This window comes from Ensifer sp. 22460 (genome assembly GCF_052044935.1).
Lineage (GTDB): Bacteria > Pseudomonadota > Alphaproteobacteria > Rhizobiales > Rhizobiaceae > Ensifer.
The window spans coordinates 111,733-167,326 of the sequence record NZ_JBQENZ010000015.1 but is presented as its reverse complement, the minus strand read 5'-3'; the positions used below and the strand labels follow the sequence as shown (position 1 = coordinate 167,326).

56 protein-coding genes and 1 pseudogene (2 of these 57 running past the window's edge) are annotated in these 55,594 nt (G+C 62.6%); 32 read left to right on the top strand and 25 right to left on the bottom strand.

Annotated elements, in window-relative coordinates:
- The 3 genes from tdh to recQ all read right to left on the bottom strand — a co-directional run.
- On the bottom strand, positions 1 to 277 hold the 5' portion of the coding sequence (tdh, locus tag ACTJKM_RS19830; protein WP_440660734.1) for an L-threonine 3-dehydrogenase. The gene continues 758 nt to the left of window position 1, outside the view; 277 of the gene's 1,035 nt are visible here — the first part of the coding sequence; it begins with the start codon at positions 275 to 277; the stop codon falls past the left edge of the window.
- Positions 278 to 288: 11 nt separating this feature from the next.
- Positions 289 to 1,476: a glycine C-acetyltransferase gene (locus ACTJKM_RS19825; protein WP_110879287.1), complete on the bottom strand. Its 1,188-nt coding sequence runs from the start codon at positions 1,474 to 1,476 to the stop codon at positions 289 to 291.
- Between the two features lie 204 nt (positions 1,477 to 1,680).
- Positions 1,681 to 3,558: a DNA helicase RecQ gene (recQ, locus tag ACTJKM_RS19820; protein ID WP_058326563.1), complete on the bottom strand. Its 1,878-nt coding sequence runs from the start codon at positions 3,556 to 3,558 to the stop codon at positions 1,681 to 1,683.
- Positions 3,559 to 3,759: 201 nt separating this feature from the next.
- Between recQ and ACTJKM_RS19815 the strand changes: the two genes are divergently transcribed.
- Positions 3,760 to 4,599 (top strand): glycosyl transferase, encoded by an 840-nt coding sequence (locus ACTJKM_RS19815; protein ID WP_093233955.1) that lies wholly within the window; start codon positions 3,760 to 3,762, stop codon positions 4,597 to 4,599.
- A 55-nt stretch (positions 4,600 to 4,654) separates the two neighbouring features.
- Here the strand turns inward: ACTJKM_RS19815 and dnaG are convergent, their stop codons facing one another.
- Together dnaG and ACTJKM_RS19805 are read right to left on the bottom strand one after the other, a co-directional pair.
- The gene (dnaG, locus tag ACTJKM_RS19810; protein ID WP_057253182.1) at positions 4,655 to 6,679 is read right to left on the bottom strand and encodes a DNA primase; all 2,025 of its coding nucleotides are present in this window, start codon (positions 6,677 to 6,679) and stop codon (positions 4,655 to 4,657) included.
- Positions 6,680 to 7,249: 570 nt separating this feature from the next.
- Positions 7,250 to 7,699 (bottom strand): GatB/YqeY domain-containing protein, encoded by a 450-nt coding sequence (locus ACTJKM_RS19805; RefSeq protein WP_057254340.1) that lies wholly within the window; start codon positions 7,697 to 7,699, stop codon positions 7,250 to 7,252.
- A gap of 325 nt (positions 7,700 to 8,024) precedes the next feature.
- On the opposite strand from ACTJKM_RS19805, the gene carA reads away from it, so the two are divergent.
- Positions 8,025 to 9,230 (top strand): glutamine-hydrolyzing carbamoyl-phosphate synthase small subunit, encoded by a 1,206-nt coding sequence (carA, locus tag ACTJKM_RS19800; RefSeq protein WP_058326562.1) that lies wholly within the window; start codon positions 8,025 to 8,027, stop codon positions 9,228 to 9,230.
- Positions 9,231 to 9,351: 121 nt separating this feature from the next.
- Here carA and ACTJKM_RS19795 read toward each other — a convergent pair whose 3' ends face one another.
- Positions 9,352 to 10,242, bottom strand: coding sequence for a LysR substrate-binding domain-containing protein (locus ACTJKM_RS19795; RefSeq protein WP_058326561.1), 891 nt, complete (start codon positions 10,240 to 10,242; stop codon positions 9,352 to 9,354).
- A gap of 225 nt (positions 10,243 to 10,467) precedes the next feature.
- On the opposite strand from ACTJKM_RS19795, the gene ACTJKM_RS19790 reads away from it, so the two are divergent.
- Positions 10,468 to 10,773 (top strand): helix-turn-helix domain-containing protein, encoded by a 306-nt coding sequence (locus tag ACTJKM_RS19790; RefSeq protein WP_057253179.1) that lies wholly within the window; start codon positions 10,468 to 10,470, stop codon positions 10,771 to 10,773.
- Positions 10,774 to 10,899: 126 nt separating this feature from the next.
- Here the strand turns inward: ACTJKM_RS19790 and ACTJKM_RS19785 are convergent, their stop codons facing one another.
- Positions 10,900 to 12,102: a pyridoxal phosphate-dependent aminotransferase gene (locus tag ACTJKM_RS19785; protein WP_057253175.1), complete on the bottom strand. Its 1,203-nt coding sequence runs from the start codon at positions 12,100 to 12,102 to the stop codon at positions 10,900 to 10,902.
- 180 nt (positions 12,103 to 12,282) lie between these two features.
- Here ACTJKM_RS19785 and ACTJKM_RS19780 point away from each other — a divergent pair, with 180 nt between their 5' ends.
- The 4 genes from ACTJKM_RS19780 to ACTJKM_RS19765 all read left to right on the top strand — a co-directional run bounded on the left by ACTJKM_RS19780 (position 12,283) and on the right by ACTJKM_RS19765 (position 16,847).
- Positions 12,283 to 12,594, top strand: coding sequence for a hypothetical protein (locus ACTJKM_RS19780; RefSeq protein ID WP_143032948.1), 312 nt, complete (start codon positions 12,283 to 12,285; stop codon positions 12,592 to 12,594).
- Complete coding sequence (locus tag ACTJKM_RS19775; protein ID WP_058326560.1) at positions 12,564 to 14,918, top strand: marine proteobacterial sortase target protein; 2,355 nt, start codon at positions 12,564 to 12,566, stop codon at positions 14,916 to 14,918. Before ACTJKM_RS19780 ends, ACTJKM_RS19775 begins: the two co-directional genes overlap by 31 nt.
- Entirely contained in the window at positions 14,908 to 15,576 is a 669-nt protein-coding gene (locus ACTJKM_RS19770) for a class GN sortase (protein ID WP_244495684.1), read from the top strand. Before ACTJKM_RS19775 ends, ACTJKM_RS19770 begins: the two co-directional genes overlap by 11 nt.
- A gap of 83 nt (positions 15,577 to 15,659) precedes the next feature.
- Complete coding sequence (locus ACTJKM_RS19765) at positions 15,660 to 16,847, top strand: PQQ-dependent sugar dehydrogenase (RefSeq protein WP_058326559.1); 1,188 nt, start codon at positions 15,660 to 15,662, stop codon at positions 16,845 to 16,847.
- 23 nt (positions 16,848 to 16,870) lie between these two features.
- Here the strand turns inward: ACTJKM_RS19765 and ACTJKM_RS19760 are convergent, their stop codons facing one another.
- Positions 16,871 to 17,302, bottom strand: a complete 432-nt coding sequence (locus tag ACTJKM_RS19760) for a hypothetical protein (RefSeq protein WP_058326558.1) — start codon at positions 17,300 to 17,302, stop codon at positions 16,871 to 16,873.
- 88 nt (positions 17,303 to 17,390) lie between these two features.
- Between ACTJKM_RS19760 and ACTJKM_RS19755 the strand changes: the two genes are divergently transcribed.
- From ACTJKM_RS19755 to ACTJKM_RS19745, 3 genes are all read left to right on the top strand, one after another.
- Complete coding sequence (locus tag ACTJKM_RS19755) at positions 17,391 to 18,287, top strand: DMT family transporter (RefSeq protein WP_058326557.1); 897 nt, start codon at positions 17,391 to 17,393, stop codon at positions 18,285 to 18,287.
- 701 nt (positions 18,288 to 18,988) lie between these two features.
- A complete protein-coding gene (locus tag ACTJKM_RS19750) occupies positions 18,989 to 19,204 on the top strand; it encodes a cold-shock protein (RefSeq protein WP_057253168.1) in 216 nt (71 codons plus the stop codon).
- Positions 19,205 to 19,347: 143 nt separating this feature from the next.
- Positions 19,348 to 19,809, top strand: coding sequence for a BA14K family protein (locus tag ACTJKM_RS19745; protein WP_057253166.1), 462 nt, complete (start codon positions 19,348 to 19,350; stop codon positions 19,807 to 19,809).
- Positions 19,810 to 19,896: 87 nt separating this feature from the next.
- Here ACTJKM_RS19745 and ACTJKM_RS19740 read toward each other — a convergent pair whose 3' ends face one another.
- Positions 19,897 to 20,538, bottom strand: a complete 642-nt coding sequence (locus ACTJKM_RS19740) for an MBL fold metallo-hydrolase (RefSeq protein ID WP_057253164.1) — start codon at positions 20,536 to 20,538, stop codon at positions 19,897 to 19,899.
- 166 nt (positions 20,539 to 20,704) lie between these two features.
- Entirely contained in the window at positions 20,705 to 20,869 is a 165-nt protein-coding gene (locus ACTJKM_RS19735) for a hypothetical protein (protein WP_197417260.1), read from the bottom strand.
- Positions 20,870 to 21,017: 148 nt separating this feature from the next.
- Between ACTJKM_RS19735 and ACTJKM_RS19730 the strand changes: the two genes are divergently transcribed.
- Positions 21,018 to 21,641 carry a DUF1236 domain-containing protein gene (locus tag ACTJKM_RS19730; protein WP_057253162.1) on the top strand — a complete coding sequence of 208 codons (624 nt, stop codon included), beginning with the start codon at positions 21,018 to 21,020 and terminating at the stop codon, positions 21,639 to 21,641.
- 277 nt (positions 21,642 to 21,918) lie between these two features.
- Positions 21,919 to 22,185 carry a hypothetical protein gene (locus ACTJKM_RS19725; RefSeq protein ID WP_034788698.1) on the top strand — a complete coding sequence of 89 codons (267 nt, stop codon included), beginning with the start codon at positions 21,919 to 21,921 and terminating at the stop codon, positions 22,183 to 22,185.
- A gap of 82 nt (positions 22,186 to 22,267) precedes the next feature.
- On the opposite strand, the gene ACTJKM_RS19720 is transcribed toward ACTJKM_RS19725, so the two are convergent.
- Complete coding sequence (locus ACTJKM_RS19720) at positions 22,268 to 23,158, bottom strand: branched-chain amino acid aminotransferase (protein WP_057253160.1); 891 nt, start codon at positions 23,156 to 23,158, stop codon at positions 22,268 to 22,270.
- A 372-nt stretch (positions 23,159 to 23,530) separates the two neighbouring features.
- Here ACTJKM_RS19720 and ACTJKM_RS19715 point away from each other — a divergent pair, with 372 nt between their 5' ends.
- Genes ACTJKM_RS19715 through ACTJKM_RS19700 form a run of 4 tightly spaced genes read left to right on the top strand, consistent with a single transcriptional unit; the run spans position 23,531 to position 26,740 of the window.
- Entirely contained in the window at positions 23,531 to 24,007 is a 477-nt protein-coding gene (locus ACTJKM_RS19715; protein WP_057253158.1) for a MarR family winged helix-turn-helix transcriptional regulator, read from the top strand.
- A 55-nt stretch (positions 24,008 to 24,062) separates the two neighbouring features.
- On the top strand, positions 24,063 to 24,764 hold the full coding sequence (locus ACTJKM_RS19710) for a response regulator (RefSeq protein ID WP_057253157.1): 702 nt from the start codon (positions 24,063 to 24,065) through the stop codon (positions 24,762 to 24,764).
- A 32-nt stretch (positions 24,765 to 24,796) separates the two neighbouring features.
- Entirely contained in the window at positions 24,797 to 26,179 is a 1,383-nt protein-coding gene (locus tag ACTJKM_RS19705; protein ID WP_057253155.1) for an ATP-binding protein, read from the top strand.
- A gap of 57 nt (positions 26,180 to 26,236) precedes the next feature.
- Positions 26,237 to 26,740 (top strand): tetratricopeptide repeat protein, encoded by a 504-nt coding sequence (locus tag ACTJKM_RS19700; protein WP_057253153.1) that lies wholly within the window; start codon positions 26,237 to 26,239, stop codon positions 26,738 to 26,740.
- Between the two features lie 3 nt (positions 26,741 to 26,743).
- Here the strand turns inward: ACTJKM_RS19700 and ACTJKM_RS19695 are convergent, their stop codons facing one another.
- From ACTJKM_RS19695 to ACTJKM_RS19670, 6 genes are all read right to left on the bottom strand, one after another.
- On the bottom strand, positions 26,744 to 27,307 hold the full coding sequence (locus tag ACTJKM_RS19695) for a dual specificity protein phosphatase family protein (RefSeq protein WP_058326556.1): 564 nt from the start codon (positions 27,305 to 27,307) through the stop codon (positions 26,744 to 26,746).
- Positions 27,308 to 27,312: 5 nt separating this feature from the next.
- Positions 27,313 to 27,654, bottom strand: coding sequence for a tRNA-binding protein (locus tag ACTJKM_RS19690; protein WP_058326555.1), 342 nt, complete (start codon positions 27,652 to 27,654; stop codon positions 27,313 to 27,315).
- A 37-nt stretch (positions 27,655 to 27,691) separates the two neighbouring features.
- The gene (locus ACTJKM_RS19685; protein WP_063893321.1) at positions 27,692 to 28,651 is read right to left on the bottom strand and encodes a LysR family transcriptional regulator; all 960 of its coding nucleotides are present in this window, start codon (positions 28,649 to 28,651) and stop codon (positions 27,692 to 27,694) included.
- A 335-nt stretch (positions 28,652 to 28,986) separates the two neighbouring features.
- The gene (gene proC / locus ACTJKM_RS19680; protein WP_058326554.1) at positions 28,987 to 29,805 is read right to left on the bottom strand and encodes a pyrroline-5-carboxylate reductase; all 819 of its coding nucleotides are present in this window, start codon (positions 29,803 to 29,805) and stop codon (positions 28,987 to 28,989) included.
- A gap of 2 nt (positions 29,806 to 29,807) precedes the next feature.
- Positions 29,808 to 30,308, bottom strand: a complete 501-nt coding sequence (locus tag ACTJKM_RS19675; protein ID WP_043618087.1) for a YbjN domain-containing protein — start codon at positions 30,306 to 30,308, stop codon at positions 29,808 to 29,810.
- 448 nt (positions 30,309 to 30,756) lie between these two features.
- Positions 30,757 to 31,017, bottom strand: a complete 261-nt coding sequence (locus ACTJKM_RS19670) for an accessory factor UbiK family protein (RefSeq protein ID WP_057254338.1) — start codon at positions 31,015 to 31,017, stop codon at positions 30,757 to 30,759.
- Positions 31,018 to 31,232: 215 nt separating this feature from the next.
- Here ACTJKM_RS19670 and lgt point away from each other — a divergent pair, with 215 nt between their 5' ends.
- Together lgt and ACTJKM_RS19660 are read left to right on the top strand one after the other, a co-directional pair.
- On the top strand, positions 31,233 to 32,069 hold the full coding sequence (gene lgt / locus ACTJKM_RS19665) for a prolipoprotein diacylglyceryl transferase (protein ID WP_057253148.1): 837 nt from the start codon (positions 31,233 to 31,235) through the stop codon (positions 32,067 to 32,069).
- A gap of 58 nt (positions 32,070 to 32,127) precedes the next feature.
- Entirely contained in the window at positions 32,128 to 33,231 is a 1,104-nt protein-coding gene (locus ACTJKM_RS19660) for a class I SAM-dependent methyltransferase (RefSeq protein WP_058326553.1), read from the top strand.
- 124 nt (positions 33,232 to 33,355) lie between these two features.
- Here ACTJKM_RS19660 and ACTJKM_RS19655 read toward each other — a convergent pair whose 3' ends face one another.
- From ACTJKM_RS19655 to ACTJKM_RS19645, 3 genes are all read right to left on the bottom strand, one after another.
- Complete coding sequence (locus ACTJKM_RS19655) at positions 33,356 to 35,098, bottom strand: TRAP transporter large permease (protein ID WP_058326552.1); 1,743 nt, start codon at positions 35,096 to 35,098, stop codon at positions 33,356 to 33,358.
- On the bottom strand, positions 35,095 to 35,763 hold the full coding sequence (locus ACTJKM_RS19650) for a TRAP transporter small permease subunit (RefSeq protein WP_057253142.1): 669 nt from the start codon (positions 35,761 to 35,763) through the stop codon (positions 35,095 to 35,097). The genes ACTJKM_RS19655 and ACTJKM_RS19650 overlap by 4 nt, the downstream gene beginning before the upstream one ends.
- 178 nt (positions 35,764 to 35,941) lie before the next feature.
- The gene (locus tag ACTJKM_RS19645; protein ID WP_057253140.1) at positions 35,942 to 37,084 is read right to left on the bottom strand and encodes a TRAP transporter substrate-binding protein; all 1,143 of its coding nucleotides are present in this window, start codon (positions 37,082 to 37,084) and stop codon (positions 35,942 to 35,944) included.
- Positions 37,085 to 37,455: 371 nt separating this feature from the next.
- On the opposite strand from ACTJKM_RS19645, the gene pgeF reads away from it, so the two are divergent.
- The 4 genes from pgeF (at position 37,456) to ACTJKM_RS19625 (ending at position 41,452) form a co-directional block, all read left to right on the top strand.
- Positions 37,456 to 38,250: a peptidoglycan editing factor PgeF gene (pgeF, locus tag ACTJKM_RS19640; RefSeq protein ID WP_057253139.1), complete on the top strand. Its 795-nt coding sequence runs from the start codon at positions 37,456 to 37,458 to the stop codon at positions 38,248 to 38,250.
- 1 nt (position 38,251) lies between these two features.
- Positions 38,252 to 39,403 (top strand): M24 family metallopeptidase, encoded by a 1,152-nt coding sequence (locus ACTJKM_RS19635; protein WP_057253138.1) that lies wholly within the window; start codon positions 38,252 to 38,254, stop codon positions 39,401 to 39,403.
- 84 nt (positions 39,404 to 39,487) lie between these two features.
- Entirely contained in the window at positions 39,488 to 40,312 is an 825-nt protein-coding gene (locus ACTJKM_RS19630; protein ID WP_058326551.1) for a hypothetical protein, read from the top strand.
- 207 nt (positions 40,313 to 40,519) lie between these two features.
- On the top strand, positions 40,520 to 41,452 hold the full coding sequence (locus tag ACTJKM_RS19625) for a ribose-phosphate pyrophosphokinase (RefSeq protein ID WP_057253136.1): 933 nt from the start codon (positions 40,520 to 40,522) through the stop codon (positions 41,450 to 41,452).
- Positions 41,453 to 41,521: 69 nt separating this feature from the next.
- Here the strand turns inward: ACTJKM_RS19625 and ACTJKM_RS19620 are convergent, their stop codons facing one another.
- Positions 41,522 to 42,418: an aldo/keto reductase gene (locus tag ACTJKM_RS19620; protein WP_440660731.1), complete on the bottom strand. Its 897-nt coding sequence runs from the start codon at positions 42,416 to 42,418 to the stop codon at positions 41,522 to 41,524.
- On the opposite strand from ACTJKM_RS19620, the gene ACTJKM_RS19615 reads away from it, so the two are divergent.
- Positions 42,393 to 43,178, top strand: coding sequence for a LysR substrate-binding domain-containing protein (locus tag ACTJKM_RS19615; RefSeq protein ID WP_440660729.1), 786 nt, complete (start codon positions 42,393 to 42,395; stop codon positions 43,176 to 43,178). The two genes, ACTJKM_RS19620 and ACTJKM_RS19615, sit on opposite strands and share 26 nt — an antisense overlap.
- Positions 43,179 to 43,282: 104 nt before the next feature.
- Positions 43,283 to 43,984 carry an NYN domain-containing protein gene (locus ACTJKM_RS19610; protein ID WP_058321125.1) on the top strand — a complete coding sequence of 234 codons (702 nt, stop codon included), beginning with the start codon at positions 43,283 to 43,285 and terminating at the stop codon, positions 43,982 to 43,984.
- A gap of 21 nt (positions 43,985 to 44,005) precedes the next feature.
- On the opposite strand, the gene ACTJKM_RS19605 is transcribed toward ACTJKM_RS19610, so the two are convergent.
- The 3 genes from ACTJKM_RS19605 to ACTJKM_RS19595 all read right to left on the bottom strand — a co-directional run bounded on the left by ACTJKM_RS19605 (position 44,006) and on the right by ACTJKM_RS19595 (position 47,409).
- A complete protein-coding gene (locus ACTJKM_RS19605) occupies positions 44,006 to 44,398 on the bottom strand; it encodes a DUF779 domain-containing protein (RefSeq protein ID WP_058321126.1) in 393 nt (130 codons plus the stop codon).
- Between the two features lie 172 nt (positions 44,399 to 44,570).
- Positions 44,571 to 46,079 (bottom strand): aldehyde dehydrogenase, encoded by a 1,509-nt coding sequence (gene adh / locus ACTJKM_RS19600; RefSeq protein ID WP_058326547.1) that lies wholly within the window; start codon positions 46,077 to 46,079, stop codon positions 44,571 to 44,573.
- Between the two features lie 373 nt (positions 46,080 to 46,452).
- Positions 46,453 to 47,409, bottom strand: coding sequence for a helix-turn-helix domain-containing protein (locus ACTJKM_RS19595; RefSeq protein WP_058326546.1), 957 nt, complete (start codon positions 47,407 to 47,409; stop codon positions 46,453 to 46,455).
- 248 nt (positions 47,410 to 47,657) lie between these two features.
- Here ACTJKM_RS19595 and ACTJKM_RS19590 point away from each other — a divergent pair, with 248 nt between their 5' ends.
- From ACTJKM_RS19590 to ACTJKM_RS19565, 6 genes and pseudogenes are all read left to right on the top strand, one after another.
- A complete protein-coding gene (locus tag ACTJKM_RS19590) occupies positions 47,658 to 48,839 on the top strand; it encodes a benzoate/H(+) symporter BenE family transporter (protein WP_058326545.1) in 1,182 nt (393 codons plus the stop codon).
- Between the two features lie 156 nt (positions 48,840 to 48,995).
- Entirely contained in the window at positions 48,996 to 49,604 is a 609-nt protein-coding gene (locus ACTJKM_RS19585; protein WP_058321130.1) for a 50S ribosomal protein L25/general stress protein Ctc, read from the top strand.
- A gap of 261 nt (positions 49,605 to 49,865) precedes the next feature.
- On the top strand, positions 49,866 to 52,250 hold the full coding sequence (locus ACTJKM_RS19580; RefSeq protein WP_058326575.1) for a putative bifunctional diguanylate cyclase/phosphodiesterase: 2,385 nt from the start codon (positions 49,866 to 49,868) through the stop codon (positions 52,248 to 52,250).
- Between the two features lie 95 nt (positions 52,251 to 52,345).
- Positions 52,346 to 53,080 carry a substrate-binding periplasmic protein gene (locus ACTJKM_RS19575; protein ID WP_058321131.1) on the top strand — a complete coding sequence of 245 codons (735 nt, stop codon included), beginning with the start codon at positions 52,346 to 52,348 and terminating at the stop codon, positions 53,078 to 53,080.
- A gap of 67 nt (positions 53,081 to 53,147) precedes the next feature.
- Entirely contained in the window at positions 53,148 to 53,867 is a 720-nt protein-coding gene (gene pth / locus ACTJKM_RS19570; RefSeq protein ID WP_058326574.1) for an aminoacyl-tRNA hydrolase, read from the top strand.
- A gap of 70 nt (positions 53,868 to 53,937) precedes the next feature.
- A pseudogene (locus ACTJKM_RS19565) lies at positions 53,938 to 54,216 on the top strand (squalene cyclase); the annotation flags it as partial.
- 43 nt (positions 54,217 to 54,259) lie between these two features.
- Here ACTJKM_RS19565 and ACTJKM_RS19560 read toward each other — a convergent pair.
- A complete protein-coding gene (locus ACTJKM_RS19560) occupies positions 54,260 to 54,889 on the bottom strand; it encodes a TetR/AcrR family transcriptional regulator (protein ID WP_245296048.1) in 630 nt (209 codons plus the stop codon).
- 120 nt (positions 54,890 to 55,009) lie between these two features.
- Between ACTJKM_RS19560 and ACTJKM_RS19555 the strand changes: the two genes are divergently transcribed.
- Together ACTJKM_RS19555 and ACTJKM_RS19550 are read left to right on the top strand one after the other, a co-directional pair.
- The gene (locus ACTJKM_RS19555) at positions 55,010 to 55,570 is read left to right on the top strand and encodes a GFA family protein (protein WP_440637852.1); all 561 of its coding nucleotides are present in this window, start codon (positions 55,010 to 55,012) and stop codon (positions 55,568 to 55,570) included.
- Positions 55,554 to 55,594: the 5' portion of a DUF6958 family protein gene (locus tag ACTJKM_RS19550; protein ID WP_058326543.1), read on the top strand. The gene runs 259 nt beyond the window's last position; the window shows 41 of its 300 coding nt (coding positions 1–41); the start codon lies at positions 55,554 to 55,556; its stop codon lies beyond the right edge, outside the window. Before ACTJKM_RS19555 ends, ACTJKM_RS19550 begins: the two co-directional genes overlap by 17 nt.

The window sequence follows — 55,594 nt, the reverse complement described above, 5'->3', positions numbered from 1 at the left end:
CCTCGCCCGACACCCGCTCGCCGACATGGTACTTGGTGACGGCCGAGCCGACCTCGGCGATCTCGCCCATGAACTCGTGGCCGACGACCATCGGCACCGGGATGGTCTTCTGCGCCCACTGGTCCCAGTTCCAGATATGCACGTCGGTGCCGCAGATCGCCGATTTCTTCACCTTGATCAGCACGTCGTTCGGGCCGATCTCCGGCACCGGCACCCGCTCCATCCAGAGGCCTTCTTCCGGCTTCGATTTCACCAGCGCCTTCATCATGTTCGTCATCAGTCTCTCCCTCAGATCACGCCAAGCTCGCGGCCGACCGCTTCGAAGGCGGCGATCGCCCGGCGTACGTCGTTCTCGCTGTGGGCCGCCGACATCTGCGTGCGGATGCGCGCCTGTCCCTTCGGCACCACCGGGAACGAGAAGCCGATGACATAGACGCCCTTTTGCAGCATGCGCGCCGCCATCTCCTGGGCGAGCGCCGCATCGCCGAGCATGACCGGGATGATCGGGTGCCCTTCGCCGGCAAGCGTGAAGCCGAGCTTCGACATCTCGGTGCGGAACAGGGTGGCATTGGCATAGAGCCGCTGCCGCAGTGCATCGCCGTTCTCGATCAGGTCGAAGACCGTGAGCGAGGCGGCGGCAATGACCGGCGCCAGCGTGTTGGAAAACAGATAGGGCCGCGAGCGCTGGCGCAGCCACTCGACGACCTCGGCCTTGGCCGAGGTGTAACCGCCGGAGGCGCCGCCGAGCGCCTTGCCGAGCGTGCCGGTGATGATGTCGATGCGGCCCTCGACGCCGCAATGTTCGGCCGAGCCGCGGCCATTTTTGCCGACGAAGCCGACCGCATGGCTGTCGTCGACCATGACCATGGCGCCGTATTTGTCGGCGAGGTCGCAGACGCCTTGCAGGTTGGCGATGATGCCGTCCATCGAGAACACGCCGTCGGTGGCGATCAGCTTGAAGCGACTGCCCTCCGCCTTCTTCAGCTCCTCCTCCAGTGCTGCCATGTCGTTGTTGGCGTAGCGGAAGCGCTTGGCCTTGGAGAGCCGCACGCCGTCGATGATCGAGGCGTGGTTGAGCGCGTCGGAGATGATCGCGTCCTCTTCGCCAAGCAGCGTTTCGAACAGGCCGCCATTGGCATCGAAGCAGGAGGAATAGAGGATGGTGTCTTCCAGGCCGAGGAACGACGAGATGCGGGCCTCGAGTTGCTTATGCTCCTCCTGCGTGCCGCAGATGAAGCGCACCGAGGCCATGCCGTAGCCGTAACGGTCGAGCGCCTGTTTGCCGGCCTCGGCGAGTTCCGCGTTGTCGGCAAGGCCGAGATAGTTGTTGGCGCAGAAGTTGAGCACGCGGTCGCCCGAGGCGACCTCGATCGCGCCCGCCTGCTTCGAGGTGATGACACGCTCCGACTTGTACAGCCCGGCCGTCTTCAGGCCCTCGAGTTCAGAACGAAGATGGGACAGAAAGGCTGAAGTCATGGCGCTCTCGCTCACAGAAAACATCGCGTTCCTGACGAGTATCATGACGGCTTTCGACTTGCAGCAAATTCCAGCGCGCCGAGGAGGCCGGCGCAAAAACGACAGGGCATTTCACGGCGAGATGGCGTGAGGGATATATTGTGTCGTCGCAGGCGCGCTCACGGACATATTCCTTCGCCGCGTCAGCACCCGCCGTGCGCGAACTCACCCGTCCACATACCCGTCGATGACCGCCAGGAACGCTTCGCCGTAGCGCTCGCGTTTGCTTTCGCCGATGCCGGGGATGTCGAGCAGTTCGTCGAAGTCCCGCGGGCGCTCCTTGGCGAGCGCGATCAAGGTCGCGTCGGGGAAGACGACATAGGGCGGGACGTTCAGCTCCTTGGCGATCGAGAAGCGCTCGGCACGAAGGAGTTCGAACAGTTCGAGGTCGGAACCCGCGAGGTCGGCGCGTTCGCGTTGCGAGCCCGATTTTGCCCCCCGTGCGGCCTTGCCCGAGGTCGGACGGTCCTTGCGGAAGAACACCTGGCGTTCGCGCTTGAAGACGGCGCGCGCATCCGGCTCCAGCTTCATCGCCCCGAAGGCAGCATGATCGACGCTGATCAGCCCCGCTGCTAGCAACTGCCGGAAGACCGATTGCCAGGTACGAACAGGAAGATCCTTGCCGGCGCCGAAGACGGGCATATCGACATGGCCGAAACGCTCGGTCTTTTCGTTGACCGTGCCGATCAGTACATCGATCACGTGCCCGGTGCCGAAGCGCTCGCCGGTGCGATAAACGGCGGCAAGCGCCTTGATTGCGGCCTCCGTGCCATCCCAGGTCTCGACCGGTTTCAGGCAGGTGTCGCAATGGCCGCAGCGTCCGGGATGGGCTTCGCCGAAATGCGCAAGGATCGCCTGACGGCGGCAGCCGGCGGTCTCGCAGATCGCCAAGAGCGCGTTGAGCTTGCCGCGCTCGATGCGCTTGATGTCGTCGGCCGCCCCGCCCTCGTCGATCATCCGGCGGCGCTGCAGTACGTCGGCCATGCCATAGGCCATCCAGACGTCGGAGGGCTCGCCGTCGCGGCCGGCACGCCCGGTTTCCTGGTAATAGGCCTCTACCGATCCCGGCAGATCGAGATGGGCGACGTAGCGCACGTCGGGCTTGTCGATGCCCATGCCGAAGGCGACGGTCGCGACAAGGCAGAGGCTCTCTTCCTTGAGAAACGCGTCCTGATGCTTGTCTCTGAGCGTCCGGTCCATGCCGGCGTGATAGGGCAGTGCCCGGATACCCTGGGCATTCAGCCACTCGGCCGTATCTTCGACCTTGGCACGCGACAGGCAATAGACGATACCGGACGAACCCTTGAAGCGCGAAAGGAAGCGCAGCAATTGTTGGCGCGGCTGGTCGCGCTCGACGATTTCATAGGCGATGTTCGGCCGGTCGAAGCTGGTGGTGAAGACCTTGGCATTGGTCAGCGCCAGCCGCTCGACGATATCGTCGCGCGTGTGCGGATCGGCGGTGGCCGTGAGCGCGATGCGTGGCACGCCGGGATAACGCTCCGCCAAAAGCCCAAGCGCGCGGTACTCCGGGCGAAAATCATGGCCCCATTGCGAAACGCAATGCGCCTCGTCGATGGCAAAGAGCGCGATGCGGGCATCGCCGAGAAGATCTGCGAAGCCATCGGTGACGATCCGCTCCGGCGTCACATATAGAAGGTCGAGCGTGCCGTCATAGATCTGTCGCCGCACGGCGATCGCCTCCTCGCGGGTCAGCGACGAGTTGAGGGCCGCGGCATTGACGCCGAGCTGCTTCAACGCCTCCACCTGGTCGCGCATCAGCGCAATCAAAGGCGAGACGACCACGCCGAGCCCAGGACGGCAGAGCGCCGGGATCTGGAAGCAGAGCGATTTTCCGGCGCCGGTCGGAAAAAGAACGACGGCATCGCCGCCACCGGTCACGTGCTCGACCACTTCCTGTTGTCTGCCGCGAAAGGCGGAATAGCCATAGACGCGCTTCAGCACATCGAGCGGCGCCGGGCCGGCGTCGTCGAAGAGATGGCTGGCAGCGCTTGCGCCGCGCTTGGCCCTTTCGACAAACTCCATCACGTCTCCTTCACGGGAATCACTGCCTGCAATCATCGCAAGATGTGACCGCAATGCCATAGCCGTCAGGGCAAATGAAGAGAACGCCGTGATAATCCCGCACCATCAGCAGGCTTTTCAAGGTCGGGGATTGAGCTTTTGCCAGCTTGACCTTGCCAACGCAGCAGTACTTTAGTGGCTCCCAAAAATCAGGAAGTCATCATGGCGAACATTTTAGCGGCGAGCGGCGGCGTCAAGCAGATCATCTGCATCAACTGGGGTACGAAGTACGGCGCTCCGTTCATCAACCGGCTTTATGCCATGGTGGCGCGCAACATCACCCCGCCCTTCACCTTCACCTGCTTCACCGACAACTTCGAAGGACTGCGTCCGGAAATTCTCTGCGAGGACCTGCCGCCGCTCAACATCGCGGACATGCCCACGAACACGCCGGGCATCTGGCAGAAGTCGCGGCTCTGGGGACCGAAGCTCGGCAATCTCCAGGGCCCGGTCCTCTTTCTCGACCTCGACATCGTCATCGTCGGATCGCTCGATTCCTTCTTCGAGGTCGGCGAACCCGACGACGTGATCCTCGCCAGAAATCAGACAACGCCCTTCGAGCGCCTCGGCCAGACCTCGCTGTTCCGCTTCCCGGTGGGCAAACTCGTGCCCCTGCAGCAGAAGTTTGGCGCCAATCCTCAGGCGATTGCCGACGAGTATCGCTTCGAGCAGCGTTTCGTCACGCGCAATGCGCCCGGTGGCGTGAAGCTCTTCCCAAGGCGCTGGGTCCTGCATTACCGGCAGGACTGCCATTGGACCTTCCCGCTCAACTATTTCTTCACACCGCGCCTGCCGGCCGATGCGCGTGTGGTGCTTTTCCCGCGCAGCCTGCTGCCGCAACATGCGATCGACGGGCAATATGGCTATCGCGGACGCGTCGACACGCCGCTTGGACATATTCGACGCCTGTTCAACGGCGACCGCCGTGAGAAGAACCCGTTCCGCTACCTGCGCCACTATATCCGCCCTGCTCCATGGGTGGCCGAACATTGGCGCGAATAGTCGGCGTTCTGTTAAGATCGGGCAGGATTTCAGCGTGGCAGCGTAAGTTTTTAGATTAACGCGCCGCCGGCCCCTTCACGCGACCGGAAAGCACCCCGAAACCCTCGATGATCGCCTCCTGGTTCTCAAGACGAGTCACTTCGAGCTGCACTTCCTGAAGCGTGCGCAGCAGTTGCGGCACCGCTTCGAGGTCGCCTTCCTCCGTCGCATGCGCAAGCTCACGCTCGAGTTCACGCCGCTGCCAGTGCAGCGCCTTGGACCGCTGGTGCAAAGCCAGAGCCTGCAGATAACCTTCGCGCGCATCCTCGGGGGCTGCAGCCGTCGTCGCGGTCCAGAGCCGCGCATAGCGGATCTGCTGGTCGATCGCGGCGAGCAGTGCGCCGAAGCCTTCCCCATCCAGTTGCTCGATCAGGCCTTCGCGCGTCAGGCGCGGCCCCTGCGCGGCAGCAGCATTCAGCACCGCCGCCCAGCAGCGCTGCAGGTCGCGATGGTCGAACTCGATCGTCGAGATTTCGTCATACTCGTCGAACAGCAGCTGCGGGTGGTTGACGATGGTGAACGCCAGCACGCTTTCGCGTAACTCTGGCGGCCTCGTTGAGCGGTCAGCTTTCAACAACTGATTAAGCTTCGAACTGGCCGCAGTCCCCGCCTCGACAATAGCGCCCTTCAACGCGTCCGCGGGCTGCATCGACCGTTTGCCCCCTACGCGGCCGCCGCCACGCTCGAATGGGCGACGCTCGCCCCCCCGCCCCGATCCCGACGATTGCAGGAAGGCGTTCAGCCGGTCGCGCATGTCCTGGCCGTAGTGGCGGCGCACGCTTTCGTCGGCGATGACGGAAGTGACCTGCTTCAGCCGCGCTTCGAGCTCGGCGCGTTTCTCAGGCGTGTCGAACGATCCACCCTGGATCTCGCGCTGCCAGACCATGTCGGCAAGGGATCGCGCATTGGCGAGCACCTTGTCGAAGGGCGCGCGACCCTCGTGGCGCACCAGATCGTCCGGATCCTTGCCGTCAGGCAGCATCGCGAAACGCACCGAGCGGCCAGGCTTCAGGTGCGGCAACGCCAGGTCGACGCCACGATTGGCGGCACGGATGCCGGCGCCATCGCCGTCGAAGCAGAGCACCGGCTGCGACGTCATCTTCCAGAGAAGGTCGAGCTGGTTTTCGGTCAATGCCGTGCCGAGCGGCGCAACCGCGTTCTCGACGCCCGCCTGGTGCAGCGCGATCACGTCCATGTAGCCTTCGACGGCGATGATCGTTCCGGCGGCATCGTCCGGCCCGGCGTCACCCAGGCGGGCGGCCCCTTGCGAGGCCCGGCGGGCGCGGGCGAAATTGTAGAGCACGTTGCCCTTGTGGAAGAGCTCGGTCTCGTTGGAGTTCAGATATTTCGCCGGCGCATCCGGAGACATCGCGCGACCGCCGAAGGCGATGACCTTTTCGCGTGACGACAGGATCGGGAACATGATGCGGTCGCGGAAACGGTCGTAGGAAACCGGCACATCGGGCCCGTGCACGACGAGACCGCAGGCTTCGATCTGCTCCTTGCCGATACCCTTGCCAGCGAGAAATTCCTTGAGCGCGTTGCGGCTGTCGGGCGCAAAGCCTAGGCGGAAGGTCTCGATCGTGCGGCCTGTCAGGCCGCGTTCGCGCAGATAGGCGCGGGCCTTGGCGCCGCCCGCGGTCTGGAGCTGATCCTCAAAAAACGCGGTCGCCAGCTCCATGACGTCGAGAAGGCTGGTGCGCTCTTTCTCGCGCCGCTCGGCCTGCGGGTCGGGCTGCGGCATGGCAACGCCCGCCATGTCGGCGATCTGCTGCACGGCCTCCGGGAAGCTCAAGCCTTCGAGATCGGTCAGGAAGCGAAAATGGTCGCCGGAGACGCCGCAGCCGAAACAATGGTACCGGCCCTTGCGATCCTCGCAGTGGAAGCTCGGCGACTTCTCCCCATGGAAGGGGCAGCAGGCCCAATAGTCGCCGCGCGAGACATTGGTCTTGCGCCGATCCCAGGTGACGCGTTTGGCGATCACGTCCGAAATCGGCACGCGATCGCGTATCTCGTCGAGAAAGGATGGTGAAAAGCGCATGAAAACCTCTGGTCGATCTTCCATATAGGCGGCAAGGCCGCTGGACGCCACAACAGTGATCCGGCTTGCCCGCTATTCACAGGACGGAAACGGGATTCACGCCCGCTTCCACAACCAAAAGACGCAATTGAGATCTTCCAAGGACCAAAAGTAGAGCTTGACTCGCCGAAGGTGAATGGCATCAATTCGGCGTCCCGAACTGGAACACCCATCATGGCCATCGCCGTCGAAGCGCTCGCGTCCAGTCCCGTCTTCTTCAGCACCGTGCTGGATTACGCCCGCGGCATGGTCTCCATGTATGGGGATAACCCGCGCCTCGCTTCGATCTTTGCCTCGCAGCAACGCTGGCTGATGGCCCAATCCGGCCCTGCCCTCCATCACGACCGCGATCCCCAAGATCTGTCGAGCGGCCTCTATAGCGGTCGTTTCATCAACTATGTCGTCGCCAACGATATCGCCAGCCGCAACACCGCGGATCGATCGCGCGTTCGAAAACGAAATCCTTGCGAACGCCGAGGAGGCGACGCCCGTCACCTATGGCCGGGCGTGCGCAGTTACTTGAACGAGCTCTTACTTGAGCAGTTCCTTCACGAGACCGGACGCCTTGGCGAAGTCCATCTGGCCCGGATAGCGCTCCTTGAGCACGTTCATGCACTTGCCCATGTCGCGCAAGCCTTGCGCGCCGGTTTCCTGGATCACCGAGGCGCAGAGTTCACGCACCGTCTCTTCCGGAAGCTGGGCCGGAAGGAACTGGTTGATGATCACGATTTCCTGGCGCTCCTGCTCGGCAAGCTCCGGCCGGCCGCCCTCGTCATAGATGCGGGCCGACTCTTCGCGCTGCTTGATCATCTTGGCGAGGATCTGCAGGATGTCGTCGTCGCTGACCGGGTCCTTGCCCAGGCCGCGATTGGCGATGTCCCGGTCCTTGATCGCCGCCTGGATCAGCCGCACGGTCGAGGTACGCCGTGTGTCCTTGGCTTTCAGGGCTTCCTTCAGTGCGTCAGCGAACTGGTCGCGCATGTCCATACTCCATGTCGAAACCGGCCCGCGGTGCTCTGCCCGGAACCGGCTCGAAACCATCATTGTTGTCGTCGTCTTAAACCAGTGTGACAGGCGCAATCAAACGGAATACGCAACCGCTTGAATTAAAAGCAATTTTATTTCCTGACAATTCGCAGCGGCCGGTTGACCCGGATCAGCGCTTTGGCTATTTTCCCGCACCTGCACGACATCGGCATGAGAGCACTTTCCGCGGGGATTCCGCGCGTCCATGCCTGAGCACATGAAATGGCGATCGACCGCCGGGCTTTCAAGCCCCGCTTCACGCCGCAACGGGATAGGAACGATGACCGCGACACCCGCATGGACCACTGAAAAACCAACCGCACTGCTCGTTCTGGCCGACGGCACCGTGATCGAAGGCAAGGGCATCGGCGCGACCGGCAAGGTGCAGGCGGAAGTCTGCTTCAACACGGCGCTGACGGGCTATCAGGAAATCCTGACGGACCCCTCCTATCTCGGCCAGATCGTCACCTTCACCTTCCCGCACATCGGCAATATCGGCGCCAATGACGAAGACATCGAAGACCTGACGCCGGCAGCACGCCACGGCGCGGTCGGCGTCATCTTCAAGGCCGACATCACCGAGCCGTCGAACTACCGCGCCGTCAAGCACCTCGACGCCTGGCTGAAGGCCCGCGGCATCATCGGCCTCTGCGGCATCGACACCCGCGCGCTCACCGCCTGGATCCGTGAGAACGGCATGCCGAACGCCGTCATCGCCCATGACCCCCAGGGCGTCTTCGACATCGACGCGCTGAAGGCCGAAGCCAAGGCCTGGAGCGGGCTTGAAGGCCTCGACCTCGCCAAGGTCGCGACCTCGGGCCAGTCCTCGCGCTGGGACGAGAAGCCCTGGGTCTGGGACGAGGGCTATTCGACGCTCGGCGAAACCGATGCCGCCTACCATATCGTCGCGCTCGACTATGGCGTGAAGCGCAACATTCTGCGCCTCTTCGCCGGCCTCAACGCCCGCGTCACCATCATGCCGGCTTCGACCAGCGCCGACGAAGTTCTGGCGCAGAAGCCGGATGGCATCTTCCTGTCCAACGGCCCGGGCGACCCGGCGGCAACCGGCGAATATGCCGTGCCGGTCATCCAGAACCTGCTGAAGAGCGATATCCCGGTCTTCGGCATCTGCCTCGGCCACCAGATGCTGGCGCTTGCCCTCGGCGGCAAGACCGAGAAGATGCACCAGGGCCACCACGGCGCCAACCACCCGGTCAAGGATCACACGACAGGCAAGGTCGAGATCGTCTCGATGAACCACGGCTTCGCGGTCGATTCGAAGTCGCTGCCGGAAGGCGTTGAAGAGACTCACATTTCGCTCTTCGACGGCACGAACTGCGGCCTGCGCGTCGCCGGCAAGCCGGTCTTCTCGGTCCAGCACCACCCGGAAGCCTCGCCCGGCCCGCAGGACAGCCACTACCTCTTCCGCCGCTTCATGAACCTGGTGCGCGAGAAGAAGGGCGAGCCGGCATTGGCCGAGCGCTAAGCGCAACAAACATTCGGACAAAAGGCCCGCCTCGCGCGGGCCTTTTCTTTGGCGACAGGGCATCGGCCGCTAGCGCCGACTTGCCCGCCCAAGTGGGAGTACAGCTCGTCGTTTTTGTCTGTCAGCCGATGGCGAGACGCTCGGCGATGAAGTCGACAACCGCCCGGACCGACGGGAGCTGGCCGCGGCGATGCGGCATCAAAAGCGTCGTCGTGACCAACCCCGCCTGCCAGTCGGGCAGCACCCGCACGAGGCTGCCATTGTCGATCTCGGCATGGCAGAGCTTGCGCGGCAGCGCGGTGATGCCGAGCCCGGAAAGCGCCGCCTCGAGGAGAACGCGGGACTCGTCCGCGACAAAGCGCGGCTCGGGGCGCACAGAGACCGGAACGTCGTCCTCCCGGCGAAGCGTCCAGCCATCGCTTGCGAGCGACGTGAGCAGGCCATCGTGGTCCTTGAGTTCATCCGGCTCGGCAGGCGTGCCGCGCCGCGCGAGGTAGCCGGGTGCTGCCACCAGCCAGATCACTTCGGAGGCGACCCGCCGCTGGACGAGACCGGAATCGGGCAAGGGCGCGAAATGATCGCGCACGGCGATATCGAAGCCTTCCTGGATCAGATCGACGAAGCGGTCGGTCGCATGCAGCACCACCCGCATCTTCGGATAGGCTAGCGCCAGTTGAGGCAGCAGCCCCGAAAGCGTCATCTGCGCCGTCGGCACCGAAGCGGTGATGCGCACGGTTCCGCTCGGCTCTGCGAGCCTGCCCATGACCACCGCCTCCGCGGCTTCCGCCTCGATCAGCATCGCGGCCGCATGGCGATAGAAGTCCTCGCCGATCTCGGTCACCATGAAGCGGCGGGACGTCCGATTGATGAGCCGGACGCCAAGCGTCTTCTCAAGCTCCGCCACGCGCTTGCTGAGCGTCGATTTCGGCACGTTGAGCACGCGCGCGGCCGGCGCAAACCCCCTATGGTCGACCACATGGGCGAAGATGATGAAGTCGTTGAGATTGCGCATCGCGGCTCCCGATGTCCACGCCTATGGATGACATGTCCGTATTTGGCCAATTTTCAAAAGACCGTCCACAAATTCATCTCCCCGCATTGAAACCGAACATCCAGGGAGAGGCCGAGCCCCCTTCGCAATCCTGACCCGCTGCCGGCACGGATGAGGTCACGGACGTGACTTGCGGTTGACCCTTCGCCGGGCTTCGCGCATCCTCCCCTGCAACTGGAGGTGACGATGATTACAGGTCCACAGTGCCGCGCCGCCCGGGCGCTGATCGAAATCTCGCGCGAGATGCTGGCAAGCTTTTCAGGTGTCGACGAAGACACGATCCTCAGGTTCGAACGCAAGCTCGAGACGCCCAGCGACGAGACAATCCTATCGCTGAGGCATGCACTCGAACATGCCGGCGCAGTGTTTCTGCCGGAAGGTGAACGCGGCATCGGCGTGCAGCTGAAGTTCACGCGCTCCGAGGCTCGCCGCCTCTCGATCCTGGAAAGCGAGGGTGGCGTCGTCGGCGACGACGAGGTTCCCGGCGCGTGAATTTCTGACAAGATTTCAACGCCTTGGCCGATCCGCGTGAATAAGATTGGCCACCGCTTGAATCGATCTGCGAACAAAAAAGCCCGCCGTTGCCGGCGGGCTTTTTTGTGATGCGATTGCCAGCGCTTACTTGCAGGCGGCGCAGAAACGCTGGATGCGGCGGCAAGCCTCTTCGAGCTGAGCTTCCGAGGTTGCGTAAGAAATGCGGAAGTTCGGGCCGAGACCGAAGGCCGAACCGTGCACGACGGCAACGCCTTCGGATTCGAGCAGCTCGGAGACGAAATCCTCGTCCGTCTCGATGACCTTGCCCGACGGCGCGGTCTTGCCGATCAGGCCGGCGCAGGACGGGTAGACGTAGAAGGCGCCTTCCGGCGTCGGGCACGCAATGCCCTTGGCCTGGTTCAGCATCGAGACGACCAGATCGCGGCGGCCTTCGAAGATCTTCTTGTTCTCGGGGATGAAGTCCTGCGTGCCGTTCAGCGCCTCGACGGCCGCCCACTGCGCGATCGAGGTGGCGCCCGAGGTCTGCTGACCCTGGATCATGTCCATGGCCTTGATGAGCTGAAGCGGACCGGCAGCGTAGCCGATGCGCCAGCCGGTCATGGCATAGGCCTTGGAGACGCCGTTCATCGTCAGCGTGCGGTCATAAAGGCCGGGCTCGACTTCGACCGGGGTCGCGAACTTGAAGTCGCCATAGGTCAGGTGCTCGTACATGTCGTCGGTCAGCACCCAGACATGCGGATGCTTCATCAGCACGTCCGTCAGCGCCTTCAGTTCGGCATGGCTGTAGGCAGCGCCCGACGGGTTGGACGGCGAGTTGAAGACGAACCACTTGGTCTTCGGCGTAATCGCCTTGTCCAGGTCCTCCGCCGTGAGTTTGAAGTTGTTTTCCTGGGTGGCCGAGACGAACACCGGCGTGCCGCCGCACAGCGCCACCATTTCCGGATAGGAGACCCAGTAGGGCGCCGGGATGACGACTTCATCGCCCGCGTTCAGGGTCGCCATGAACGCGTTGAAAAGAATCTGCTTTCCGCCGGTGCCGACAATCGTCTGGGCGGCGGTGTAATCAAGGTTGTTCTCGCGCTTGAACTTCTTGGCGATCGCTTCGCGCAGTTCCGGAATGCCGGAGACCGGCGTGTACTTCGTCTCGCCGCGGTTGATGGCGTCGATCGCCGCCTTCTTGATATTGTCGGGCGTATCGAAGTCCGGCTCCCCGGCGCCGAGGCCGATCACATCACGACCTTTCGCTTTCAGCTCACGGGCTTTCTGCGAAACGGCGATAGTGGCGGAAGGCTTTACACGGGAGAGGGCATCGGCAAGGAAGGCCATGGGTGAAGGTCCTGATCGTTTCGAGACGAGGTGATCGCTACGGAACGTAAAAAGCCAGGCTCCATAGCGGTTAGGTCTATGTCGAAAGACGCCCGGTCTTGCAAGCGCCGGAACGGCAAAAACGCCGGAAACGCGGGCAAAAAGCGTCACCATGACAAAGTTTCATGAGTGCGATCAGCGTTGTCGATCGCCAGTCGCGATCCCGAGGCGATCCTCGCCCACAAGTCCAGCGCCGAAAAAAGGAATTATGGCGGTCGTTTGAACGGCCACGAAACGTATCAGTCGGAAACGGTTCTTGATCGCGATTTATTCAAAAAAATCAGCGGCGTTCGGCATTTTTTGAAATGCCATAATTTGGCCATCACAACTGTCGCGGTCCGCCGCAATTCCGTCCTGCAACAGCCGGTTTCCGGGCCTTTTCTTCGATCATCCGAACACATTCGCATTACGGGGGTTATGCAATGTTTCTCGACGACGAAATCGCCTCATTGAAAACCGGGCAGAACGAAGCGCGCTGGGGCATGTATCTGGCGATCGCAGCGCTCGCCGCCTGCATCCTGATGATCATCGGCCTGATGACCCAGGCCGCGGCCGAAACTGCCGACGCCAAGCCTCAGCAGATGGCAGGTTATGTTCGCCCCAACGATATCGGCGCGGGCGCCCTGCTCTTCCCGTCGAAGGAACCCGGCTACTTCGTCGAGGCGCCGCGGCTGGCGACGGACGTGACGATCGACGTCAACGGCCCGATCATGCGCACCCGCGTGACCCAGCGCTTCGAGAACCCCAGCAAGGGCTGGGTCGAAGGCACCTATGTCTTCCCCCTGCCCGAGGATTCGGCGGTCGATACGCTGAAGATGCAGATCGGCGACCGCTTCATCGAGGGCCAGATAAAGCCGCGCCAGGAAGCCAAGGAGATCTACGAACAGGCGAAGGCCGAGGGCAAGAAGGCGGCACTGCTCGAGCAACAGCGCCCGAACATCTTCACCAACCAGGTCGCCAATATCGGCCCCGGCGAAACGGTCGTCATACAGATCGAGTACCAGAGCGCGGTCCGTCAATCGAACGGCCTCTATTCTCTCCGTTTCCCGATGGTGGTCGCGCCCCGCTATAATCCGCAGCCGATCGTTCAGACCGTCGACCTCGACAGCCGCACCGGCTATGCCGTCAACGATCCGGTTCCCGACCGTGAAAAGGTCGAAGCGCCGGTTCTCGACCCCAAGGAAAACGCTAAGGTCAATCCCGTCACGCTGACGGTGAACCTGAAGGCAGGCTTCCCCCTCGGCGAGGTGAAATCCGGCTATCATGACGTCGATATCGCCAACCTCGATGATCTCAGCCGCCGCGTGACGCTGAAGGGCGACAGCGTGCCGGCCGACCGCGACTTCGAGCTCACCTGGAACGCGATCGAGGGCAAGAGCCCCTATGCCGGCCTCTTCCGGGAGACAGTCGGGAACAAGACCTACCTGCTCTCCTTCGTCACGCCACCGGCTGCCGCAAGCGAGACCGATGCCAAGCCGGTCAAACGCGAGATCGTCTTTGTCATCGACAATTCCGGTTCCATGGCCGGCCCCTCGATGGAACAGGCGAAGGAGAGCCTGGCGCTGGCGATCTCCAGGTTGAAGCCCGAAGACCGCTTCAACGTCATCCGCTTCGACGACACGATGTCGGTGCATTTTCCTGAGCTCACCGAGGCGACACCGGACAAGCGCGAGGATGCGATCGCCTATGTCCGCGGTCTCACCGCCGACGGCGGCACGGAAATGCTGCCCGCGCTGGAAGCTGCATTGCGCACGCAGGGTCCAGTTCAGGCCGGCGCGCTTCGCCAGGTGGTCTTCCTGACCGATGGCGCGATCGGCAATGAGGCGCAGCTCTTCGACGAGATCCAGAAAAACCGCGGCGACGCCCGCGTCTTCACCGTCGGCATCGGTTCGGCCCCGAACAGTCACTTCATGACCAAGGCCGCCGAATACGGCCGCGGCACCTTCACGCTGATCGGCTCCGAGAGCCAGGTGGCGACACGCATGGGCGAGCTCTTCACCAAGCTCGAAAGCCCCGCGATGACCGATATCTCCGCGAGCTTCGAGGCCGCATCGGCAAGCGACATCACCCCAAACCCCATGCCCGATCTCTATCGCGGCGAGCCGGTGGTGCTGACGGCCCAACTCGATGGCACCGCACCCGAAGGCAAGCTGCAGATTCTCGGCAAGGCCGGCGACCAGCCCTGGCGCGTCGAGATGGATATCGCCAAGGCCTCCATCGGCCAGGGTATCGCCAAGCTCTGGGCGCGCCGCAAGATCGATGATCTCGAGGCAAGTGCCGCTGCAATTGCCGATCCCGCCACGCTCGACAAGCGGATCGAGACCGTCGCGCTTGCCCATCACCTCGTCTCCCGCGTCACCAGCCTCGTCGCGGTCGACGCGACGCCGTCGCGTCCGGCCGGCGAGCCACAGGCCGAAACGAAGCTGCCGCTCAACCTTCCGGCCGGCTGGGACTTCGGCAAGGTCTTTGGTGAAGCGCCCGTCGAGAGCGCCCCCGGAAAGGTCTACGAACGCGACGCTGCGGTCGAGAGCCGGACCAAGCTTGCCATGGTGACGGCGGACCGCATGCTGGCGGCACCAACCGCACGGGCGGCAGGCATGATCGCCGAGGCCAACAACCAGGTCACCCTGCCGCAGACGGCAACGGAAGCGGACAAGCAGATCCTGATCGGCCTGATGCTGTTGGCCTTTGCCCTCTTCGCCGGCACGACCTTTGTCTTCTGGCGCGCGCCGATCGCCGCCGTCGTGCTTGCGGGAGTGCGCCGCCGTGGCCGCTGACAACGAAAGGCCCGAGCCAGGCCCGGGCTTTCTCGCCCGCCTCTCGGCGGTCGAGACGATCGTGCTCGCGATCATCGCGCTCATTGCCCTTGCCGGTCTCCTGCTGATCGGCAAAGGTTTCTACATGAAGGCCAAGGCCGAGGTCTCGCAGGTGCTTCTCAAGCGCACTTTCGAGGCGCAGTTGCACGGCAACCCGGATGGCAAGCCCTGGCCCTGGGCCGACTTTCAGACCGCCGCCGAGATCACCGCGCCGCGATTGAACCGCTCTGCGGTCGTGCTCGAAGGCGCGAGCGGCGAAGCGCTCGCCTTCGGCCCCGCCTGGCTGACGACGACGCCCTTGCCCGGCGACGAAGGCACCTCCGTCATCGCCGCGCACCGCGACACGCATTTCCGTTGGCTGAAGGACGTCAATCCCGGCGACCTCCTGGTGCTGACGCGCAAGGACGGCCGCCGCTTCCTGTTCCGGGCCGGCGAAAGCCGCGTCGCCCGCTGGGACGAAAGCGGCATCAACGCATCGGCCACCGGCCACCATCTGGCGCTTGCCACCTGCTGGCCCTTCGATGCGATCGAACAGGGGCCGATGCGCTATATCGTCAATGCCGAGCTCATCGGCGAACAACGGCCGGTGTCGCTGACGACAGGCTCGATCTCGAAATAAACCGCTTTTGATCGGATGTGACTTGAACCGCTCCGTCTCCCGCTCCAGCGTGCCAGTTGAACGAATCGGCCCGGAGAAGCGCAATGCGGCGAGCGGATGCAGCAGCGTCGAAACAGCTAGGTAGGCGGCGGCACACCCGGTCGCTCGCGGTGCTCGTCGCTTTGGCCGCGATCGCCGCCCCCTTGGGCGCTCACGCCCAAGAGACGCGCGAATTCCCGAGCCAGCACGGCACCCTGCGCGTCGAGACCCTGGCGGCCGGCCTCGAACACCCCTGGTCCGTCGAAGCGCTACCCGATGGAGGGCTGATCGTCAGTGAACGTCCCGGCCGGCTGAGGATCGTGCGCGACGGCAAGGTGTCGAAGCCGCTGAAGGGGGTGCCCAAGGTCGCTGAACGTGGCCAGGGCGGCCTGCTCGACATCGCACTTGACCCTGGTTTCGCAAAGAACAGGACGCTCTATCTGACATTGGCCGCCAATGGCAAAGGCGGCTACGGCACCGCCGTCGTGCGCGCGAAACTTGCCGAAAACGAGAGCGGTCTCACCGAGGTCAAGGAACTCTTCCGGATGAGCAAGTTCACCGGTAAGGGACAGCATTTCGGTTCGCGCATTGCGATCGCGCCCGACGGCAGCCTGTTCTTCGGCATCGGCGACCGCGGTGAACGCGATCGGGCGCAGGACCCGCGCGATCATGCCGGCGCCATCCTGCACATCAACGCCGATGGCAGCGCTCCCGGATCGAACCCCTATCGCGGCGGCACCGGCGGCCTGGCGGAGATCTGGTCGAAGGGTCACCGCAATCCGCAAGGGATCGCCTTCGACCCGAAGGACGGCACGCTTTTGACGGTCGAGCACGGCGCGCGCGGCGGCGACGAGGTCAACAATCCGCAGGCCGGCCACAACTACGGCTGGCCGGTCATCACCTACGGCAAGGACTATTCCGGCGCCGAGATCGGCGAAGGCACGGCGAAGGACGGCCTCGATCAGCCCCTCTTCTATTGGGATCCCTCGATCGCCCCCGGCGCGCTCGCCATCTATCGTGGCAAGATGTTTCCCGAGTGGGACGGAGACCTGCTGGTCGCCGCGTTGAAGTACCAGCTTCTCGCGCGGTTGGAGCGTGACGACAACGGTGCCATCGGCGCCGAAGAACGGCTGTTCGATGGCGAGTTCGGCCGCATCCGCGACGTCGTCGTCGCGCCAGATGGCGCATTGCTGATGGTGACCGACGAGGAAAACGGCGCCGTTCTCCGCGTCTCCAAAGGCGCGACGCAATAGCAATTGAGCCCGTCGCTGCCGCCTCACGACAGCTGGCCGCGGAACTCCTTGCGGAACATGAACTTCAGTCCCGACCAGACGGCATCGACGGCGCAGACTTTCACGTCGACGAGGCCAAGCGGCAGGAAGATATCGCGCAGCACGTCCTCGCTCAGCGTCGTCGCCACCTTCGACGCCTTCTTCGGCCAGGAAATCCAGAGCATGCCGTCAGGCGTGAGCCGGGCCGCAACCTCCGACGCGAGCCCGTCCAATACGGACCTCTGCGTCTCGAACACATGGACATAGTCGTAGCTGCGCCCGCCTGCCGGACCGAGCACGGTTTCGCAACTCGAGAAGCCGGAAAAGCCCGTGATTTCGCTGAGCCCGGGCGGAACGCCGAGAAGCAGCGCCGCCTGCCCGTCCTCCAAACCCAGCTTGCGGGCAAGCGGCGTGCCGGAATATCCGCTGTCATTCATCACCATCTCCGAGCGCCGAGACGCTGACGATGAGCCTTGCCCGCCCAGAACGCAACTGCTAGACGGCGCCTGTCCGAGGAGAACCGACATGCCCCGCATTCAGGCCAATCTGCTGCTGTTGATTTCAGGCGCGATCTGGGGCGCCGGCTTCGTTGCACAGTCGACGGCCATGGATGCGATCAGCCCGCTGTGGTTCATCACGCTCAGATTTGCGATCGCGACGCTGGTTGCCATGCCCTTGGCCATCATGGAAACGAAGCGGGCGGCCGAGCCGCTCAAGCTGACGACCGTGCGCAATTTCATCTTCATCGGCCTGGCACTCTTTGCCGGCGCAGCGACCCAGCAGTTCGGCCTGCTTGACACCAGCGTCACCAATTCCGGCTTCCTCACCGGGCTCTATGTCGTCTTCGTGCCCGTGCTGACGGTCATCTTCCTGCGCCGCAAGCCGCATTGGGTCATCTGGCCCGGCGCGCTGATGGCTCTCTTCGGCATCTTCCTTTTGAGCGGCGGCACCTTGTCGGCGCTGACCGGCGGTGACTATCTGACGATCCTGTGCGCCCTGTTCTGGGCGGTGCAAATGCTGCTCGTTGGCCTTTTCGCGCCCAGCAGCGGCCGGCCGATGTTGCTGTCGATGACGCAGTTCGCCGTCTGCACAGTGCTCGGCTTCCTTTTCGCCGTGAGGATGGAGCCGCTGAGCTTTGCGGCTGTCGAAGGCGCGCTCTTCGAAATCCTCTATGCCGGCATCTTCTCGAGCGGCCTCGCCTTCATCCTGCAGGTGGTGGGCCAGCGCTATACCACGGCGCCGCAGGCCGCCATCTTCCTGTCGAGCGAGGCGCTCTTTGCTGCCCTCTTCGGTGTCCTGTTGCTCGGCGAGATCATCACCCCGATCGGCTATGCCGGCTGCGCGATCATCTTCGCGGCAATGCTTGCCGTCGAGATCATTCCCGAACTGACCAAAAATCGGCGCGCGGAAGCTGCGGCCTGAACTGGCCTCTGCGAGCGCAACCGACACTGCGCCATGAACTATATCAGCGACCGGTCCAAACGCCGGACTGGCGCTTTACTTGCTATTGTACCGGGCCATCAAATCGTTGCTTCGCCGCCAGGCGCGAAGCGGGCGCAATCGACCGGTCCAATTCAATACCTGTAGGTTTTCTGCAAGAATCGTACGTAAGAAACGTACGACGCGAGAAGCATCAAACATATCAGAGAGTTGCGAATACCGGACGGCGCCAGCATTCGACTGGCCTCCTTGCGGCTGCATCGAAAAACAGCAAAAACCCACTCAATTTTGCGGCGTTCATTTTCAAAAAGCTGTGATTTCAACAGCTTGCGATATATCTTGAAGAAGGGGCAACAGCTTCGGAAATGACGGATTTTTGAGCAATGACAAGACGCAATACCACGCTCGAAAAGTTTTGCTTGCCAATTCAAAATAAACCCATCAATCTTACTCTGTTCGGGCAATCTGCGAACACGGGAAGATCTTGAAATAAAAGCGGGCCGGAGACGCAAAACTCCGGGCGGCCAGACCGGGAAGACGCATGAAAATGCAACTTCTCCAATGGCTGGCTGCGGTAACAGGACCCTTTCCTCAAACGTCGAGAACTGCCTGCCAACGCCCATTCGGGCAAAACTGCAATGCTGCCCGTCCGTCAAACGGGTGGAGAGAAAAGGACCTGACGCATGGCCGAAACTGGCACTGTAAAATTCTTCAACACCGACAAGGGCTTTGGTTTCATCAAGCCTGACAACGGTGGTGCAGATATCTTCGTACACATTTCCGCAGTCCAGGCTTCCGGCCTGAACGGTCTGACGGAAAACCAGAAGGTGAGCTTCGACACCGAACCGGATCGCCGCGGCAAAGGCCCGAAGGCGGTCAACCTGCAGATCGCCGGCTAACGCCGACATCCGCTGACAGATTCAAAGTTGAAGCCCGGCAGACTTGCCGGGTTTTTTTGTTCAGGCTCGGTTCACAGTGGCGGCATTAACGTCCTCTCATGAAATCCGGATTGATCCGGTCCATGCGATAGGATTTGAAGCCCATGAACACGTTCATCAAAGCCGCCGTTCTTTCGGTCGCCGCAATCGCCATGATCGTCCCGACCTCCGGCGCCGCGCTGGCAGACCATCGCCATCACCACAACAATGACGATGCATGGGTGGCAGGCGCAGCGGGCCTCGCCGCTGGCGCGCTGATCGGCGGCGCGATCGCCTCGCAGCCGCGTTACAACAGCGGCTACGGCGAGCGCGTCTATATCGATCCGGAACCGGAATACGATTATTACGAGCCGCGCCCGGTCTATCGCCCTCGCCCGGTCTATCAGGCCCGTCCGGTTGTCGTCGATAACTACGGCGGCGGCAGCTATGGCGGCGGTTACCGCTCGCTCGAGCCCTGGACGCCGTCCTGGTACCGTTACTGCTCGCAGCGCTACCGCTCGTTCAACCCGGACAACGGCACCTTCCGCGGTTACGACGGCCGCAGCTACTTCTGCACCGCCGGCTGATCGGCGCAGAGCATACGGAATCAAAAAGCCCATGCCTCGATCAAGGCATGGGCTTTTTTCGTGATTACAACGGCAAGCCGTCCTTCTTCAGAGCCCGCGCAGATAGGGATTGGTGCGGCGCTCCTCGCCGATCTGCCCGCCTGGACCGTGGCCGCAGATGAAGCCGACAGTGTCACCGAGCGGCAGGATCTTGTCGCGGATGGAATCGAGCAATTGCTGGTGATTGCCGCCCGGCAGGTCGGTGCGCCCGATCGAACCGTGGAAGAGCACGTCGCCGACATGGGCGAAGTTCTGTGCCCGGTTGAAATAGACGACATGGCCGGGTGCGTGGCCGGGGCAATGCAGGACCTCGAAAACATGGTCGCCGAACGAAACGGTATCGCCCTCTTCGAGCCAACGATCCGGAATGACGTTCTGGACCTTCATCGCCAGCCCAAAACGCTCGGCCTGGCTCTCGAGCCTTTCGAGCAGCGGCAGATCGTCCTTGTGCGGGCCGATGATTTCAAGCCCGAGCGCATCCTTCAATTCCTTGGCGCCGCCGGCGTGGTCGATATGGCCATGGGTGATCCAGATCGCCTTCAGCGTGATGCCGTTCTCGCGGACCGTCTGCAGGATGAGGTCGACATCGCCACCGGGATCGACGATCACGCCTTCCTTGGTCTCGCTGTCGAACAGCACCGTACAATTCTGTTCGAAATGGGTAACCGGAATGATGCCCGCCTGTAACATGTGCGCCTGCCTCTATGGGATCTGCTGCATGTTTCCTTGCATCGTCGCCGATTGAGGGACAACCCATGCAGCACTTCAAAGTTCTACAGCGATCTTAGCGCGCCCGGCGGGACACGCGACGCTGTAACTCTCCTATAGCGGCAATTGGCGCCGGTGACAGCGCCAATCAACGCAGAACGGCGACTTGGCTGGTGGCCGGTTGCGGTGCGGGCCATTGCACTGTGGTCATCAGCAGCGCCGAAATTGCCAGTTCGGCGGCAACGACGATCCTGACCACCGGCTTGAGGCTGCGGGCGGTGAAATTGCTCTGATCCGGCTGAATGTCCTGCATCTTCGTCGCCTCTCCCGCTGCTTGTTTCTTCGGGCCTTGGGCCGCGGCAGCAGAGGAAGAATGTCACGGCGTCACATTTCGTGACGTTCCCGGGGGAACATCCGCGCGCGCGGAGGCGTTTCGCCCTCACCACTAAAGGAGAAAGATAATGTTGAAACTTACCCGCCCCCTGCTGCGAGCCACTGCGGCCGCGGGTTTTGTGCTGACGCTCGGCATGCCGGCCGCCTTTGCCGCCATGACAGCAACGACAGTCACGGACCTCAACATCCGCACGGGTCCGGGCCCTCAGTATCCGACAGTCGGGCTTGCGGCCCGCGGTAGCACCGCGGTCATCGACGGCTGCATCGAAGGCAGCAAATGGTGCCGCATCGACATCAATGGCGTGCGCGGCTGGGTCTATGCGCAATATCTGACGACGGACTTCGGCGGTTCGGCCGTCGTGGTTCAGGAACGTCGCGCCGACCTCGCTATTCCCGCCGTCACCTATGAGGCGCAGCCGAACGATCCGGTGATCGTCAGCAGCGGCGATGAGTTGATCGGCCCGGTCGAAGAGATCGATCCGATCGTGCCACCGGACACCGTGCGCACCTACGTCACGGCGAACCCTGGCGAGACCGTATATCTCGACGGCGAAGTCGTGGTCGGCGCCGCGCTGCCGCAGACCGTCGCGGTCCGCCGCGTGCCTGACTATAACTACGACTATGTCAGCATCAACGGCCAGCCCGTGCTGGTCGAGCCGGCGACGCGACGCATCGTCTACGTCTATCGATAGGCATTTGTTTCTCCGGCGACCGAGCGGTCGCCGGAGCCTACGGCGCATGCACGAATCATCCGCTTCATTGTGCGAAGACTGAAACCGATCCTTCTCGACGCCGGCCACGAAACGCCGCTTCCAGCTGAAATCAAACCATTTCAATGGGCTAGGATCCGGGCACCGGGGCGGTCATTTCATTCAAATTGACAATAATCCAGATTCGGCTTCAACCTATCGGTGCCGGATCATCGGCTTTAGTGGCCCGTCCACGACGAGCCACGACACGGAGGGATCAATGGAAGCATTAATGCCTATCATTACCCAATTGATCGCGGGGGCGGCCGGCGGCAACGCGGCCAGCGCAGTGTTGAAGCAGCAGGCATTCGGTGTCGTCGCACGGACCATCGTCGGCGCGATCGGCGGCCTGGGCGGAGGTTTCCTCATTCAGATGCTCGGCGGCGAAGCAGCCGCGACAGGCCTTGCCATGCAGGCCATCGGCGGCCTCGTCGGCGGCGGCGTGCTGAGCGGTATCGTCGGGCAATTCCTCGGCAAGACGGCCTGACCCCTACCACGATCATATCCGTAGTAAGACAAAAGGCGGCCCCTGGCCGCCTTTTCTGCATTCGAGACAATTGCGGATGCCGTTACTCGGCGGCCGCGGCAACCGGGTAGACTTCCTTCATGTAGTCGTTCATCAGCGTTTCGCAGATCGTCGCCGGCGTGAAGCGATGGGGACCGATTTCGGAAACCGGCGTCACTTCGGCAGCGGACCCCGTGAGGAAGCACTCGCTGAAGCTGGACAGTTCCTCCGGCATGATCGCCCGCTCGACGACCTCGTAGCCGCGGCGCTTGGCAAGCTCGATGACCGTGCGGCGGGTGATGCCGTCGAGGAAGCAATCCGGCACCGGCGTGTGGATGACACCGTCCTTGACGAAGAAGATGTTGGCGCCCGTCGCTTCGGCCACGCGGCCGCGATAGTCGAGCATCATCGCATCCGCATAGCCCTTGGCTTCCGCCGCATGCTTGGAGATGGTGCAGATCATATAGAGACCGGCCGCCTTGGACTTGGAAGGTGCCGTCTGCGGATCCGGGCGGCGATACTCGGCGATGTCGAGGCGAATGCCCTTCAGTTTCTCCGCCGGGTTGAAGTAGCTGCCCCACTGCCAGATGGCGATGGCGACGTTGATGCGGTTGTTCTGCGCCGAAACGCCCATGCTTTCGCTGCCGCGCCAGGCGATCGGCCGCACATAGGCCTCGGAGAAGCCTTGGCGCTTCAGAAGCTCCACGCTTGCGGCGTCCAGCTCTTCCACCGAATAGGGAATCTTGAAGCCAAGAATGTCAGCCGAGTTATGAAGGCGCTGGTTGTGCTCGCTCAGCTTGAAGATACGTCCGCCATAGGCGCGCTCGCCCTCGAAGACCGCGCTGGCATAGTGCAGGCCGTGGGTCAGCACATGTACCTTGGCGTCCTTCCATGCGACGAATTCGCCGTTGAACCAGATCTCTCCGTCCAACTGATCAAAAGGAACCGCTGCCATGGTGTCATCCTCCGGCGCATATGCGCCATTCTTAGTTGATTATCGTCCTGCTTTCAGTTTATCGGCAAACTGATTGAGGGAAAATTCAATTTCGTGATTTTGGATTTGCGATCGGAACGGCGCGGCATATCCTCCTACAGCGCCGCGCGTCTCACGAGACGCGCAAAGGTCGCTGTAGCACTTTGAATTGCTGCATGTTTCTATCCTTAAATCGGCTACGATTTAAGGGAACATGCAGCGAGGTGTTGCCAATGCCAAATGTCTCGCTTACCGAGCAAGGACGCTAACGATGCGGTAAAAATATGTCAATAAAGCTGACGTATTTTTCCGAATGTTTCGCAAGTTGCAATCTGGCTGAAAGGAAATGACCGCGTGGCCGGCCAATCCAAAGAGAACACCCGGTATCTCACCGATGCCGCCGCCGATGATGACACGATCGATTTCGAGATCATCGAGTTGCTCTTCTTTGCCTATCGCGACTTCACCTCCGACCCGGATGCGATCCTCGAAAAGAGCGGCTTTGGGCGGGCGCATCACCGGGTCGTCCATTTCGTCGACCGCGAGCCCGGCATGACCGTCGCCGACCTCTTGGACACGCTGAAGATCACCAAGCAGAGCCTCGCCCGCGTGCTCAAGCAACTGATCGATTCCGGCTACATCCGCCAGGAGACCGGCCCTGAAGACCGACGCCAGCGCATGCTCTATACGACTGAGGAAGGCAAGGCGCTGGCGCGTGCGCTGGCCGAGCCACAGTCCCGCCGCATAGCCGATGCATTGGCAAGAACGGGTCCGGGCGCGCGGGAGACGGTCAAACGCTTTCTCGCCGGAATGAAGAACGCCGCAGACTGACACGAGGCTCGCCGCCGGCAGACGGCTCGGGAGCCTGGAACCAGGGAAGCGTGGAATGACGACAAAAGCGACTGTCTCGGACGATGCGGCTCACCTTCTGGTCGTCGACGACGACCGGCGCATCCGCGATCTCCTGAACCGCTATCTGGTCGAGCAGGGATTTCGCGTGACGACCGCGTCCGACGCGGACGAAGCACGGCGCAAGCTGGTCGGCCTCGACTTCGACCTTCTGATCGTCGATGTGATGATGCCGGGCGAAAGCGGCATCTCGCTGACCAACAGCCTGCGCCAGATCAAGACCGTGCCGATCCTGATGCTGACGGCGCTGGCGGAATCGAACTCCCGCATCGAGGGCCTGGAAGCCGGCGCCGACGACTATCTGTCGAAGCCCTTCGAACCGCGCGAACTGGTGCTGCGCATCAACAATATCCTGCGCCGCAACCAGCCGGCCCAAGCGCCCAAGGTCGACCAGGTGATCTTCGGCCCCTACACCTTCTCGGTGGTGCGCAAGGAACTGAGGCGCGGCGCCGATCACATCCGGCTCACCGATCGGGAGCAGGAGATCATGACGCTGTTTTCGCAGCGCGCCGGCGAGACCATCCCGCGCCACGAACTGATCGGCGACGATGCAGAGGTCGGCGAGCGCACGATCGACGTGCAGATCAATCGCCTCCGGCGCAAGATCGAGGATGATCCGTCCAATCCGGTCTGGCTGCAGACGGTGCGCGGCATCGGCTACCGGTTGAGCGTGGACTGAAATGGCGGGCCTTCCGATGAGCGCGGCAAACCATGGCAAGCTTTGACGGCATAGAGCACGGGGCAACCGGATCGAGCGACAACGCCTGGAGGCGCTTTACCCGTTGGTTGCGCCGCCGCCTGCCGATGGGGCTATACGCCCGTTCGCTGCTGATCGTCATCATTCCGATGGTGCTCTTGCAGTCGGTCGTCGCCTTCATCTTCATGGAGCGCCACTGGCAGCTGGTGACGCAGCGCCTGTCAGCCGCCGTCACCAGCGATATCGCCGCAATCGTCGACCTCATCGACACCTTCCCCGCTGACCGCGACATCAGCGAGATCATCCGCATCGCGCGGGATCAGCTTGATCTCAGCATCTCCGTCGACCCGCCCGGCGAGCTGCCACCACCCAGGCCTAGTCCCTTCTTCGAAATCCTCGACCAGATCCTCGGCGAGGAGATTTCCAACCAGGTCCGCCGCCCCTTCTGGATCGATACGGTCGGCAACTCCAAGCTCGTCGAGATCCGCATCAAGCTCGATGACGGCCGCATCCTGCGGGTCTATGCTCGGCGAAACCAGGCCTATGCCTCCAACACCCACATCTTCCTCGTCTGGATGGTGGCCGCATCGCTGGTGCTGCTGGCGATCGCCATCCTGTTCCTGCGCGGCCAGATCCGGCCGATCCTGGCGCTGACCAAGGCGGCCGAAAGCTTCGGCAAGGGCCAGAAGATCGACGACTTCGCGCCGCGCGGGGCCGACGAGATCCGCCGCGCCGGCCTTGCCTTCATCCTGATGCGCGAACGCATCGAGCGCCAGATCGAACAGCGCACCGCGATGCTGACCGGTGTCAGCCACGACCTCAGAACCATCCTCACCCGCTTCAAGCTGCAGCTGGCGCTCGCCGGCAACAATCCGGATCTCGAAAGCCTGAACCAGGATGTCGAGGACATGCAGAACATGCTGGAGGGCTACCTCGCCTTCGCCCGCAGCGAAGCGGAGGAAGATGTCGGCCAACTGAAACTCAGCGACCTGATGACCCGGCTTGCGGCGGAGGCCGAACTGCTCGGGAAGACGCTGACCACCTCGGTCGAGGGCGAGGACGAGGTTCGGGTCAGGCCGAACGCCTTCACCCGCCTCGTCGCCAATCTCGCTTCGAACGCCTATCGCTACGCCAACACCGTCAACATCGACGCGCGCCACAGCGCCAAATGGGTCACCATCACCGTCGACGATGACGGTCCGGGCATCCCTGAGCGATCGCGCGAGGACGTGTTCAAGCCGTTCTTCCGTCTCGACGAGGCGCGCAATCTCGACAGCTCCGGCACCGGCCTTGGCCTTGCGATCGCCCGCGACATCGCCCGCAGCCACGGCGGCAACGTCACCCTTGGCGACAGCCCGCTCGGCGGCCTGAGGGCAACGGTGCGCGTACCGGCTTGACCTTCACGTATTGACGGGCCACTGCTCGCCCGGGAATTGGGACCGAGGGAGAGAGCTGTGTCGAACGTTGTCGATTGGAACGACTGGGAACGACGGCTGGCTGAACTCTGGGCTGCCTTCGACACCATCGACGCCAAAACCTTCATCGCGCGTATCGAGGCGCTTGCGGCCGAATTGCCGTCGGGACACGCCATAGGCCTGTTCGAACGGGCCTCCGCGCAGGATTCGACCGGCCACGAGACGGAAGCCGAACCTCTCTATCGGCAGGCATTGGAAAACGGTCTCACGGGAATTCGCCGGCGCCGCGCCACCATCCAGCTCGCCAGCACGCTCCGCAATCTCGGCCGCGCTGGCGAAGGCGTCGCCCTGCTCACCGCGGAGCAGACCAAGCCGTCAGACGAGCTCGACGATGCGGTCGCCGCATTCCTGGCCCTGTGTCTGGTCGACGCGGGGCATGCGAAAGAAGCAGCAGCGCTTGCGCTTGGCAGCCTGTCGCGCCACCTCCCCCGCTACAACCGGTCGCTCAAACGCTACGCTGACGCGTTGCTGGCAGACGCGTAAGCGCTAGCGCTGATAAATCGACGTCAGGCCACGGCGTTCGTTGAAGCGATGCCAGGCGTCGATGCGGCGCGGATGGCGGGCGCGCATGACATCGAGCGGCGCGAGCAGTCGGCCCTTACGACCGAGGGCTTTGTCGAGGATCTCGATGATCCGCCGGTTCGGCCAGGGCTTGCGCGTGATCGTCAGTAGCGCCCGGAAGGCTTCATCCTCGCGGCCCGCGCCAAGTTGATGGGCAATCAGCCCATAGGCAAAAGCCGTGGAGCGGCTGACGCCGGCGTGGCAATGCACGAGAATGCGGCTCGAGGCATCCTCGGCGGCAGGGCGCATCGTCTCGAATACTTCCAGAACCAGATCCGGGAAATGCTGGGTGGCGGTCAGGTTTTCCTGGTCGCGCATGCGCACGACCCGGTGGCTCGCGTCAGTGATGACGGGCACGTTGGCATCCGGCAGTTCCGGATCGAGCAGAGACAGCACATGACTTGCGCGCCAGTCGCGCGCGGCATCAGCGGCCCGCCACAGGCAGGATACCTTGACGCGCTCGGGGATCACCTCGAATGCAATGGTCATTGGGATCACATCAATTTTTTGCCGTTGGGAACCGGCCGTTCGGTGGCAGCCAGCACGATCGCGCCGGCCTCGTCTGCAAAACCCAGCGTCAGCACTTCGGAGCGGACTGGCCCGATCTGGCGCGGCGGAAAATTGACCACGCCCAGCACCTGTCGCCCAATGAGATCTTCCGGACGATAGTGCACCGTGATTTGCGCCGATGACTTTTTCATGCCGATTTCCGGCCCGAAATCGATTTTCAGCTTGAAGGCCGGCTTGCGCGCTTCCGGAAAGGATTCGGCTTCGACGATCGTGCCCACGCGAATGTCGACACGCTCGAAATCAGCAAATTCAATAGTTTCAGTCACGGCAATTCCCTTTGTGAAAAGTACTCAGTCGCCGGGCTTAAAGCATCGGGCGAGATTCCGGAAGCGCACCGGTATCGGCAGGCTCCCCGTGAAATCTTGCCTCTTCCCAGGGGCGGCGCGCGAACTGCTCGGCAAGGAAATCGACGAAGACGCGCACACGCGGCGGCAGGAAACGCCGGTGCGGGTAAACCACGGTGATCGGTTCCGCCTCGGCGTAATTGCAATCGGTCAGAAGCGGCACCAGCAAGCCCGCCCGGATATCTCCACCGACAAGAATTTCGGAGAGCCGCACGATCCCGATGCCGGCGAGCGCGAGGTGCCTCAGCGCTTCCGTGCTGTTGGCTTCGACGGAACCACGAACACGGATCGCATGCCGGCCGTTGCCATCCTGGAACTCCCAGACGTTGAGGCGGCCATGGGCGGTGATGGCAAGGCAGACGTGCCGTTGCAGCTCATCAGGCATCTTGGGAACGCCGTGCCTTTCGAGATATCCCGGCGCCGCACAGATGACACGACGGTTCGATGCCAGGCGCCGCGTCACCAGCGTACTATCGCTTTGCGCCGCAACCCGTATGGCGACATCCGCGTCACCGTTCATGAGATCGACGATCGCGTCGCTGAAATCGAGCTCCAGATCGATCGCCGGGAACCGCTCGATGAAGGCCGGCAGCATGGGCACGATCAGGCGATGACCGAAGGCGCTCGGCAGGCTGACCCGCAGGCGGCCGCGCGGCTCAGCGCCCGGCTGGATCGCAAACTCAGCATCCTCGATATCGCCGAGGATGCGACGGGCCGACTCCGCATAGGCGCTGCCTTCGCTGGTGAGGCTGATGCTGCGCGTCGATCGCTGCAGCAGCCGCACGCCGAGGCGCGCCTCCAGTCGGCCGATGATCTTGCTGACGGCCGATGGTGTCATGCGCAGCCGCCGCGCCGCCGCCGAGAAATCCCCCTCCTCGACGACGGCGAGAAACACCGCCATGGCTCCCTGCCGGTCCATTGCATCTATTCCATTTCGTCACAGATGAACGGAACTTAACATGGATTATCGCGGCCGACGATAGGCTGTAGCCTGGAACTCAGACAGCGGAGCCCGAGGGGTGTCGGAAATGGATGAGCAGCGGAAGGATATGCCGGCGAGCTACCAGCTACATTCCTGGGCGCGACGTCAGCGCAACGCCGCGGTCCGCGACATGTGCCGCCGGGCAATGGGCGCGATCTGGAGGTGCCTGTTCGACCGGCATACAGGCCCTGGACAAGGCGCAGGCGCTCCCCCACGCGCGCCGTAGAGCGACCCTCACGCCGGCGCCATTACGGCACCGGAGTTTCGTGAGCTCAGCCCGCCAGCTCTTCCGCGCGTTTGCGCGCTGCGGCGATCGCCTTGTCGAAAAGCGGCTGCATACCGTCGTCCGCCATCAGCACGGAGAGTGCTGCCGCTGTCGTACCGCCGGGCGAGGTCACGTTCTGGCGCAGCCGCGCCGCCTCGTCGGCGGACTGATGCAACAATTCGCCAGCGCCCGCGACGGTTTCCCGCGCGAGCCGCATGGCGAGGTCCGCCTCGAGGCCGGCCTTGCGGCCCGCCTCCGCCATGCACTCGACGAGGTAGAAGACATAGGCCGGACCGCTGCCCGAAACCGCGGTTACCGCATCGATTTCGGCTTCGGTCCGGACCCATTCGACGGGCCCGCTGACCTTCAGCAGATCGTGAACTTGGGCACGCTGCGCTTCGCTGACGCGCGCATTGGCAAAGGCACCGGTAACGCCGCGGCCGATCATCGCCGGCGTGTTCGGCATGGCGCGAACCGTGGCCGCAGCACCCAAGTGCGTCTCGATGAAGGCGAGCGTCTTGCCGGCGGCTACCGAAACGATGACGGTATCCGGACCGACGAGCGGCTTCAACGGCGGCAGCACCGCGTCCATCACCTGCGGCTTGACCGCGAGAAAGATCACGCCGGCCTGAATACCGGATGGCGCCGAGGCCGCATATGTCACGCCGTTGTCGGCAATGAGCTTGGCCATGGCCGGTGGCGGGCCGGGATCGACGACGAGCACGTCGGCACCCCTAACGCCGCTCTTCAGCCAGCCGGAAAGCATGGCGCCGCCCATGTTGCCGGCGCCGACGAGGACGATGGGACCGGAAGCGGCGTTCGCCATGATCAAGCCTCTCCAACCGTTTCGAACAGAACCGCATCGACGGCGCGCTGCGCGTCCATGCCGGACCAAACGACGAATTGAAACGCCTGATAATAGGATTCGCAAGCGTCGAGTGCGCTCGAAAGCAGAACTTCGACCTGCTGATTGGTCGGCTCGGCGCCGCCGGCGAGCAGCAGCGACTGGCGGAAGATCACGACTTCCTCCTGGCGCCACAGGTCGAAGTGGCCCATCAGCACCTGCCCGTTGATATGGGAGAGCAGGCGGATGACTTCGTTGACCCGGCTTTCCGGCACCTTGATGTCGAAGGCGCAGGCAAGGTGCAGAGCCTCGAACTCCTCCATCCAGGAGAAGGAAACGTGGTAGTCTGCCCACTTGCCTTCGACCGTCATGGCGATTTCGTCTTCGCCGGATCGCTCGAACGACCAGTCGTTATTTGCGGCCACGAACTCGATCATATCGACCGGGTTGGATTGGCGCTCGACTTCCATTTCCAAAAGGCTCATGCATCACCCTGTATAGGTGTGGCGCAGACGTGCATCATCACGCTCACAAGACGCAACGCTGCAAACCCAACACCGATTACAAACACACTATGATTGCTGAACTCACATCCATCCTGGCTGACTTACCCTGCCCGGAGCTTGCGTGGTTCGTTTCGAATCATCATTTAAAATCAGTGTATAATGGCGGAGTCAGGCTGCCAGCCCCCGGGCCGAAAAATAGCCGGGATGAATCGCGTCCACGTTGTCATTTGGATGAAGCGCGAGAGCTTAACTGACTCTGCCATAAGGGTTTTTTGGCAGTGTCCACAGGTGGAAAACTTTTCAGGTTTTATTAACCAGCCTTAACGCCGTTTCAATCGATCCAGGATTAACGACAGCAAAACGCCCGCGAAACCAGTTCGCGGGCGAAGTAAAAACGCCAAAATACCGTTATTTCGGCGGAATCGCGTTACTTGCCGGCCTCGGCGAGACGCGCTTCCAAAGCCTCAATGCGGGCGAGCAGCGCATCGTTTTCCTCGCGCGCCTTGATCGCCATTTCCTTGACCATCTCGAACTCCTCGCGCTTGACCACGTCGAGCGAGTTCAGTGCGCGTTCGGCCTGTGCGCGGAAGGCGGTCTCGACCTCGCGGCGCACGCCCTGGGCGGCACCTGCGGCATCGGTCATGATCTTGGCAAAGTCATCCAGAATGCGGTTAGCGCCTGTGCTCATCGTCGCGATCTCCATTTCAGCCATCGCCTCGCATTGCGATGCGGTCATGAATTTCAGGTAGGGTCAGCGGCGAGCGGATGCAAGGAAAATCACGTGCCAAATCACGCCGCTGTGTCCGAAGCGCCCCCATCGGCGCCTTGACCCGGCGGAAATCGCTCGCCATGTTCCGCCGAAACGACCGGCCCCTGCACGAGAAATAGGCACGAGAACATATCTTGGAAACTCTAGCGACCCGTCTCGCCATCCTTCCCTTCCCCGAAATCGACCCCGTCATCTTCCAGATCGGGCCTCTCGCCGTCCACTGGTACGGGCTCGCCTATGTCGCAGGCATCCTGATCGGCTGGTTCTATGCGCGCCGCCTGGCGATGAACAACGCGCTCTGGCGCAACGAGACCCCGGCGGTCACGCTGCAGCAACTCGACGATTTCCTGCTCTGGGCCGCCGGCGGTATCGTACTCGGAGGCCGCATCGGCTACATCCTCTTCTACGACCTCGGCTCCGTTCTCGCCAATCCGATCCGCGCCATTGAGATCTGGAACGGCGGTATGTCGTTCCATGGCGGCTTTCTCGGCACGACGCTCGCCATGATCATCTTCGCGCGGCGCAACGGCATCGTTCTCTGGAGCCTGTTCGACATCGTCGCGGCCGTCGTCCCGATCGGCCTGTTTTTCGGCCGCATTGCCAATTTCATCAATGGCGAACTCTGGGGCCGTCTCTCTTCGATGCCCTGGGCAATCGTCTTCCCGACCGGCGGGCCCTTTGCCCGTCACCCGAGCCAGCTTTATGAAGCAGCCCTCGAGGGCCTCGTGCTGCTCGGCGTGCTTTCCTGGTTCATCTACCGTCGCCAGGCGTTGAAATCCCCGGGCCTCGTCACCGGCATCTTCGTGCTTGGCTATGCCTTGAGCCGCATTTTCGTCGAATTCTTCCGCGAACCGGACGCGCAGATCGGCTATCTTGTCGGTGGCTGGCTGACGATGGGCATGGTGCTTTCGCTGCCGATGGCGCTCGCCGGCATCTGGGCGATAACCCGGGCGCGGCGCGCAGCCGCCTGAGAGCGGATAAGGCAAGGGCGTGCGGCTTCCGGCCGCCTCCCGCTAACTGGACGAAGGCATGACGACACCACTTGCGGACAAGATCAAGGCGCTGATCAAGGCTCACGGGCCGATCAGCGTCACCGATTACTTCTCGCTTTGCCTCGCGGATCCTGAACACGGCTACTACCGGGTTCATGAACCCTTCGGCAAAGAGGGCGATTTCACCACGGCGCCGGAGATCAGCCAGCTCTTCGGAGAGATGATCGGCGTCTTTCTCGTCCACGCCTGGCAGCAACACGGCAAGCCCGAAGGCGCGCTGATCGCCGAGATCGGCCCCGGCCGCGGCACGATGATGGCCGACATGCTGCGTGTGGTGCGTCGCCTCGCACCCGAGCTCTATGCCTCCGCCAGCATGCATCTCGTCGAGACCAGCGAGCGCCTGCGCAAGATTCAGTCCGAAACCCTGGTCGCCCATGGCAACAAGGTCGAGTGGCATGCAAGCTTCGAGACTTTGCCCGATGGCTTCCTGCTGCTTGCCGCCAACGAGCTGTTCGATGCCATTCCGATCCGGCAATTCGTGCGCACCGCGCAAGGGTTCCGCGAGCGCATGGTCGGGCTTGATGCCGATGACCAACTGACCTTTGCTGCCGGCGTCGCCGGCATCGATCCGGGCCTCTTGCCGACGCCGGCGCAGGGTTTGGCCGAAGGCACGATCTTCGAGATCGCCCCTGCCCGCGATGCTGTCATGTCCGCCCTTTGCGAGCGGCTGAAGATCAGCGGCGGCACCGCCGTGATCATCGATTACGGCCATCTTGCCACCGGCTATGGCGATACGCTGCAGGCCGTTCGCGATCACGAATATGATCCGCCACTCGCCAATCCGGGCCGGGCCGATCTCACCAGCCATGTCGATTTCGAGCAGCTCGCCCGCCGCGCCGAGACCGACGACGTGCAGATCAACGGCCTTGCGCACCAGGGCGATTTCCTGGTCGGTCTCGGTCTGCTGGACCGCGCCGCGGCACTCGGTCGCGACAAGGATGCGCTCACCCAAGAGGGCATTCGCCAGGACGTGGAAAGGCTCGCCGGCGCCGGTGTCGGAAAAATGGGGGAATTGTTCAAGGTTCTCGCCGTGAGCAGCCCTCCGGTGCCGCTGTCGCCCTTCCGCAAGCCGAAGCCCTGAGCGCACAGCCTACAGCGCCGCGCGTCTTATCGGACGCGCAAAGGTCGCTGTGGCACTTTGAGTTGTTGCATGTTTTTATCCTTAAATCGGCTAGGATTTAAGGAAATATGCAGTAGCGCACGGTTCAGCCGTAAAGATAGTTCGGGAGCCAGAGAGTTATCCCGGGCCAGAGATACATGATGACCATGCAGAGCACGACGATCAGCATATAGGGCATCATGCCGGCGAAGATCTGGTTGATCGTCACATGCGGCGGCGCGACACCCTTCAGATAAAAAGCTGACATCGCGACTGGGGGCGACAGAAATGCCGCCTGCAGGTTGACGAAGACGAGAACGCCCCAAATCACCGGATCGATGTCGAAGTGCTTTAGCAGCGGCAGAAAAATCGGCACAAAGATGATGATGATCTCGGTCCACTCGAGCGGCCAGCCGAGCAGGAAGATGATCGCCTGCGAAAGAATCATGAATTGTACCGGCGTCAGATCGAGCGATAGCACCCATTGCTCGATCAGCGCCTGGCCGCCAAGTATGGCGAAGACGGCAGAAAACAAGGCCGAGCCCACGAAGAGCCAGCACACCATGGCCGTTGTCTTCGCCGTCAGGAACACCGCTTCCTTTGTGCGCTTCCAGTTGAGCGTCCGGGCCTGGAATGCGAGCAGGAAAGCCCCCGCCGCGCCGACGGCCGCAGACTCGGTCGCCGTGGTGATCCCGAAGAGGATTACGCCGAGCACGACTATGGTGAGGATGGCGAGCGGCATGACGGAGGAGATCAAAAGCTTCACCACCTGCAGCCGCTCCGCACTCATATTGCGGTAGTAGCGGACGAGCACCACCGCAGCGATCGTGGCAATCAACCAGAAGGACACGTAGAAGCTTGTCGCCGGCCCGTTGATCGCGGTCGGCGCGGCATCCGCCGCCGGTGCCCCGAGCTGTTCCAGCCCTTCCGGCGCCTCCGCCTCCGCCGATGCCTGCGGATGGATGACGACATACCACCATACGAGCGCCATCGTAAAAGCCGTCAGTGCTAGCGGGACCAAGGCAGCGCAGAAATTCTTGACGAGAGCCCAATAGGTGAGAGACCCCTCCTCGGTTTCGAGAGCCAGCGCCCTTGCCGGTGAGACTAGTGCGCGAGAGAGCCCGGCCAGCATGTTGTGCGAGTACGACGCTTGCAGGCCCCGCATCCACGCGTTGACGGGCACTTTGGTCTGCTCCGCAGGCAGCGGCGGAGCGATCTTGGGGCTGATGAGCGCCCAGCCGAGAATATAGGCGAGGTAGAGCAGCGCGAGGAAAAACCCGGGGAACATGGCAGCGGCGTAGAGCTTGACAACGGATTGTCCCGCGACTGCGGCATAGACGATGATCATCACCGAGGGCGGGATCAGAATGCCGAGGGTACCGCCCGCCGTGATCACACCGGAGGCAAGCTTCACGTCATAGCCGGCGCGTAACATCGGATTGAACGCAATCACGCCCATCAGCACGACCACCGCACCGACGAGGCCGCTGGCGATGCCCCAGAAGGTACAGACGATGAGGGTAGCGACGGCGAGCGACGCAGGCACCCGCTTGAATGCGAGCTGAATGCTGTAGAACATCTTGTCGACCAGCGCACCCCGCTCCATCACGTAGCCCATGAGCACGAACAACGGGATCGAGATCAGAACGTCATTGGTCATCGCCCCATAGGTACGCTGCACCATCAGGTCGAAGACGCGATTGTCGATCCAGTGCTCGGCCGGATTGTAGAAGGCGTAGAAGCCGAAGAGCATGCCAAGCCCCATCAGCGTAAACGCCGTCGGAAACCCCATCATGATGACCACCACGATGAGCATCAGCATCGTCAGTCCGAGGAGTGGATCGCTCACGTCTCGCCGTCTCCCCCCATTCCCCGTTGCCGCGCCGCCCTGTCGATCGCCTGCGCACGCTCGATCGCAGCCTCGCGCGTTTCCGCGTCGACATGCTCGCTGTGCTCAAGCTGCTCGGCGACGACGTCGAGCTCCTCCACATCCTTGAGCCGACTTGGCCATTCGCCGGTCCGCAGGCAAACGATGCAGCGCGTGATCTCGGCCAGCCCCTGAAGCAGGACGAAACCGCCAGCGACCGGAATGACGGTTTTGAAATAGTAGATAGGCGGCCCCTCCGCCGTCACGGTCGAATGCTCGCCGATCCGCCAGGAAAGTGCTGCATAATCGTAGCCGGCGTAAACGAGCGCGGCGACGCCGGGCAGGAAGAAGAGGACGTAGAGGACCAGATCGAGGGCGGCTTGCGTGCGCGGCCTCATGGAGCTGTAGAGGAAGTCGCCGCGTACATGAGCATTCTGCGCCAAGGCGTATGCCCCCGCGAGCATGAACAGCGAGCCATAGAACATGTTGCTGGCATCGAATATCCAGGCCGTCGGCATGTTCAGGATGTAGCGTTTGACGACCTCTACGCAGACCATCGTCATCAGCCCGATAATCAGCCAGGCTGCGGCTTTACCGATCCACACGCTGGTCGCATCGACCCTGAGCAGAAAATGCTGAACGTTCACGCATGCCCCCCGCTGCAAGAGGGGCGCTACAGCGACGCGCCTTTCAAGAACGCACAGAGTTCGCTGTAACGCTTTGATTTATCGAATAGTGTGATCCTTCGACTGTCTCCGATGTGCGAAATGAGATGAGCCGGTCTTCCGCCTGAATCCCGTCTGATTGACGCGAAGCGGCCGTGCCTCAGAGATCCTTCGCCACGCCGTCCTGTCCGAAGTAGTGGTCGAATGCCAGCCGCCGACTGACGACGGTGTCCTGTTCCCAGCGCGTGGCCCGCTCGGCAAAAACGAGCTGGGACTGGAGCACTTCCTTGAACAGCGGGTTTTCCGCTGCCTTCTTCTTCACCACCTCGTCGTAGACCTCCAGTTGCTTCTTGAGAATTGCCTCCGGGGTCTTGTAGAACTTGACCTTGTCGACGGTCTGCATCTCCCGGTAGTCCGTGGAATAGCGATCGATCGCCTTCCAGGCCATATCCTGAGATGCCGCCTCGACGGCGTTGGTGATGATCGCCTTCATCTGATCAGGTAGACCGTCGTACTTCGGCTTGTTGAACATCACTTCGAACTGCTCGCCATTCTGGTGGTAGCTCTGCAGCATGCAAATCTTCGATACATCCGGGAAACCGAGCACCCGGTCGGACGAGGCGTTGTTGAACTCGGCCGCGTCGATCAGGCCTCGATCGAGCGCCGCAACGATTTCGCCGGCCGGCAGCGCGTTGACCGCCGCGCCGAGGCCGGTGAAGACATCGATCGAGATGCCCACGGTACGGAACTTCAGGCCCTGAAGATCCTCGGGCTTTGCGACTGGCTTCTTGAACCAGCCAAGCGGCTGGGTCGGCATCGGCCCATAGGGGAACGAGACCACGTTGGCGCCAATGGATTCATACAGTTTTGCGAGTAGTTCCTTGCCGCCGCCGTATTTGTGCCAGGCGAGCAGCATGTTGGCATCCATGGCGAAACCCGGGCCAGAGCCCCATAGCGCGAGCGCCGCCTGCTTGCCGTAATGGTAGACGAGGACGCCGTGACCGCCGTCCAACGTTCCTTGCGATACGGCGTCGAGCAGGCCGAAGGCCGGCACCACGGCACCAGCGGGCAGCACTTCTATCTTCAAATCGCCACCGGTCATATCATTGACCTTCCTGGCGAAGTCGAGCGCGAATTCGTGAAAGATGTCCTTGGATGGCCAGGTGCTTTGCCAGCGCATGCTGATCGGCCCCTGCGCCTTGACAACGCTAGGCGCGGCGACCGTTGCGACCCCCGCTATTGCCGCACCGCCCAGGAATTTGCGACGCGAAATCCGTCCCTCGATATGGGTTCTTCGCTTCATATGCTCCTCCCGAAGGCACAAGCATTTCTTGCTATATTAGATAATACTCTTATGCAGAGCCCCACGCAAAGATTGCACGCAGCGTCGCTCAAAAGCCTGCAGGTAAGGCGCCATCCCGACCTCTTGTTTTTCCGCGGGCCTCGTGCAGATGCGGGCGTCGAAGGAAGGCGTTTTCGTCAGCGCGTAGCGGCGGTGGCCGAGCGATGACTGCCCCTCGAAATCACAGGCCGCTGGCTCCCCCTATCGTTCGGGAATTGACAGCCCAGCCATCGCGGGTCAACATCGCGCCGGCAAATCAGCCGCCAGTCGCCGGGCCGGAGCGCGCCCCCAAACCCATTGAATTTATTCATAAAGCAAAGGCAAATATACCGATGCAGCATGACGCCGCGCTTTCTCCCGTGCAGAGCTCGCTTTTCGGCGAGAAGGTCGGGCCGGCAATCGCCCATGGCTATTTCACCCGCCAGGGCGGCGTTTCCGAAGGGCTCTATCGCGGCCTCAATGTCGGCCTCGGTTCGAAGGACGAAAGAGCCCATGTCAACGAGAACCGCACCCGCGTCGCGGGCTGGTTCGGCGCGCCGCTGGAACGGCTGGCGACGGTTCATCAGGTCCATTCCCCCAACGCCATCGTGGTCGACGAAAGCTATGACGGTAGCCGCCCTGAGGCTGATGCGCTGGTGACGGCGACGCCCGGTATCGTGCTCGGCGTGCTATCGGCCGATTGCGGCCCGATCCTCTTTGCCGACGCAGAAACCAATATCATCGGCGCCGCCCATGCCGGCTGGAAGGGCGCGCTTGGCGGCGTGCTCGAGAGCACCATCGACGCGATGGTCTCGCTCGGCGCCCGGCGCGATCGCATCGTCGCCTGCCTCGGCCCGTCGATCAGCCATCGCAACTACGAAGTCGGTGCCGAATTCGTCGAGCGCTTCGTCTCGGCGAACGACAGCTACGCAACCTATTTCAGGCCGTCAGACCGCGACGGCCACGCAATGTTCGACCTGCCGGGTCTCACGATCAAGCGGTTGACCGAAGCAGGCGTAGCAGCCGAAAATCTCGATATCTGCACCTATGCCGACGAGGAGCGCTTCTTCTCCTACCGTCGGACGACACACAGGCAGGAACCGGACTACGGCCGGCAGATTTCCGCCATTTGCATACGGGGGACCTGACATGGCGCTTCAATTTGCCCAGGAAGAATATGCAAGCCGCCTCGATCGGCTGACGGAGAAGATGCGCGAGGAGAAGCTCGATGCCGTGCTGCTCTTCGCCCAGGAGAGCATGTACTGGCTGACGGGCTACGACACCTTCGGCTACTGCTTCTTCCAGACGCTGGTTGTGAAGAAAGACGGCTCGATGGTCTTGCTGACGCGCTCGGCCGACCTGCGCCAGGCACGCCACACCTCCAATATCGAACGCATCGAGATCTGGGTGGACCGGGCCAATGCCGATCCGACCCTGGATCTCAAGAACCTCTTGAGCGAACTCGACCTGCTCGGCTGCCGCATCGGCGTCGAATACGATACGCACGGCATGACCGGCCGCGTCGCCCGACTGCTCGACCGCCAGATCCAGACCTTCGGCGAGATAATCGACGCCTCGTACCTCGTCAGCCGTCTGCGCCTCATCAAGAGCGACGCCGAGATCGCCTATGTCGAGAAGGCAGCAAGCCTGGCCGACGATGCGCTCGACGCCGCGCTGCCGCTGATCCGTCCCGGCGGCAACGAAGCCGACATCCTCGCCGCGATGCAGGGCAAGATTCTGGCCGGCGGCGGCGACTATCCGGCCAACGAATTCATCATCGGCTCCGGCGCCGACGCGCTGCTCTGCCGCTACAAGTCCGGGCGCCGCGTGCTTGACAGCCAGGACCAGCTCACCCTCGAATGGGCCGGCGTCAGCGCCCACTATCATGCGGCGATGATGCGCACCGTCGTCATCGGCGAACCGACCAACCGTCACCGCGAACTCTACAGCGCCTGCCGCGAAACCATCCAGGCGATCGAGATGGTGCTTCGTCCCGGCAACACCTTCGGCACCGTCTTCGACATGCATGCCAAGATCATGGACGAGCGCGGCCTCGCCCGTCACCGCCTCAACGCCTGCGGCTATTCGCTCGGCGCCCGCTTCTCGCCCTCCTGGATGGAGCACCAGATGTTCCATCTCGGCAACCCGCAGGAGATCGAGCCGAACATGTCGCTGTTCGTGCACATGATCATCATGGATTCCGACAGCGGCACCGCCATGACCCTCGGCCAGACCTACCTCACCACCACGGATACTCCGCGCCCGCTGTCGCGCTATGGCCTGGACTTCATTTCTGCTTAGGGAAATCCGCCTAGAATTGCTTTGAACTGGCAGACGACAGGAGACGTTTCAAAAACTGCCGCGAAGAAAACGGACGGTTTGAACATGCGAAAGCTCACCACGCCTATCGTTGGCCTCGGACTCCTCGTCGCCCTGGCTGGCTGCAACAGCACCGACATGCTGACGCCGCAGGTCGACGTCGGCGCGGGAACCTTTCGCTCGCCGCCGGTGACGCAATCCGACCTCGACGCCATGTCGGCTGAGACCGCCGTCGCCCCAGTGCAGCGCGAACCCGTCAGCCAGACCACCGCCTACTCTCCTCAGCCGGCCCCTTCGAACACGCCGACGGCCTATGCCAGCGGGGATGCGACCTATACCGATCCGGCCGGCACGTTCGAGGCCCAGGCGAGCCGGCTTGCCGCCGGTTCCGCGCCCGCCCAGAACACGATCCAGAACCAACCGGCCCCGGTACAACAGACGCCAGTGCAGCAGACGGCAGCCGCTGCCGAAGAGATCCAGGACCAGCCGAGCGTCGCTTCGCTGCCGAAGGCAAGTGCCGCCATCAGCGGCACGATCCGGTTCCTGCCGATCATCGGCGCGCCGGTCCAGGCGGTCACGCCGCTCTCCAAGCAGCTTGGAGCCGAAGCGCGCGCACACGGCCTGACGATCAAGGGCTCTGGCGATGCCAGCAGCGAACATATCCTCAAGGGCTACTTCTCGACGCTCAAAGACGGTGACAAGACCACCGTCGTCTATGTCTGGGACGTGCTCGACGGCAGCGGAAACCGCCTGCACCGTATCCAGGGACAGGACTCGGTTCCCGGCGGTGGCGCCGATTTGTGGAGCGGCGTGCCGGCGGCAACCATGCAGGGTATCGCAACGAAAACCATCAATGCCTACCTCGAATGGCGGCAATCTCAGGCCGGTTGACACAAAGTTTTTAGGATATTGGCCTTCGCGGCGCAGCATTCCCCTTGCATTCAAGTTCAGTCTCGCTAAAAAGCGGCCGATCAGCTCTGAACGGCGGCCATCCGCAAAGAATGTCCGCGATTGGAATGGCTCTCGGAATCTGCGCGGAACACACCGCTCCCGGAAAAGTACCGGACGGTGACCGCGCCAGCTCAAGGCGGTCCGTCAATGAAGGTTTTCGCAGGCAATTCGAACCGGCTGCTGGCCGAAGCGATCTGCAACTATCTCAACCTGCCTCTCGGCAAAGCGGCGGTACGCCGGTTCGCCGATCAGGAAATCTTCGTCGAGATCGGCGAAAACGTGCGCGGCGAGGATGTGTTCATCATCCAGTCGACCTCTTTCCCCACCAACGATCACCTGATGGAACTGCTCATCATGATCGACGCGGTGCGGCGCTCTTCCGCTCGCCGCATCACCGCGGTGCTTCCCTATTTCGGCTATGCCCGCCAGGATCGCAAAGCCGGTCCGCGTACGCCGATCTCCGCCAAGCTCGTCGCCAACCTGATCACCGAAGCCGGCGCCGACCGCGTGCTGACCCTTGATCTTCACGCCGGGCAGATCCAGGGCTTCTTCGATATCCCGACCGATAACCTCTATGCGATCCCGATCCTGGCGCGCGACGTCAAGGAAAACTACGACCTCAAGAACGTCATGGTCGTTTCGCCCGACGTCGGCGGCGTGGTGCGCGCCCGCGCGCTTGCCAAGCGCCTCGACTGTCTGCTGGCAATCGTCGACAAGCGCCGCGACCGTCCGGGTGAATCGGAAGTCATGAACGTCATCGGCGACGTGAAGGGCAAGGACTGCCTGCTGATCGACGACATCGTCGACTCGGGTGGCACGCTCTGCAACGCGGCCGAAGCGCTCTTGAAGAACGGCGCCACCAGCGTCACCGCCTACATCACCCACGGCGTTCTCTCCGGCGGCGCGGTTGCCCGCGTCACTTCGTCGATGCTGAAGGAACTGGTCATCACCGACTCGATCCAGCCGACCACGGCCGTCCAGTCCGCCCACAACATCCGCGTGATCACCACCGCTGGCCTGCTTGGCGAAGCCATCAGCCGCACCAGCCAGGAAGAGTCGGTCTCGAGCCTCTTCGACTGAGGCCATTCCCAACTCGGCAATTCATGAACGCCGGCGCCATGCGCCGGCGTTTTTCTTTGTGGGATGCGATTACCTGCCCAGCGCCTGCGTCATCGGCTGATCAACGAGATTGTCGATGAACCAGTTGGGATAAACCGGCACCGGCACCGTCTCGGCATCGAGCACCGAGATTTCCGCCTGCGTCAGAACGAGATCGGCTGAACCGAGATTGTCCTTGAGCTGGTGCGGCTTGGAGGCGCCCAACAGCACGCTCGTCACTGCCCTCTTCGAAAGCAGCCAGGTGATCGCCACCTGCGCCACGCTCGCGCCATGCTGGCTGGCGATCCCGCGCATGCGCTCGACCAGCTTGAAGCCCTGCTCCTTGTCGAAGGGCAGGATGTCGAAGCCCGAATAGCGATTGTCCGGATCACCGAGATTTTCGCGCGTGTACTTGCCCGAAAGAAAGCCCGAAGCAAGCGGGCTCCAGACAGTCAGCCCTAGCCCGTAGCGCTGCATCATCGGGATGACGTCACGCTCCACGTCGCGGCCGAGCAAGGAATAGTGCATCTGGCCATGGGTGAAAGGAGCCAGTCCGTTGGCCTTCTGGATCTCAAGCGCGGCCGCCACCTTCCAGGCCGACCAGTTGGAAAAGCCGATGTAACGAACCTTGCCGGAGCGAACGACCGCATCGAGTGCCAGCAGCGTTTCCTCGAGCGGCGTGTGTGGATCTTCCTTGTGGACGATGTAGGCGTCGATCCAGTCGGTGCCGAGACGCTTCAGGCTCTGGTCGACCGACCAGAGGATGTGGTGGCGCGAAAGGCCGGCCTGGGTCAGTGGCGCTCCGGTGCGAAAGCCCACTTTCGTGGCGATCACGACTTCATCACGGCGGGCGCGTAAGGTTTCGCCGAGGATGCGTTCCGATTGCCCGGAGGCATAGGCGTCGGCCGTATCGAAGAAGTTGATGCCGGCATCCAGCGCCTGTCCCACAAGGGCATCGGCCGCTACGCGGCGCGTCGCTCTGACCGAGGCCGGTAGCGCCTTCCTGAGCCGCGTGCGCCCTGCCGCCTCCGAAATCGCCGATGCCTATGAGCTGCTCGGAGACTTTCGCGACCGGCCCATGGGCAATCTCAAGCTGACCGTGCCGCGCATGGCGATCCCGCTGGTGCTGACGCCGCTCCTGCCGCGCTTCCGCCAGGCCTATCCGGACGTTTCCGTGGAAATCTCGATCGACGATGCGGCTGTCGATATCACCGAGCGCGGTTTCGATGCCGGCATCCGCATCGGCGAGGCGGTCGAACGGGATATGATCGCGGTTCGGCTGACGCCCGACATCACCTGGGCGGTGGTCGGCTCGCCGTCCTACTTCGTGAAACAAGGTCGGCCGCAAACGCCCGAAGAGCTGACACGCCACGAGGCGATCCGCTATCGCTACCCGGCATCCGGCACGATCTATCGCTGGGAGTTCGAGCGGGAGGGACGCGACTTCTCCGTCGACGTACCCGGCGGGCTGACCGTCAACGATTTCCAGATGCTCATGGAAATGGCGGAAGCCGGCACCGGGCTCGCCTACCTGCCGGACCTTTCGGTGCGCGACGCTGTCGCAAGCGGGCGCCTTCAACGGGTGCTCGAAGCCTACCTGCCGAGGTCGCCGGGCCTCTTCATCTATTTCCCCGCCAAGGCCCAAACCCAGCCGAAATTGCGGGCCCTTCTCGATCTGGCGGCAAAGGTCGCGCGGGAGCCGAAGTAGCCCTCCCACCACAACTACACCTGCAATTTATACCCATTGACAAGCCTGAGATGCACGCCACATATTTCAGCTAATTTAGCATTGCAAGATATTGAGGCGTATGCATGGGAACTAGCGCCGAGGGGAGACCAGATCGCCTGGCGATCTTGATTGACGCTGAGAATGTTCACTCAAAATTTCTGCCGCTTATCATTCGCGAAGCGTCGACGATCGGCACCGCTTCCATCAAACGCGTTTATGGAAATTTTGGCAGTCCTGCGATGGCCGCCTGGCAGCCGTTGCTCCATGAGTATGCGTTCTTGCCGGTCCATGTCGTACCAGTGGCCAAAAGCAAGAACGCCACCGATTTGAAGCTGGCGATCGACGCGATCGATATCCTGCATCGCCGGCAAATCGATGGCTTCTGCATTGCCTCCAGCGACAGCGATTTCACCTCGCTCGCAAGCCGTATCCGGGAGGATGGGTTGGCCGTGTACGGATTCGGGGAAAAAAAAGCGACCAATCCCTATGTGAAATCTTGCGACCGCTTCTTTTACTGCGACCTGCTTCTTGAGGAGGGTGCAAAGGGTGCTACCGGCCAGCCAGCGAAACTGCCTTTGAAGGAAATCCTCGCCGCTGTTGACGACACGTCAGGTGAAGACGGCTGGGCTCATCTCGGAGAAGTTGGCAACGTACTCTACAAGCGCATGCCAGATTTCGATTCCCGACTTCATGGATTCAGCAAGCTCAATATATTGATGAAAAGCATCGCGTCCCTGGAGTGCAAATCGAATGGCGGCGGCTCGATCTACGTGAAGCGGAAATAGGTTCGAGCGCGTATGGGAGCGCTATCCACACACGACGACGCAGGCGTCTCCACCGCTGAACAGCCGTGACCGCGTGAGAAATCGCTTCTCCCGTCCGTTGTCGAGCGAGAACATCCCGCCCCGCCCCGGCACCACGTCGATGATCAGTTGCGTGTGTTTCCAGACCTCGAACTGGCTGGCGCTGATATAGACCGGCACGCCGCCGATCTCGCCGAGCTTCACGTCGTTGTCGCCGACGATGTAATCGTCCGCGGGATAACACATGGGCGACGAGCCGTCACAGCAGCCGCCGGACTGGTGAAACAGGATATCGGGGTGGTCGCGCCGGATTTCGGCGATGAGGTCGAGCGCCGCATCCGTCGCGAGCACGCGCGGTTCGTTGATCCCGGTCATTCCTGTCAGTTCGATGGACATGGCGAGCCTCCTGCTCGATCGCGCATCCCGTATTGGTCGGCTGAGGCGCGGGTGGAGAGCACACCTCAGCCGCCGGTCGAGCTGGAGGAAAGGAGGAGATTGCCTTCCCTCACGCTCGTGTTGCCTTCCCCGGCGGCGGGGAAGGCAGGTCCCGATCAAAGGCAGGGTCCGATCAGAAGAAGCCGAGCGCCTTTGGGCTGTAGCTCACCAGCATGTTCTTCGTCTGCTGGTAGTGATCGAGCATCATCTTGTGGGTCTCGCGGCCGATGCCGGACTGCTTGTAGCCGCCGAAGGCCGCATGGGCGGGATAGGCGTGGTAACAATTGGTCCAGACGCGGCCGGCCTGGATTTCGCGGCCGAAGCGGTAGCAACGGTTGGCATCACGGCTCCAGACCCCGGCACCGAGGCCATAGAGCGTGTCGTTGGCGATCTCCAGCGCTTCCGCCTCGGTCTTGAAGGTGGTGACCGAAACGACGGGTCCGAAGATTTCCTCCTGGAAGATCCGCATCTTGTTTTGCCCGCGGAAAACTGTCGGCTTGACGTAGAAGCCTTCCGACAGTTCGCCTTCGAGCACGTTGCGGCCACCGCCGGTGAGCACTTCGGCGCCTTCCTGTTTGCCGATGTCGATGTAGGAGAGAATCTTTTCGAGCTGTTCGCTGGAGGCCTGTGCGCCGATCATCGTGGCGCTGTCGAGCGGATTGCCCTGGCGGATCGCCTCGACGCGTTTCACCGCCCGCTCCATGAAGCGGTCATAGATGCTCTCCTGCACCAGCGCACGGCTCGGGCAGGTGCAGACCTCGCCCTGGTTCAGCGCGAACATGGCAAAGCCTTCGAGCGCCTTGTCGAAGTAATCGTCATCCTCGGCCAAAACGTCGGCAAAGAAGATGTTCGGCGACTTGCCGCCGAGCTCCAGCGTCACCGGAATGAGGTTCTGGCTGGCATATTGCATGATCAGCCGGCCGGTCGTCGTCTCGCCGGTAAAGGCAATCTTGGCGATGCGCGGGCTGGTAGCGAGCGGCTTGCCGGCTTCAAGACCGAAGCCGTTGACGATGTTGAGCACGCCCGGAGGCAGAAGATCGCCAATCAGCTCCGCCCAGACGAGGATTGAGGCCGGTGTCTGTTCGGCCGGCTTCAGGACGACGCAATTGCCGGCGGCAAGCGCCGGAGCCAGTTTCCACGCGGCCATCAGGATCGGGAAATTCCAGGGGATGATCTGGCCGACGACGCCGAGCGGTTCGTGGAAGTGATAGGCGACCGTGTCGTGGTCGATCTCGCCGATCGAGCCTTCCTGCGCGCGGATGCAGGCGGCGAAGTAGCGGAAATGGTCGATGGCAAGCGGAATGTCGGCCGCCATGGTCTCGCGGATCGGCTTGCCGTTGTCGAAGGTTTCGGCCCGCGCCAGGAGTTCGAGATTGTCCTCCATGCGGCCGGCGATCTTCATCAGGATGTTGGAGCGCTCGGCGGCCGACGCCCGGCCCCATTTTTCGCGGGCCGCGTGGGCGGCGTCGAGCGCAAGCTCGATGTCAGCGGCATCCGAGCGCGCCACCTGACACAGCACGCCGCCGGTCACCGGCGTCGTATTGTCGAAATAGCGCCCGGCCACCGGCTCGCGCCATTCGCCGCCGATGAAGTTGCCGTATTTCTGCCTGAACGGGCTTTCGACGATCTTCTGATGCAACATGGTCTTTCCTCCCTGAGAACCAGCAACGGGGCTGTGAGAAGGAAGGTGCGACTGAACGTGCGTCTTCGATAGTGAGGCGCAAGCACCAGTGACGCGATGTGTTTCAGAATTGAGACAGGTAGGCTTGGATCCCGTGCTGCAGTGCAGCAAACTGGGCGGCAAGTCTGCGGTTACTTCAGCCCGCGTTTGCCCCTCATCCCCCTGCCGGGACCTTCTCCCCGTCGTCACGGGGAGAAGGGGCAAGCGGCATGCTCCCCATTCCCCCAAGGATCAGGGCCACCACAATCGCAAAGACCGCTCGGGGCCACGTCCCCTCTCCCCGTCTGCGGGGAGAGGGTTAGGGTGAGGGGCAGCCTTCAGATGGGTAGGAAGATCAGTTGACCTGGAGCCGCTTCATCTTGCGGTAAAGGGTGGCGCGGCTGATGCCGAGCAGCTCGGCCGCCATGGAGACGTTGCCGCTGGCACGGGAAAGAACACGCCGGAGCGCCGCGCGCTCCGCATCGGGAAGCTCGGCGGCATCGCCTGACGTGTCCTCTCCAAGAAGGTCGGAGGCCGGAACCCCGGCGGCGATGCGCCGGTCGTCGAGGTCGAGCCATTGCCGTGCGGCACGCGTCGCGCCGAGCACGAGGTCGTCGCGGTCGACAGCAAGGAGCGCCGGCCCGGCTCGATCCACTGGCACCAGCACGATGCGCGCACCGGCGAAGGCACGACGGAAGAGGCCGGCCTCGATGCGCGCGGCGGCGTCACGAACCGCCTGCGACAGGATCGACATGGTGATCTCGGAGGCATCGTCACGGCAGGTTGAAATGTCGATGGCCGCCGCCAATCGCCCGCGATGATCGCGGATCGGCGCGGTCGCGCAGCTCAAGCCGATATTGCTGCTCAGGAAATGCTGATCGCGCTGGATGACGACGGCGCGCTCATCGGCGATCGCCGTGCCGATGCCGTTGGTGCCCACATTCGCCTCGCTCCAGACCGTTCCCGACCAGAGCCCGACGCCGCGAAATTCAGCGTCGTCGCCGACCGCTCCGCGCCGCTCGAGCGCCACGCCGTCATTGTCGGTGAGGAGCAGGCAGCAGCCAGCCCTGCCGACGGTCGCAAACAACCGGTCGAGTTCGATGCCGGCCTCCGCCAGCAGCTCACCGGAGCGCTCGCGGACGGAGCGAAACTCGCTGTCCGACAGCCGAAGCGGCGTACGGGCTTCCTCCGGAGCAAGCTTATGCAGGGTCATGCAGCGCCGCCACGACGCGGCCACCGATGAGCTCGCCGCCGCCGAAGACTGGTGCGCGACCCGATAGACAAGTTCCGAATGATCCCTGACGGCAGGCATCGGCTTCCTCCCTGAAAGCGTCGACCGGCGGAAGGCGGATGCGACCGATCTCCCAAACGGCGCACCTGCTTGGGCGCACTATAGCCAACGATCTCCGCAAAGGTCCAGCCAGACGAAGGTTCGAGGGTCAGCCCCCCTCAGCGAGTTTGATCGGTGCATCACGCGGCCGATATCGACAGCGCGCCCGAATGTGATACGCGAAAGGATCAGATCGCCGCGACTCACCCCCACAACAGCCGGTTGCCGCCATGTTTCGTGACTTCTCGCCCCAGAGCCTCTTCATGGGCCTGCTGATCGCCTTCGTCGGCTTCGCCAGTTCCTTCGCCGTCGTGTTGCACGGCCTGACCGGAGTCGGCGCCAGCGAAGCACAGGCTGCCTCCGGGCTGATGGCGTTGTCGATCTCCATGGGCGTCTGCGCGATTGTCATCAGCGCCATCACGCGGCTGCCGGTCAGCATCGCCTGGTCGACGCCGGGTGCCGCACTGCTCGCGAGCGCCGGCGTCGTCGAAGGCGGCTTCAACGCTGCCGTCGGCGCCTTCCTCGTCTGTGGGCTGCTCGTCGTCGTCGCCGGCCTCTGGAAACCGCTCGGCCGCCTGGTTTCGGGCATTCCTGCCCCGCTCGCCAATGCCATGCTCGCGGGGGTGTTGCTCAGCCTCTGCTTCGCGCCGGTCAAGGCGATCGCCTTCAATCCGCTTCTCGGCTTGCCGATCCTCATCGCCTGGGCGGTCGTCGGCAGCGTCAACAAGCTCTATGCGGTGCCGGCCGCGCTCGTCGCTTTCGTACTCGTCATCGCCTTCGGCGTCAAAGTCCCGGCGGGCGCCTTCTCTACCCTGTCCTCGGCGCTGGTGCCGACCGTCGAGTTCGTGACCCCACAGTTCAATGTCGCAGCCATGGTCAGCATTGCGCTGCCGCTGTTCATCGTCACCATGGCCTCGCAGAACATCCCCGGCATCGCGGTGTTGAAGGTCAACGACTATCACCCCGCCCCCGGGCCGCTGTTTGCGACCACCGGCCTCTTTTCCATGCTGAGCGCGCCGTTCGGCGGCCACGCGGTCAATCTGGCGGCGATCACCGCCGCCATGTGCGCCGGCAGCGATTCTCATCCCGATCGCAACCGACGCTACTGGTCGGCGATCAATGCCGGCGCCTTCTACATTCTCTTCGGGCTGCTTGCCGGCGCCGTCACCACCTTCGTCAGCCTTGCGCCTTCCATCCTGATCGAGGCGGTGGCCGGCCTCGCGCTCGTCGGCGCCTTCGCCAGTTCCGCCATGGCCGCCTTCACCGAGGCGAAGACACGCGAGGCGGCCGCCATCACCTTTCTGGTGACGGCATCGGGCGTCAGTTTCGCCGGTGTTTCCGGGGCCTTCTGGGGTCTGATTGCCGGTGGGCTGATGCTGGCGCTTGCGCGTCTTACCCAGAAAAAGGCCTGAACCCGCGGCAAAGCTTGCATTTCAAGCCGATCTCGTCTATGCACCGCCCCGTCCGCGTAGACACCCTTGGAGGCAACGCGGATGAAGCCCATGTGGCTTCGGTTCATCCGCCATGTCGGATGAGCTCTCCAGATTTAGACATAGAAAGGTCTACCCATGAGCCACGCAACTTACGAGCTCAAGGCCGAGACGCGCGAACGGGTTGGTAAGGGGTCCTCCCGTGAACTTCGTCGCAACGGTCTTATCCCGGCTGTCATCTACGGTGACAAGCAGGCCCCCGTTTCCATCGCACTCTCCACCAAGGAAGTGACGATGAAGATCCACGCCGGCGGTTTCATGACCACCGTCGCGGTCATCGACGTCAACGGCGAAAAGATCCGCGTCCTGCCGAAGGACTACCAGCTGGATCCGGTCCGTGACTTCACCATGCATGTCGACTTCCTGCGCGTCTCCAAGGACAGCCAGGTTACCGTTGAAGTTCCGGTTCACTTCGAAAACGAAGAGAAGTCCCCGGGCCTGAAGGCTGGCGGCGTTCTGAACATCGTTCGCCACGAAGTCGAACTCAACGTTTCGGCCAACGACATTCCGGAATTCCTCAGCGTCGATCTCTCCGGCCTCAAGGTCGGCGATGCCGTTCACATTTCCAACATCAAGCTGCCGAAGGGCGCGACCCCGGTCATCACCGACCGCGACTTCACCATTGCAACGATCGTTGCTCCGGCCGGTGGCGTGAAGGAAGAAGCCGAAGGCGAAGCAGAAGCCTGATTGGCTTTTGGGTGACTGGCGAAAAGCCAGTCCCGCTGCACTTCATCGAAAGCCCGTCCCATTCGTTTGGGGCGGGCTTTTTGCATTGGTCCACCGGCCTGTGGCCACACAGCGCCGGCATCGCATCTCATCATTTATCACGAAGCGATTTCAGCAACATTTAAGGTTTTGATGATGTTCTTCTGTCGGGGAAACTGGGGCTCAGACTGAAGAGAATCCGAATATGAAATGCGTGGCAGCACCTTCCAAGGCGTGCATCCGATGATGCATTCCGTGGAGAACCGATTTATTGCGATTGTCTGTGGCGCAATGCTCGTTTTCATTGCCCCTCTGCTCGTTCTCTTCCTGAGTATCTCCAGCGACCGCATCGCACGCGAGCGGATTCACAACATCGAACTGCTGATGGCCGCAAGCGCCGAGGCGCTGGGCAAACCCATCTGGGACTTCGACAGCGACGGCATAAAGCACATCGCCCGATCGCTGATAAACGGCACCGATATCCTCTCTGTCACCGTCCGCGACCAGACCGGCTCGATCCTCGCCCAGATGCCGCTCGGCGGCGCTGTGCCCGGCACCAAGGACCGCATCCTCAGCCTGCCCATTTCCTATCAGTCCATGGATGGGATGAAGGAGATCGGTCGCATCGAGGTGAGAGTGCCGACGCCCGGCCTTCTGTCGCAATTCAGCAAGGACGAGCTGGCGATCCTCGCCATCCTGCTCTTCGCCGTCGCAATCGTCTTCGCCGCAGCCCTCGTCGGCAATCGCTTCACGGTGATGCGCCCGCTGATGCGCCTGACGGCGGCGATCGAGGCGACGCGCCGGCTCGGCTCACGCCACCGGGTCGACTGGACCTCCGACGACGAAATGGGCGCGCTTGCCGCCAATTTCAACGAGATGCAGGACCGGCTCGAGCGCGAAGAGACCGAACTGAAGAGTGCGCACGAACGCGTCACCGATATCTACAACCTGACGCCCGCCATGCTGTTCTCGCTCGACGTAGACGGACGCCTGCTCGCCGTCAGCGACTACTGGCTGCTGGCGACCGGTTACGATCGGGACGACGTCATCGGCCGCGACTTCGTCGATTTCATCGATCAGCACTGGCACGAAACCTATCGCAGCCATGCCAAAACGATCGCGGTCGGCGACCATGAGATCCGGGAGGTCACCGTTCCTTTCCGCAAGACGGATAGCGAGCTGATGACGGTGCTGATCCAGGAGACGAAGGCGACCGGTGAAGGCAGCCTGTCGCTCTCCGTCATGACCGATGTCACGGCGCTGAAGCAGGCGGAAAGCCGCAACCACACCCAGGCGATCACCGACCACCTCACCGGCCTGCTCAACCGCCAGGGGTTCGAAGGGGCACTCGATGACGCGATCCGGCAGGCCGACGAATGCGGCATGCAGCTTGGCTGCCTGTTCATCGATCTCGACCGCTTCAAGTGGATCAACGACAATTTCGGCCACGCGGCCGGCGACGAAGTATTGCGCCACACGGTCGAGCTCATCCATGACGCGCTGCGCCCCGGCGACATCATGGCCCGCCTCGGCGGCGACGAATTCGCCATCCTGATTTCCGACCGGGATGCGGCTGCGCTCGCAAGCGAGATCGGCGAACGCATCGTTTCGGCCCTGCGCGAGCCGATGCCGATTGCCGGCAACGAACTCCTCGTCAGTGCCAGTGTCGGCATCTCGGTCTACCCGGCCCATGCGGAAAACGCCTCCGACCTCTTGCTCAAGGCGGATATGGCCATGTATGCGCGCAAGCACGATGGCAAGAACGGCCTGCAGCTCTTTGATGCCAGCATGCTCGACGCTTCCCGCGAGCGCCATGAGATCGAACAGTGCATCGAGGCTGGGCTGAAGGACGACCACTTCGAGGCCTGGCTGCAGCCGATCGTCAGCCTTGCCGACGGGCAGATCGCCGGCTTCGAGGCGCTGATGCGCCTCAACCACCCGGAAAAGGGCCTGATGCCGCCCGGCAAGATCATCGGCATTGCCGAGGAAACCGGCACGATCGCCCGCATCGGCGACCACATCCTCGAAAAGGCGATCCGCCATCTGGCTGCGATCTCCGAGCTGGACGGCACGCAGAACACCTATCTGGCCGTCAATTTCTCGCCGCTGCAATTCGAGCTGACGCTGCCGCACAAGCTCGCCGCCCTGCTCCTGAAGCACCATATTTCGCCAAGCCGGATCGTCGTCGAGATCACCGAAGCCGTCCTCATGCTCGACAATCCGGAAGTGCACGCGGTGCTGAAGCAACTCAACGAATTCGGCTGCCGGATCGCGCTCGACGATTTCGGCACCGGCTATTCATCACTGAGCTACCTCAACCGTTTCCCGGTCGATATCGTCAAGGTCGACCAGTCCTTCACCCGTTCGCTGAGTTCCGGCACCGTCGACATCCGCCGCAAGAGCCGCATGCTGATCAAGGGCATCCGCACCATCTCGCACCAGATGGGCTGCACCGTCGTTGCCGAAGGCATCGAGACGAAGGAGCAATGGCAGCTGCTGCGCAAGCTGGGTGTCGATTGCGGCCAGGGATATCTCTTCAGCCGGCCGATGCAGATCGACAGCATGCTGAAGATGCTGGAAAGCGACTCGGAGGCAAAGACGGCGGCGGTGGCAGACAGGCGGGCATGATGTTCGCTGCCAGCGGTCACGCTCTCCGATGGAGGTTCGGGACGCGGCAGCACTGCGCGGATACCGCAAGGCATGCAGCAAAAGGAGGAAAGCACGTGAAGGCGCTGATCCCAATATTTTTCCTCGGTCTCTTCACGACCGCTGAGGCACAGACGATCAAGTTCGTCACCGAGGAGTACCCCCCTTACAACTTTTCGACCGAGAACGGTCCGAGCGGTGCGGCGGTAGACCAGGTCAAGCGGATCATGGAGCGGCTGAAGCAGCCTTACACGATCGAGGTTCTGCCCTGGGCGCGGGCTTTCATGCTGGCCGAAACCGATCCTGCCTATTGCGTTTTCACCACCGGCCACGACGCCGAACGCGACAAGAAGTTTCTATGGGTCGAACCTCTGCTGGTCGATCATATGGTTATGGTTCGCCACGCCGGCTCAAACATAGCACCGGCTTCGCTGGAAGCAGCACGTCAGTACACCGTAGGCACCCAGCGCGAGGATTTTTCCGCAACCTATCTCAGGGACCACGACTTCCCGAAGATCGACTATGCCGCAAACCTCGATTCGAGCGTGAAGAAGCTGATCGCCGGACGCGTCGATCTGCTGATGACGTCAGAGAAAACCTTCCAGAGCATGCGCGCCGAGGGCAAACCGGTCGAGGCGGCGCTGGTGCTTGAAGGCAAGCTCTACGGCATCGCCTGCCACCGCGATGTATCGCGGGCAACCGTCGCCGCGATGCAGCGCGAACTGGACCGGTTGGTCGGCAACGGCACCCAGGACGAAATCTTCAAGCACTACGGCCTCACGCCGAATGCCAGCCTGCGCGCCGAGAAATAAGCGTTGACTTCCCCCGGGCACGATGATTTTGGATGGCCCCACCCCGAAATCATCGACGCGTGACGACATGCTGATCATCGTAGGGCTTGGCAATCCAGGTTCGAAATACGCCACCAACCGGCACAATATCGGCTTCATGGCGGTCGACGTCATTCACCGCCGGCACGGCTTTTCTTCCTGGTCGAAGAAGTTCAAGGCCGAGATCGCCGAAGGCGAGATTGCCGGCGAACGCGTGCTCCTGATGAAGCCGCAGACCTTCATGAACCTCTCAGGCGAAGCGGTCGGCGAGGCCATGCGCTTCTACAAGCTGCAGCCAAAGGACATCACCGTCATCTATGACGAACTCGACCTGCCGGCCGCCAAGGCGCGGCTCAAGGTCGGCGGCGGCCATGGCGGCCACAACGGCATCAAGTCGATCGATGCCCATTGCGGCAAGGAGTATCGCCGCCTGCGCCTGGGCATCGGCCATCCCGGCGTCAAGGACCTCGTTCACGCCCACGTTCTCGGCGATTTCGCCAAGGCCGACCAAGCCTGGCTGATACCGCTGCTCGACGCCATCGCCGACAATGCCGACATGCTGGTGCGCGGCGAGGATTCCCAGCTTCTGAACAAGATCGCGCTCGCGACCGGCGGCAAGCCGGAAGCGGACAAGCCCGAAACCCCAAAGAAGCAGGGCGCGCAATCGCACATCCACCAGGCGCGCAATTCCGCCCAGCCAAAGAAGCTGCCGGCAACCGGCCCGATGGCCGACATGCTGAAGAAGATGTTCGGTTCGAAGGGCGACTAGCTTCCCGTTTCCGGAGCGAGCGCTAGTTTTCGCTCAGGTCGGCTTTGAAGACCGGCCTGGAGCACGCCCTATGAGCCACCCGGTGATTGACTGGCTTCTCGCTTCGGATCCTTCGATCCGCTGGCAAGTGATGCGTGACCTGCTGGATGCCCCGGAACCTGTGTGGAGGGCCGAGCGAGCCAAGGTGGAGACCGAAGGCTGGGGCGCCAGACTGCTTTCGCATCAGGACGACGACGGCCAATGGGCGGGCGGCGCCTTTATTCCGGCTGGTTTTGACGCGCGCGAGTGGTCCGAGCGCGGTCAGCCCTGGACGGCCACGTGCTTTTCGCTGTCGCAGCTTGACTTCTTCCGCATCAAACGGATAGCCGCGAACCTGAAAGAGACCCGAACGCCTAGGCGGCTCTGTGCGCTGCCAGAAAGATCCGCACCGCCTCGGCCGCATGGGCCTGCAAGACGTCAGGCGCCGGAATGGCGCCGTCGCCGAGCAGCATGGCGTCGTTCACCGGCCCACCCATGACGAGCCAGTTGAAGAACCCGCCAGCGACCTGCACATCCTTCACCCGGATGTCGCCCTTCTCGCCATAGCGCTTGAAGGCGACGGCAAGCCGCCTGATCGAGCGCATCGGTCCGCGCTCGTGCAGCGCTTCGCCAAGCTGCGGAAAGCGCTCGACCTCGGCAATCACCAGGCGTCGCACCTGCATAAGCCGCGGCGTCATCACGATCGCCAACAACTGGGTGGCATAGTCGAGCAGAAATTCTTCGATTGGCTCATCGCCGTCAGGATCGGCGACCTGCTCCTGGAACTCATCGCCTGCCCCGCCCGTCATGCTGCGCACGACTTCCAGAAACAGCGCCTCTTTGCTCTGGAAATGGGAATAGACGGTCTGCTTCGACACTTCCGCCGTCGCCGCGATCTCATCCATGTTGGTGCCGAGAAAGCCGTGTTTCAGGAAGAGATCGCTTGCTGCCGCCACGATCCCCTTGCGGGTGCGTTCCATGCGCGTCTTTGCGCCGTTGCTCAATCCTGCCCCTCCGCCTTGCTGCACGTCACAAATCATCTGCCCCACACGATAGGCCAGTCGGATTGACAAATCAAACTGGACGGTACAGTCTAGTTAGTGATACGATGTCGGGAGAGGGCCATGGTGAAACCACAAGCAAGAAATCGAATTGCCGCCTGCCGCTGCGGGCTGGTTGCCTTTGAAGCCGTCGGCGAACCGATCGTCGGCGCCGCCTGCTATTGCACCAGCTGCCGCACCGCCGGCGAGCGCTTCGAGGCCCTGCCCGAAGCCTCGCCTGTGCTGGAAGCCGACGGCTCGACGCGCTTCGCGCTCTACCGGAAAGACAGGATCCGCTGCATCAGGGGCAGCGAGCTTTTGCGCGAGCATCGGTTGACACCCGAGGCGCCGACACGAAGGGTGATCGCGAGTTGCTGCAACGCCGCCATGTTCCTCGAATTCAAAGGCGGCCACTGGTTGAGCGTCTACAATCAGCGTTTCGCCCCGGACGAACAGCCGCCGCTCGAAATGCGGACCATGACGAAAGATCGCAAGGCAGGCGTCGAGTTCAACGACACACTGCCGAGTTACAAGACGCATTCGGGCCGCTTCATGTGGCGGCTTTTGACCGCCTGGGCGGCCATGGGATTCAAGGCGCCCAGGATCGACTATGTGAAAGGTGAGGCCAATGGCATCTCAGGCTGAGAAGATCGAGATCGAAAACATCGT

Coding starts and splice junctions, on each gene's coding strand:
- ACTJKM_RS19825 (WP_110879287.1), bottom strand. CDS start 1,476: ATGACTTCAGCCTTTCTGTCCCATCTTCGTTCTGAACTCGAGGGCCTG.
- recQ (WP_058326563.1), bottom strand. CDS start 3,558: ATGGAGTTTGTCGAAAGGGCCAAGCGCGGCGCAAGCGCTGCCAGCCAT.
- ACTJKM_RS19815 (WP_093233955.1), top strand. CDS start 3,760: ATGGCGAACATTTTAGCGGCGAGCGGCGGCGTCAAGCAGATCATCTGC.
- dnaG (WP_057253182.1), bottom strand. CDS start 6,679: ATGCGCTTTTCACCATCCTTTCTCGACGAGATACGCGATCGCGTGCCG.
- ACTJKM_RS19805 (WP_057254340.1), bottom strand. CDS start 7,699: ATGCGCGACCAGTTCGCTGACGCACTGAAGGAAGCCCTGAAAGCCAAG.
- carA (WP_058326562.1), top strand. CDS start 8,025: ATGACCGCGACACCCGCATGGACCACTGAAAAACCAACCGCACTGCTC.
- ACTJKM_RS19795 (WP_058326561.1), bottom strand. CDS start 10,242: ATGCGCAATCTCAACGACTTCATCATCTTCGCCCATGTGGTCGACCAT.
- ACTJKM_RS19790 (WP_057253179.1), top strand. CDS start 10,468: ATGATTACAGGTCCACAGTGCCGCGCCGCCCGGGCGCTGATCGAAATC.
- ACTJKM_RS19785 (WP_057253175.1), bottom strand. CDS start 12,102: ATGGCCTTCCTTGCCGATGCCCTCTCCCGTGTAAAGCCTTCCGCCACT.
- ACTJKM_RS19775 (WP_058326560.1), top strand. CDS start 12,564: ATGTTTCTCGACGACGAAATCGCCTCATTGAAAACCGGGCAGAACGAA.
- ACTJKM_RS19765 (WP_058326559.1), top strand. CDS start 15,660: ATGCGGCGAGCGGATGCAGCAGCGTCGAAACAGCTAGGTAGGCGGCGG.
- ACTJKM_RS19760 (WP_058326558.1), bottom strand. CDS start 17,302: ATGAATGACAGCGGATATTCCGGCACGCCGCTTGCCCGCAAGCTGGGT.
- ACTJKM_RS19755 (WP_058326557.1), top strand. CDS start 17,391: ATGCCCCGCATTCAGGCCAATCTGCTGCTGTTGATTTCAGGCGCGATC.
- ACTJKM_RS19750 (WP_057253168.1), top strand. CDS start 18,989: ATGGCCGAAACTGGCACTGTAAAATTCTTCAACACCGACAAGGGCTTT.
- ACTJKM_RS19745 (WP_057253166.1), top strand. CDS start 19,348: ATGAACACGTTCATCAAAGCCGCCGTTCTTTCGGTCGCCGCAATCGCC.
- ACTJKM_RS19740 (WP_057253164.1), bottom strand. CDS start 20,538: ATGTTACAGGCGGGCATCATTCCGGTTACCCATTTCGAACAGAATTGT.
- ACTJKM_RS19735 (WP_197417260.1), bottom strand. CDS start 20,869: ATGCAGGACATTCAGCCGGATCAGAGCAATTTCACCGCCCGCAGCCTC.
- ACTJKM_RS19730 (WP_057253162.1), top strand. CDS start 21,018: ATGTTGAAACTTACCCGCCCCCTGCTGCGAGCCACTGCGGCCGCGGGT.
- ACTJKM_RS19725 (WP_034788698.1), top strand. CDS start 21,919: ATGGAAGCATTAATGCCTATCATTACCCAATTGATCGCGGGGGCGGCC.
- ACTJKM_RS19720 (WP_057253160.1), bottom strand. CDS start 23,158: ATGGCAGCGGTTCCTTTTGATCAGTTGGACGGAGAGATCTGGTTCAAC.
- ACTJKM_RS19710 (WP_057253157.1), top strand. CDS start 24,063: ATGACGACAAAAGCGACTGTCTCGGACGATGCGGCTCACCTTCTGGTC.
- ACTJKM_RS19705 (WP_057253155.1), top strand. CDS start 24,797: ATGGCAAGCTTTGACGGCATAGAGCACGGGGCAACCGGATCGAGCGAC.
- ACTJKM_RS19695 (WP_058326556.1), bottom strand. CDS start 27,307: ATGACCATTGCATTCGAGGTGATCCCCGAGCGCGTCAAGGTATCCTGC.
- ACTJKM_RS19685 (WP_063893321.1), bottom strand. CDS start 28,651: ATGGACCGGCAGGGAGCCATGGCGGTGTTTCTCGCCGTCGTCGAGGAG.
- proC (WP_058326554.1), bottom strand. CDS start 29,805: ATGGCGAACGCCGCTTCCGGTCCCATCGTCCTCGTCGGCGCCGGCAAC.
- ACTJKM_RS19675 (WP_043618087.1), bottom strand. CDS start 30,308: ATGAGCCTTTTGGAAATGGAAGTCGAGCGCCAATCCAACCCGGTCGAT.
- ACTJKM_RS19670 (WP_057254338.1), bottom strand. CDS start 31,017: ATGAGCACAGGCGCTAACCGCATTCTGGATGACTTTGCCAAGATCATG.
- ACTJKM_RS19660 (WP_058326553.1), top strand. CDS start 32,128: ATGACGACACCACTTGCGGACAAGATCAAGGCGCTGATCAAGGCTCAC.
- ACTJKM_RS19645 (WP_057253140.1), bottom strand. CDS start 37,084: ATGAAGCGAAGAACCCATATCGAGGGACGGATTTCGCGTCGCAAATTC.
- pgeF (WP_057253139.1), top strand. CDS start 37,456: ATGCAGCATGACGCCGCGCTTTCTCCCGTGCAGAGCTCGCTTTTCGGC.
- ACTJKM_RS19635 (WP_057253138.1), top strand. CDS start 38,252: ATGGCGCTTCAATTTGCCCAGGAAGAATATGCAAGCCGCCTCGATCGG.
- ACTJKM_RS19630 (WP_058326551.1), top strand. CDS start 39,488: ATGCGAAAGCTCACCACGCCTATCGTTGGCCTCGGACTCCTCGTCGCC.
- ACTJKM_RS19625 (WP_057253136.1), top strand. CDS start 40,520: ATGAAGGTTTTCGCAGGCAATTCGAACCGGCTGCTGGCCGAAGCGATC.
- ACTJKM_RS19615 (WP_440660729.1), top strand. CDS start 42,393: ATGCCGGCATCCAGCGCCTGTCCCACAAGGGCATCGGCCGCTACGCGG.
- ACTJKM_RS19610 (WP_058321125.1), top strand. CDS start 43,283: ATGGGAACTAGCGCCGAGGGGAGACCAGATCGCCTGGCGATCTTGATT.
- ACTJKM_RS19605 (WP_058321126.1), bottom strand. CDS start 44,398: ATGTCCATCGAACTGACAGGAATGACCGGGATCAACGAACCGCGCGTG.
- adh (WP_058326547.1), bottom strand. CDS start 46,079: ATGTTGCATCAGAAGATCGTCGAAAGCCCGTTCAGGCAGAAATACGGC.
- ACTJKM_RS19595 (WP_058326546.1), bottom strand. CDS start 47,409: ATGCCTGCCGTCAGGGATCATTCGGAACTTGTCTATCGGGTCGCGCAC.
- ACTJKM_RS19590 (WP_058326545.1), top strand. CDS start 47,658: ATGTTTCGTGACTTCTCGCCCCAGAGCCTCTTCATGGGCCTGCTGATC.
- ACTJKM_RS19585 (WP_058321130.1), top strand. CDS start 48,996: ATGAGCCACGCAACTTACGAGCTCAAGGCCGAGACGCGCGAACGGGTT.
- ACTJKM_RS19580 (WP_058326575.1), top strand. CDS start 49,866: ATGATGCATTCCGTGGAGAACCGATTTATTGCGATTGTCTGTGGCGCA.
- pth (WP_058326574.1), top strand. CDS start 53,148: ATGCTGATCATCGTAGGGCTTGGCAATCCAGGTTCGAAATACGCCACC.
- ACTJKM_RS19555 (WP_440637852.1), top strand. CDS start 55,010: ATGGTGAAACCACAAGCAAGAAATCGAATTGCCGCCTGCCGCTGCGGG.